The sequence below is a fragment of the Modestobacter caceresii genome (assembly GCF_000761485.1).
Classification (GTDB): domain Bacteria; phylum Actinomycetota; class Actinomycetes; order Mycobacteriales; family Geodermatophilaceae; genus Modestobacter; species Modestobacter caceresii.
In genome coordinates this window covers 121,475-163,051 of record NZ_JPMX01000075.1, presented here as the reverse complement: position 1 = coordinate 163,051, position 41,577 = coordinate 121,475, and the positions used below count along the sequence as shown (strand labels likewise).

Here is a 41,577-nt window from a genome sequence, read left to right as displayed (position 1 = left end):
GAGATCCCGGCGGACGATGGCGCACCTACCGCCCCGACGACACCGAGATCCTCATCGGACTGTTCTCACTGCAGGTCTGACGCCCGGCTCTCGTACCCCCGCGCCTCCCGAAGGCGTGGGGGTACGAGGGCGCGTTGCGCCGGTGGCGCACCGGTCGGGGAGAGGTGCGCCGGGAGGGATGCCGGCCCCGCCGTCGGCATGACGGCGGGGCCCGCGAGCTGCCGCTACTCCTTGCTGACCTTGGCCTTCGAGGCGAACGAGCTCACGCACTCACCCTGGTTGGCGAACTGACCGGCCTCGAACTCGGTCGCCCAGCCGCCGTTCTTGCAGTCCTCCTTGGTGAACACCCGCGGCTCGACGTCGTACACCGTCGTCTCGCCGTCCACCGTGATCCCGATGCCGTCCACGTAGGCGTCCAGGCCCGCGTTGCCCCGACCGGTGTTCACCGCGAAGCCGGTGATCGTCGTGCCCGCCCCGAAGTGCTCGGTGAGGGTGGCGAGCGTCGTGGGCGAGGCGTTCGAACCGGGAGTCGAGGAGCCGAACGGCTGGATGCTCGGGGTCCACCAGCCCCCGGCCCGGCCCCCGGTGCTCCCGGTCGTGTCCCAGGCCTGCCACTCGCCCTCGGCGATGGTGAAGCCGGCCTTGTTCGCCTCCCACACCAAGGTCGCGAAGTCGTCCGGGCCGGCGGGGTCGACCTCCACGTTGATCGACGGCCCGTAGCCCGGCAGCCCCGTCACGAACGACGAGTAGGTGACCCCGGCCAGGTCCGACAGCGGCCGGCCGTCGAGCACGTCCGACATCAGCCGGGCCTTCTCCGACGCTGCGTCCAGCACCAGCCGGTAGGCGGCGTCGCCGAAGCCGCTGTCCGCCGGCGCCGCGGCGATGCCGCCCGCACCGGTGGTGGGGGCGGGAGCCGGGTCGTTCTCCCCGCGGTGGGCGTTGCTGAAGTACCAGTCCGCGCCCTCCGCAGCGGTCTCCGCCGGGGTGATCGTCACCGTCCCCGCCGCCAGCGCTGGGCCGGCGGTCAGCACGCCGATCAGGGCCGTGGCCGCACAGGCGTACGTGATGCGTCGTGCACTCGACAAGGTGATCTCCCCGTGGATGGATGGACGGAAGCGTCGTGGGTCGCCGGAGCAGATCACCCGGCGGCGGGCTGGTCCAGGTGTTCCTGCACCACCGTGCTCGGCGGGACGGGCGGCGTGGGGACCGCGTGCAGGTCCGCATCGCCGTCGGCCACCGCGGTCAGCCACTGACCGGCGCTCTGCCGGGTGATCCGGCCGGCCCGCACCGCTTGGGCCAGTGCCAGCTCCAGCGGCGGCATCAGCACCGGGTGCCGGCGGCGGTGCCCGAACACCGCCAGCGTCTGCTGGAACAGGTCGTCGCGGGTCATCCCGGCCACCGACCGGCACAGCGCCACCATCGCGTTGCCGATCTCCTCCGGCGGCACGTGCTCCAGCGCCCGGTCGGTGCTCGCCGCCTGGCGCCGGAACGACGTCCACCCCGCCGGGTCCAGCGGCGTCCGGTCCGACGTCGCGGGCCACAGGAACTCCGCACCCGGCTCCGGCAGCAGCGCCAGGATCGACTCCATCCGCGCCGCGTTCACCCGCGGCACCCCGAACGCCGACGCCGTCAGCCGGGCCAGCCGCTCCCGGTGGATCGGCCCCTCCGCCCGGATCCCCGCCGCGAGCACCCGCCGCACCAGCCGGGCCGCCTCCGGGTTCGCCAGCTGCCGCAGCATCTGCGGCTCGCCCACCGGCTTCGGCGTCCACGCCCGGAACGGCACCTCACCCGCCAGCAGCGCCGGCGTCACCACCGGGTGCGCCGCGCAGCGCACCGGCTCCGCCGTCGACACCTCGTCCTCCACGTCGGGAGCGTCCGGGTCGAACGGGTCGATCTCCTCCTCCGGCTCGGCGACCTCGGCGACCGGGGCCGGCAGCGGCGGCAGCAGCGGCGCCACCGGAGCGGCACCCGCCACCGCCGCGACCAGCCGGTCGAGCACCGTCTCCTCCTCGGCCAGCCACTCCGGCAGCCACACCCGCTCCACCGCCGGCCAGCCGCGCAGCTCCGCCAGCTCCAGGTACGCCAGCTCCCGGTCCACCGGCGCCCGCTCCGCCCACGCCGGGCCGTCCAGCAGCACCGCCAGGACCGGCCGCGCCGGCGCCTCCGCCCGGGCGACGGTCAGGTCGACCCGGAACGGGGAGAGCCCGACGTCGGTGCGCACCACGAGCCCGCGACCACGCAGCGCGGCGGCGACCTCGTCCCGGTGCGGGTCCGGCACCGCCCCGGAGCGCCGCGGGACCGTGTCCGTGCCGTGCACCGCCTGCTCCAGGTAGGTCCGCAGCCGACGCACACCCGGCTGGGTCGTCGTCACCGGCCGCAGCAGCGACAGCGGGAACGACGCGAAGACCACCACCTGCCGGCGGGCCCGGCTCACCGCCACGGTCAGCCGTCGCTCACCGCCGGCCCGGTTCAGCGGCCCGAGGTCCAGCGGCAGGCAGCCCCGCTCGTCGGCCGCGCACCCCAGCGACAGCAGGACGACGTCGGCCTCCTCGCCCTGCGCGGCCTCCACCTCCCGCACCCGCAGCTCGCCCCGGTCCAGCGCCTCGGCCGCCCGGTCCCGGCCCACCCGCAGCAGGCCCTCGATCAGCCGGCACTGCGGCCCGTGCAGCGCCACCACGGCCACGGAGGGCACCGACTCCGCCGACGCCGCGAACCGCTGCCGCAGCTCGGCGACCACCGCCTCCGCCTCGCCCGGGTTGGTGCCCCGCTGCTCGCCCGCGCGCAGGAAGACGCCGTCCACCTGCACCAGCGAGATCGCTGGCCCGGCCGGCGGGCCGGGCACCGTCGTCAGCCGGGAGCCATAGGCCACGACGTCGGCGAACGCGACCAGCGACTCGTCGGCGCTGCGGTGGTGCCAGGTCAGCTCCCGCCGCGGCACCCCGGCGCGCAGGCAGGCGGCGAGCAGCCCCTCGTCGGGGGCCTCGTCGATCGCAGCACGCGGCGGCAGCTGCTGGCGGTCGCCGACCACCACCGCCGCGCTCGCCCGGCCCAGCGCACCGAGCGCGTCGGTGACCCGCAGCGACGACGCGTCCTCGATCACCACCAGGTCGAACGAGCCGGCCGTCGGGGGGAGGAAGCGGGCGACGGCGTCCGGGGTGGCGAGCACCGCCCGGGTCCGGTCGCCCTCGGCGAGGGTCGCAGCCGCCTGTGCCCGGGTCGCCGCCGACGCCGCGAGCGCCCGGTGGACCGCCTGCTCCGCAGCCCGCGCGTCGGCGACGCCGAGTCCGCCGGCCGCCGAGCGCTCGGCGAACGACGCCTCGGCCACCCCGCGGTCGAAGGCGGCGACGGCGTCGTCGGCGGGCACCGATCCGGACAGCAGTGCGGCGCGCGCCTCGGCGAGCCCGGCGGCCTCCAGCAGGTGCAGGTGCCGGAGCAGGTCCAGCCAGTGCCCGAGCGAGGGGACGCCGAACTGCTCGACGGCCCGCTCGTCCTGCGTCGTGTCCCACAGCCGCACCAGGCCGGTGTCCCCGGCCCACGCGACGAGCTGGTCCAACGAGCCCAGACAGGCCACCGGCAGGGCGGTCAGCGCGGCCCGCAGCTTCCGGACCGCCACGGCCCGCGCGGGGTCCGGTGCCGGCGCGGTGTCCAGGAAGCGGCGCAGCGGGGGAGTGAAGGCCGGGTCGCCGTCCAGCGCGGAGCCGAGCCGGCGCAGGGCGGCGACCTGCCGTTCGACCAGGTGCGGGTCGGTCAGCGGGTTCCAGTTCCACGGCACCGCCAGCCCGGCCACCGTCGTGCATCGCATGGTCAGCTCGCGGGCCGCTCCCTGCACCTGGAGCAGCTCCGCGGTCAGCAGCGGGACGTCGGTCGGCTCCACGTGCGCGTCCGGCTGCAGCGACGGGGTGAGCTCGGTGAGCACCGCCGCCAGCCGCTTGGCCCGGCCGAACCGCCCGGACACCGCCGCCTGCTCGGCGTCCTCGGCGATCCCGGCCAGCGGCAGGTCCAGCGCCTCGGGCAGGGCCACGTCGAGCCCGGGGTGCGCCGCGGTGACGAACGCGGAGATCTCGGCGAGCAGCACGGCGACGTCCTCGGCCCACTCCGGGGTGCGGACGGCGTCCACCGCGGCGAGCGGCACGTCCGGGCCGGCGAGCACGGTGGCGACCGCGTCGAGGTCCTCCGGGGTCCGCGCCGCGGCGATCACCCGCGCCAGCGGCCCGGCCGGCGGCAGCGCGCGGAGCGCCGTGTCGACCGCGAGCACCGCGGCGTGCACCGCGACCGGGTCGGCGTCGGCCGAGTCGAGGAACCCCCACGGGTGCCTCGGCCGCGGCCGGGTGCGGGCGGCGACCTCGGGGAGGGTGGTCAGCAGCTGGTGGACCTTCGCGGTGGTGCGCGCCGACGCGGTGGCGACGAACGTCGTCGCCAGCGGCAGCGCCGGGGTGCCGGGCACCGCGGAGAGCACCCCGGCGCGGGCGGCGTACAGCGACAGCCCGGCGGAGTTGGGGGCGTGCAGCCGCTCGGCGTAGCCGGCCAGCTCGCGCCGCGCCGTCCGCAGCTCGTCGGGGAGAGCGGGGAGCGGGGCGACCGCCGGGGGGTCCCCGGCATCGGACGGGACGTCGGCGGGACGGCGCAGGCCGGTGACCAGCCCGCCGAGCCCCACGCCGTCGAGCCGCCGGGACACCGCGTCCAGCGCGGACTGCTGTGCGGCGAGGACCAGCACCCGTTGACCGCCGGCCGCGGCGGCGGCGACCAGGTTGGCGACCGTCTGCGACTTGCCGGTGCCGGGCGCGCCCTCGAGCACGAAGGTCCGCCCGGCGGTGGCGTCGGTGATCGCCTGCAGCTGGTCGGTGTCGGCGGGCAGCGGCAGGGTCGCGGCGAGCTCGGCCAGGTCGGTGGCCAGTGCGCTGCCGGGTGCCGGCACCGGGTCGACGAAGGGCTGGCCGGGGCGCAGCAGCACCGGCACCAGTGGGTTGCGCAGGGCGGCCGCGCCGAGCTGGTCGGCGTCCTGCCGGATCCGGGCGGACGCCGCGGGCAGCACCGCCAGGTCGGCGGTCGGCTCGACCCGGTGCGGCAGCCCGCGTTGGGCCAGCTCCTGCCGCAGTGCCGGCAGGACGACGGCCAGGTCGGGGTCGCCGCCGTCGTCCAGGGCCGGCACGGCCACGCCGGTACGGCGGCGCAGCTCGGCCAGCAGGTGCCCGTTCGGGCCGATCGCCCCCGCCGGGTCGGCGGTCAGCCGGTAGGCGCCGGTGCTCGCCACCCGGGAGAGGAGGACCGGCACCAGCACCAGCGGCGAGCGCACCGGCCGGCCGTCGAGCTCCCAGGTCACCGACCCCAGCGCCAGGTGCAGGTCGCCGGTGCCGGTCTCCTCGACCAGCGCGGCCGCCCGGTCGGCGAGCGCGGCCAGCCGGCGCGCGTAGTCGGCCGAGCCCAGCTCGGCGTACAGCCCGCCGTGCTCGACGAGCAGCTCGCCGAGCTGGTGCGGTGGCAGGTCCCGGGCCGACCGGATGCCACGCCGCCGGGCTGCGGCGCCGAGCTGGTCGGTGGGCACCAGGGTGAGCGCGGCGTCGGCGGCGAGCCGCTCGGCGAGGACGGTCAGCCGCCCGGGCGGCACGGTGAGCGGCACGATGCCGCCGTCGGCCCGGTCCAGGTCCAGCAGCGCGGCCGCCGTCGCCGCCGGTCGGGCCCCCGCGCGGGTCGGGCTCCCGGTCGGGCCGCGGTCGGGCAGTCCCGGCAGCGGGAGCGGGTCGACGCCGTCCAGCCGTGCGCGGTGCACGTCGGTGACCCCGAGCACCCGGTGCAGGTCACCGGCGAGCCAGGCGGCGGCGGCCGTGCGGTGCAGGTCTCCGAAGGTCGCCGGCTCCGCGGCGATCCCCAGCATCGTGGTCTCCACGAGCGCGATCGCGCCCTGGTCGACCAGCTCGGCGAGCCCGGAGACCTCCGTGGTGGCCGCGCTCTCGGCGCAGCGTTCGACCCGCCAGTAGCCGAGGAAGGCGTGCCCCGGGCAGGTCGCGCCGTCGGCGGCGATCCACAGCAGCGGACGGATCCCGGCGTGCTCCAGCGCGGCGGCCAGGGTGAGCACGGTGTCCAGGCTGGTGCCGGCCCGGTCGTCGAGGACCTGGTCGGGGGTGCGCACCCGCTGCGGGACGTCGGCCCAGCTCGCGACCGCGGGGCGCGGGCGGATCGCCCGGCGCCGCATGGCCTCCACGATCGCCGCGGCCGTCTCGTCGATGCGCGTCCCGTCGACGCGTGCCGTGCCGGTCGGGTGCCCGCCGACCGTGGGGTCACCGGTGCGCTGGCGCAGCAGGTCGGCGGCCGCGCCGACCAGCCCGGCCACCGCGGGGGAGCCCGGCTGCACGTGTGCGGCCAGCAGCTCCAGGGCCAGCGGCGTCGGCGCGGCCAGCCACTGCCCGGCGGCGAGCACCCGGACGGCGGTGCGGGTGCAGCCCAGCAGCTGCCCGTCCCGCTCGACCCGGGCCTCGACGGTGGCCGTGCCGGGTTCGGCGACGGCGGCGAGGACGGCCGGGTCCAGCCGCAGGTCCAGGTCGGTGAACACCGTCGTCCGGCCGGGTTCGACCTCCACGGTCAGCTCGACCGGGTCGCCCAGGGGGCCGTCGGAGGAGGCGATCGTGACGACCACCCGCGCGCCGTGCACCGGCTCGCCGGCGCCGGTCAGCGTGAGGCCGGCGACGACGGACACGCCGGCGCGGGCCAGCGCCTCGCCGACCACCGGCACGCAGTCGAGGGCCACGGAGAGCCGCAGATCGGTTGTCGCGGTGTGCTGCGGGCACGGGGAGACGCCCATGGAGTCGTTCTACCTCCGCCGGGGCCCCGGATCGGGGAGCCCGGGCGGGGGTGTGACAACTGGGGCGAGAGGGTTCGCCCGTCAGGGCGGGGCCGGGGCAGTCAGCCCGGCGACCAGGGCGTCGCGCCCAGCACCTGGACCAGCGTGGTGGTGGTGGCTCGGGCCGGCGGGCGCCAGGCGGCCCAGGTGACGACGGCGAGGTCGCGACCGGTGGCGTCCCGCTCCATGAACGGCACCCACCGCCAGCCCGACAGGTTGCGCCGGGCCGACGCCTCGGTCATCAGCGCCGCCTCGACCTTCGAGCTGACCGCGATCAGTTCGCTGTGCACGGAGAACCGCCGGAACATCCAGTGGGTGTGCACGCCGGCGGCGGCCGACGCCGACCGGAGCCGGGCCTCCTCGCTGGTGATCTCCCCGGAGGCGTGTGCCATCACCCGGCGCCCGTCGAGGTCGGCGAACCGGATGGACGGGCGGTCACCCAGGGGGGAGTCCGGCGGCACGGCGACGCCCAGTTCCTGGGTGAGGACCGGGGCGCAGCCGAGGTCCGGCGGCTGGACGTGCAGCAGGCCGACGTCGATCAGCCCGTTGCGCAGCAGGTTCTGCTGCTCGTCGCTGCTGGCCTCGACCAGGGAGAGCGCGACGTGCGGCAGGGAGGCCTCCAGCGCGGCGATGACAGCCAGGAACCACTCGTGCGGCACGCCCGGCGGGAGTCCGAGCCGGACGATCTCCTGCCCGGCCCCGAAGGTGCGCACCACCTCGGGGATCCGCTCGAGCTGGGCGAACACCACCGCGACGTGCTCGTGCAGGCCCCGGCCGGCCGCGGTGAGCACCATCCCGTCGGCCGTCCGCTCGAACAGCCGGTGCCCCAGTTCCCGCTCCAGGTCGGCGATCTGCCGGCTCAGCGAGGGCTGGGTCATGTGCAACATCGCCGCGGCACCGCTCACCGACCCGGCCTCGGCGACACGGGCGAAGTAGGTCAGATGCCGCAGCTCCACGGGGACAGCCTATGCCCGATGGGCATCGGAGGGCTGCGGAACAGGCATTTGCGGTCTACCCCGGCCGAGGACAACATCGACACAGCGCAGTGAGCCGCACCACAGTGCGGGCCGGCGCGGACCCGGAGCGAGGAGCGCGCCAGCGCCCGAGCGCGCCGGCCGCCGAGCGCACCAACCCAGACGAGAGGCGAGACGTGGACTTCGACGTGGTTGTGGTCGGCGGGGGAGCGGCCGGCATCGGCGCCGCCGTCAGTGCAGCCGATGCCGGCGCGACGGTCTGCCTGATCGAGCAGTACGGCTTCCTCGGTGGCGCGGCCACCGCCAGCTCGGTGCTGACGCACTGCGGCTTCTTCGACCAGACCCGCACCCAGGTGGTGGGCGGCGTGGGCCAGCAGGTGCTCGACCGGCTGGAAGCCCGCGACCTCTACCAGACCGAGACCTTCCCGGCGACGGGCAACACCGTCGTCCTGCTGGACCTGGAGACCACCAAGAGCGTCTACGACGACCTGGTCACCGGCGCCGGCGTCACGCTGCTGCTGCACAGCCGGGTCATCGCCGCGTCGGTGGCAGGCGGGCGGGTCACCGACGTGACCATCGACCACCGCGGTGGCCGCGAGACGATCACCGGCCGCTCCTTCGTCGACTGCAGTGGCGACGGCGTGCTGCTGGTCGCCGCCGGCGCCGGGGTGCAGGTCTCCGACGTCGCCGCGCGGCAGGCCAGCACCCTGGTGATGCGGGTGGGCGGTGTGGCCGAGGACGCCGACCTCTCCGCGGGCGCGCTGAGCACCGCGGTGCTCGCCTACCGGGAGCGGAGCGGGGCGCAGCTGGCACGGGAGAGCGGCGTCGCCGTCCGGATGCCGCTGTCCCGGGAGGTCATGCTGCTGCTGGCCGACCAGCACCGCGACGTCCTCGACGTCCACGAACTCACCGCCGCCGAGACCACCGCCCGTCGGCTGAGCTGGCAGTACCTGCACGCCTTCCAGCAGGGCCTGACCGGCTGGCAGGACAGCTACCTGGCTGCCACCGGCCCGCAGATCGGCATCCGTGAGTCCCGCCGGCTGGCCGGTGTGGAGACCGTCGTCGCCGATGACGTGACCTCCGGGCGACGCCGCCCCGAGGACGGCGTCGCCCGGTGCGGATGGCCGATGGAGGACCACGCCACCCCGGGCCTCACCGTCTACGGCGGGATCAAGGACAAGGGCTGGTACGACATCCCCTACGGCGCGCTGTGCTCGGCGACCACCGACAACCTCTGGGCGGGGGGGCGGCTGGTCAGCTCCGACCCGCGGGCATACTCCTCGCTGCGGGTCATGGGCACCTCGTTCGCCACCGGGCAGGCCTGCGGGGCCGCCGCCGTCGTGCACGCCGACCTGGACCGGCACGACACCGCCGCCGTCCGGGAGCTCCTCACCAAGCAGGGAGCGCTGCTGTGAGCGCCCCGCTGCGGATCGCCGTGACCGGCGCCGCCGGCAGCCTGGCCACCGACGTCCTCCCCGGTCTGCTCGAGCTGGGGCACGAGCTGGTCTGCATCGACCTGCGGCTGCCCGCGGAGCCACTGTCCGGGTGCACCTGGGTGCGCGCCGAGGTCACCGACCGGGACCAGCTCGCCGCGGCGATGGCCGGCTGCGACGCTGTCGTCCACCTCGCCGGCATCCCACTGGAGTACGACTGGGCGGCCCTGCTCACTGCCAACGTCGACGGCACCCAGGCGGTGCTGGAGACCGCCCGCCGGCTCGGCATCGGCAAGGCCGTGCTCGCCAGCTCCATCCACGCGGCGGGCTTCGTGCCGGTGCCACCGGCCGGCGCGATGGTGCCTGACGACGTCCCGGTGCGCCCGAACACCTTCTACGGGGTGACCAAGGCGGCGGTCGAGGCGCTCGGCAGCCTCTATGCCGACCGGTACGGCCTGGACGTGGTCTGCCTGCGGATCGCCTCCCGCACCGACCGGCCCAGGGACTCCCGGATGCTCAGCACCTGGCTCTCGCCGGCCGACGCCGTCCGGCTGCTGGCCGCATCCCTCGCCCCGGGCACCACCGGGTTCCGCATCGTGTGGGGGGTCTCGGCCAACACCCGCGGCTACCTCTCCCCGGCGGGGGGCCGGGCCATCGGCTTCCAGCCCCAGGACGACGCCGAACCGTACGCCGCCGACGTCCTCGCCGCCCCCGGCGCGGACGAGGAGTGGAACCGGAGCTCCATCGGCGGGGTGTTCAGCTCGCCCGCCCCGCCCACGTTCACCCCGCCCAGCGCACCCGTGGACGGCGGCCGATGACGGGCGGCGGAACGGGCCAGGCACCATCACCCCGCCAGACCCGCACAGAGGAGCAGTCATGACCCAGACGACGACGACGTCGGCCGACGTCGGCCGCCCCGCGTTCACCACCCGCGGCGTCTCCAAGGCGTTCGTGGGCCGACACGGCAACGTCCACGCGCTCAGCGACATCAACCTGGAGTTCCGTACCGGCTCCTTCACCTGCATCGTCGGCCCGTCCGGCTGCGGGAAGTCCACGCTGTTGCGGATCCTCGGGGGGCTGGAGACGCCGACCTCCGGTGAGGTGACCGACCACCTCGAGGCCGGCGCGGTGCCCAAGTCGGCCTTCGTCTTCCAGGAGCACGGTGTGTTCCCGTGGCTCAACGTGCTGCAGAACGTGGCCTTCGGCGAGCACATGGCCAACGTCGGCAAGAGGGAGCGCGAGGAGCACGCCCGGCACTGGATCGCCGAGGTGGGCCTCACCGGCTTCGAGCAGGCCTACCCCCACCAGCTCTCCGGCGGCATGCGGCAGCGCATCGCCATCGCCCGGGCCTTCGCCACCGGCTCACCCTCGCTGTTGATGGACGAGCCGCTCGGGGCGCTGGACGCGCAGACCCGGATGCTCATGCAGGAGCTGCTGGTGCGGCTGTGGGAGGCCGAGCGCAAGACCGTCGTGCTCGTCACCCACGCGATCGAGGAGGCCCTGCTGCTGGGCGACCAGATCGTGATGATGTCGGCCCGCCCCGGGCGGGTGAAGGAGGTCATCGACGTCCCGTTCAGCCGGCCGCGGGACGTCGCCATCGAGGGCACCTCGGAGTTCGCCCAGGCCCGGCAGTCCATCTGGGAGTCGCTCCGCGACGAGGTCCAGCTCTCTGTGAGGTACGCATGACCACCACCACGCCCCGTCCCGTCGGCGCCTCCGCGGTGGCCGACCCGAACGCCGCGGGAGCCGCCGAGCTCGACCGGGCGATGCAGCGGGACTTCCGCCGGGAAAGGCGGCTCAAGGCCCGCGACCTGTTGCTGGCGGTGCTCACGCCGATCGCCCTGCTGCTGCTCTGGGAGGTCGCCGCCCGCACCGGCGTCCTGGACGCGCGGCTGTTCACGCCGCCGACCCAGATCGCCCAGCGCGGCTGGGAGATGCTGCTCAGCGGTGAGCTGTGGACGCACACCGTCGCCACGGTCGGCCGGCTGGTCACCGGGTTGGTGCTGGGCTCGGTGTTCGGTGTCCTCGCCGGCCTGCTGATGGGCGTCTGGCGCCCGCTGCGCGCCGCCCTCGGCCCGACGTTCACCGCGCTCTACGCGTTGCCCAAGATCGCCATCCTGCCGCTGCTGCTGCTGATCTTCGGGCTCACCGAGACGCCGAAGGTCCTGTCGGTCGCGATCTCGGTGTTCTTCGTCGTCCAGATCAACACCCTCGCCGGCATCGTCCAGATCGACGCGCGGATCATCGAGGCCGCCCGTGCCTACCGGGCCAGCGGCTGGAAGTTGTTCCGGTACGTCCTGCTGCCCGGTGCGCTGCCCAGCATCATGACCGGCCTGCGCGTCTCGGCGGGCATGGCGGTCATCGTCATCACCGCCGTCGAGTTCGTCGCGTCCAACGACGGCCTGGGCTACCTGATCTGGAACTCCTGGCAGCTCTTCCAGCCGGAGAAGATGTTCGTCGGCCTCATCGCCGTCTCCCTCCTCGGTGCGATCGCCACCGGTCTGATCATCCTGCTCGAGAAGGCGCTGCTCCCCTGGAAGCACGCTGGCGGGTCCAAGAGAAAGGCAACGAAGCCATGAGGAACACCAAGCTGCTCGCGCTCACCGCGACCGTCGGGATCGCGCTGACCGCCTGCTCGTCGGGGGAGGCCGACACCGACACCGATGCCGCGGCCGGCGGCGAGGGTGGTGAGCTGCAGACGGTCGACGTCGGGTACGTGCAGCTGCCGATCTTCGCTCCGCTGTACGTCGCCGACGCCAAGGGCTACTTCGCCGACGAGGGCATCGACATCAACCTGCAGACGGTGAAGTCGGGTCAGGACGCCGTGCCGCTGGCGTCGGCCGGCCAGCTCGACGTCGTCGCCGCCGGCTTCTCCGCGGGCATGTTCTCCGCCATCCAGAGCGGGCTGAACGTCAAGGTCGTGGGCTCGATGGGCGTCTCGGACGGCAGTGCGGAGTCGCCCACCGACCTCGTCGCCGCCACCTCGCTCGTCGAGTCCGGCGAGGTCACCGACGCCGGCGACCTGGCCGGTCGGGAGATCGGCGCGGCCGGCGGTGCGGGCGGCACCGGTGCCTACCTGCTGGCGCTCGCACTGGAGGAGGAGGGGCTGTCGCTCGGGGACGTCAACCTGGTCAACCTCGGCAACCCCGACATGCCGACCGCCGTGACCAACGGCAGCATCGCGGCCGGGCTGATCAGTGCCCCGTTCTCCACGATGGCCATCGAGGACGGCACCGGCACGTCGCTGTGGGTGCCGCCGTCGGGCACCTCGGGCACCGGCGTGATCTACGGCGAGGAGTTCGCCGACTCGGACCTGGCCCAGCCGTTCTTCGACGCGCTCACCCGCGCCGCCAAGGACCTCCAGGGTGAGGACCGGTACTCCGAGGAGAACCTCGGGATCATCGGGGAGGCGACCGGGCAGACCGCCGAGGAGGTCGCTGCCGTGCCGCTCTACACCTGGCTGCCCGACCTGGCCCCGCTGCCCGACCAGCTCACCGCCATGGAGCGGATCTGGATGGAGGGTGGCGCACTGGAGTACGAGGAGGCGCTGCCGGAGAGCGACTACATCGACGCCTCGTTCGCCGAGGCCGCCGAGTAGCAGCGGCCGGCCGGAGGAGCGCCGGCCGACCGCGACGTACGCCCCGCCCCGGGGTCGACCCGGGCGGGGCGTACGTCCGTCTGCGGCCGGTCAGGCGGCCGCGTCGCGCTCCAGGGCCCGCACCGCCAGCTCGGCGTGCAGCAGGGCGCCGTCGGAGAGCACCTCGTCGCTGAACTCCGCCCGCGGGCTGTGGTTGTTCGGGGCGTCGGCGTGGTCCTCGCCCACGGCGGCGCCCAGGAACAGGTAGCAGCCGGGCACCTCCGCCAGCACCCGGGAGAAGTCCTCGGACCCCGACTGCGGGAACAGCTTCGGCGCGTACCGTTCCTCGCCGAAGACCTCTCGCGCGACCCCGGCCGCGAACGCCGTGTGCGCCGGGTCGTTGACGGTCACCGGGTACTCCTCCAGGTACAGCGCCTCGGCCTCCAGCCCGTAGCCGGCCGCGACCGACTCGCACAGCCGCACCGAGGCGATCCGCATCCGCTCCCGGGCCTCGGCCGAGAAGGTGCGCACGGTCGCCTGGAAGGTCGCCTCGTCGGGGATGATGTTGCGCTTCGTGCCGGCGGAGAACAGCCCGACGGTGAGCACCACCGGGTCGAAGACGTCGAACTGGCGGGTGACCATCGTCTGCAGGTCGCCGATCAGCTGCGCGGCCACCGGGATCGGGTCGCGCGCCAGGTGCGGGGCCGAGCCGTGCCCGCCGCTGCCGCGCACGGTCACCCGCAGCTCGTCGCTGGCCGCCATCAGCGTGCCCGGGCGGGTGGTGAACTCCCCGCGGGGGCTCATCGCCGACATCACGTGCATCCCGTAGGCGGAGGTGACCCGGGAGCCGGCGGCGTCCAGCACGCCCTCGCGGAGCATGTACCCGGCGCCGTCCCAGCCCTCCTCGCCCGGCTGGAACATCAGGACGACGTCGCCGGCGAGGGACTCCCGGTGCGCGCTCAGCAGCCGTGCGGCGCCGACCAGCATCGCGGTGTGCAGGTCGTGGCCGCAGGCGTGCATCGTGCCGTCGACCTGGCTGGTGAACTCCACCCCGGTCTGCTCCTGCACGGGGAGGGCGTCCATGTCACCGCGCAGCAGCACCGCCGGGCCGGGCCGGCCGCCGCGCAGCACCGCCGTCACCGAGGTGAGCTCGGTGCCCGTGCTGATCTCCAGGCCCAGGTCGTCGAGGGCGGTGAGCACGGTCTCCTGGGTCCAGGGCAGCTGCAGCCCCACCTCGGGCCGTCGGTGCAGCGCGTGCCGCAACTGGACCAGTTCGTCCTGCATCGCTCGGGCGTCCTCGCGCAGCGCGCCTGACCGGATCACGTGCCCTCCTCGGATCGGTGGGCGGGACGTTAGGAGTTCGGCACGTTCTCCGACAGGATTTGCAGTCATCCGTCACGAGAGGGGCCCGAAGTGACCCGATCGGTTGTGCTGGACGAGGACGACCTGGCTCTCGTCGAGGCGTTGCAGCGCGACCCGCGGGCCCCGTGGACCGAGGTCGCGGCGATGGTCGGCACCAACGCGGTCACCGCGTCCCGGCGGTGGGACCGGCTGCGCGCAGCCGGCGCCGCCTGGGTCACCGGCACGCCCGGCCCGGGGTCGCACCACGCCCAGGTGCTGGCCTACGTCGACGTGACCTGCCTGCCGAGCGAGAAGACCCGGGTCGCCAGTGAGCTCGCCCGTGACGCACACGCCCTCTCGGTGGACATCACCGCCGGCGGCCGGGACCTGATGCTCACCGTGGCCGCCGTCGACCTGCCCACCCTCGGGCGCTACCTGCTGGAGCGGCTGGACCGGGTGCCCGGGGTCACCGGCACCCGGGCGCGGATCGCCACCCGGCTCTACGCCGAGGGCAGCACCTGGCGCCTCGGCGTGCTGCCGTCGAACGGCGGCAGCGGCGGACCACCGCACCTGACCCGCCCGACCGTGCTCGACGACGTCGACCGGGAGCTGATGTCGGCGCTGGGGGAGGACGGCCGGGCGTCCTACGCCGCGCTCGCCGCGGCGACCGGGATCAGCCAGCCGACCGCGCGCCGCCGGGTCGACCGGCTGATCAGCTCCGGCGCGGTGCTGCTGCGCACCGAGGTGGCCGCGCCGCTGGCCGGGCTGCCGGTGATGGTCGTGCTGTCGGCCGACGCCCCGGCCGGGCGGCTGGACGACGCCGCGGCCCGGCTGGGCCGGCTGCGTCAGGTGCGGCTGTCGACGACGCTGGCCGGCACGCCGAGCCTGCTCGTGGTGGCCTGGCTGGCCTCGCTGGAGGAGGTGCACCGCTTCGAGCAGGAGCTCTCCCACGTGGTGCCCGACGTCGTCGTGGTCGACCGGCTGGTGGTGCTGCGCGCGGTCAAGCGGATGGGCCACCTGCTCGACGTCGAGGGGCGCGCGACCGGCACGGTGCGGATGGACGTCTGGTCCGATCCGGTGCCCGGCGAGCAGTAGGCTCCGTCCTTCGACACACAGAGTGTGAGGCCGGTCACACGGAACGCATGGACTCACCGTCGTGACACGACCGTCACCCAAACCCGGTCGCAGTGATCTAGCTTTCAGCCACTGATCGGTCGAGGAGGCGCTGTTTGTGAGCAGTCCTGTTCTCTCCGTCCGGGGCCTGACGACGGAATTCGTCACCCCCGCCGGCGTCGTGAAGGCCGTCAACGACGTCAGCTGGGACCTGTTCCCCGGCGAGACCCTCGGCGTCGTCGGCGAGTCCGGCTCCGGCAAGAGCGTCACCGCGATGTCGATCCTCGGCCTGATCCAGAGCCCCCCGGGGCGGATCACCGGCGGCGAGATCCTCTTCGAGGGTCGCGACCTGCTGACCATGCCGACCAAGGAGCTGAGGCGGCTGCGCGGCAGCGAGATCGGGATGATCTTCCAGGACCCGATGACCAGCCTGAACCCGGTGCTGACCGTCGGGGCCCAGATCTCCGAGGCGCTCCGGCTGCACGACCGGAAGATGAGCAAGGACGCCGCCCGCACCCGGGCGGTGGAGCTGCTGACCATGGTCGGCGTCCCCAACCCCGAGGGCCGCTTCGACCAGTACCCGCACGAGCACTCCGGCGGGATGCGGCAGCGGGCGATGATCGCGATGGCGATCGCCAACGACCCGAAGGTGCTCATCGCCGACGAGCCCACCACCGCCCTGGACGTGACGATCCAGGCCCAGGTGCTGGACGTGCTGAAGACGGCGAAGGAACGCACCAACGCCGCCACCATCCTCATCACCCACGACCTGGGCCTGATCGCCGAGCACGCCGACCGGGTGGTGGTCATGTACGGCGGCAAGGTGGTCGAGGTCGCCGACGTCTTCTCGATCTTCGCCGCCCCGCGGCACCCCTACACGCTCGGCCTGATGAGCAGCCTGCCCCGGCTGGACGTCGACCTGGCCCGGCTGGACCCCATCCCGGGGGCTCCGCCGAACCTGATCGACCTCCCTCCCGGCTGCTCCTTCCACCCGCGCTGCCGGGTGTCCAAGGGCCGTGAGCTGTGCCGCACCGAGGTGCCGCCGCTCTACGACACCGGCAACGGCGCGCGCGCCGCCTGCCACTTCTCCGAGGAGGTCCCTGCCGAGATGGCCGTCGTGTCCCGTGAGATGGGTGCCCGGCTGGGGAGCAGCGGCGCATGAGCGCCGTGGCCACGCCGACCGGCGCCTCCCAGGACCTGCACACCCGTGCTGCGCACGGCACCGAGATCCTCCGGGTCACCGACCTCAAGACCCACTTCCCGATCCGCGGCGGGGTCACCCGGCGGCAGGTCGGCACGGTCTACGCCGTCGACGGGGTCAGCTTCACGCTGACCGCGGGGGAGACCCTCGGCCTGGTCGGGGAGTCCGGCTGCGGGAAGACCACCACCGGCCGCACCCTGGTCAAGCTGCTGGAGCCGACGTCGGGCTCAGTGCACTTCAAGGGCGTGGACATCACCGGCTTCGGCCGGGCCCAGATGAAGGCCGTCCGCCGGGAGATGCAGTTCGTCTTCCAGGACCCCTACACCTCGCTGAACCCGCGGATGACGGTGCGCGGCATCGTCGCCGAGCCGCTGCAGATCCACGGCCTGGCCTCCGGCAGCGAGCTGCGCGCCCGGGTCGACGAGCTGCTGGAGTCGGTGGGGCTCAGCGCCGAGCAGGCCAGCCGGTACCCGCACGAGTTCTCCGGTGGGCAGCGGCAGCGGATCGGCATCGCCCGGGCGCTGGCGCTGGACCCCCAGGTCCTGGTGCTCGACGAGCCGGTCTCGGCCCTCGACGTCTCGATCCAGGCCCAGGTGGTCAACCTGCTCCAGGAACTGCAGGACAGGCTCGGCCTGGCCTACGTCTTCATCGCCCACGACCTGTCGGTGGTGCGGCACATCTCCACCCGGGTCGCGGTGATGTACCTGGGCAAGGTCGTCGAGATCGGTGACCGGGCCGACATCTACGCCCGCCCCACGCACCCGTACACGCAGGCGCTGCTGTCCGCGGTGCCGATCCCGGACCCGACCAAGCGCGGCAGCCGGGAACGGATGATCCTCACCGGCGACGTGCCCAGCCCGGCGAACCCGCCGTCGGGGTGCAACTTCCGGACCCGGTGCCCCAAGGCCCAGCAGATCTGCGCCGAGGAGGAGCCGGCGCTGATCGACCGCGCCGGTTCCGGCCACCCCAGCGCCTGTCACTTCGCCGAGGTCAAGCCGGTGATCGCGTGACCGGCCCCGCCTCGCTCCCAGCCCCGTCGCCCCAAGCCCCGTCGTCGCCGACGACACCGTCCCACCGTCCGACCCGTTGCGTGTCACCTCGTCAGAGCGGAAGCCGATGAACACGACCCGAGCACGACGCAGCCCCTCCCGGATCAGGTCCCTGGCCGCCGCCGCGGCGCTGGGCCTGCTGCTCAGCGCCTGCAGCGTCAGCGACCCGGAAGCGCCCGCGGCCGACGGGGAGGGTGGGGACGCCACCTTCTCCATCGCCGTGGGCATCGACCCGGACACGTTCGACCCGGCCGGGCAGACCACGACGACCGTGTCCAACATGGTCGACTACGTGGTCGAGACGCTGGTGGAGATCGACGACGAGGGGGAGATCGCCGGGGTCCTCGCCGAGTCCTACGAGGTCTCCGAGGACGGCCTGACGCTCACCTTCGAGCTGCGTGAGGGCGTCACGTTCCAGGACGGGACGCCGTTCGACGCCGAGGCCGTCGTCTACAACCTGGAGCGGATCACCGACCCGGAGCTGACCGTGCCGCAGGGCGCGGCGTTCGCGGCGTTCGAGTCGGCCACCGCGGTCGACGAGAACACCGTCGAGGTCAGCCTCAGCCAGCCCTCGCCCGGCTTCGTCAGCGCGCTGTCGGCGACGGTCGCCGGGATCATCTCCCCGACCTCGGTCGACGCGGAGGGCAACAGCTACCAGGAGTACACCCGGCCGGTCGGCACCGGTCCGTACGAGTTCGGCGAGTACACCGCCGGGGAGAGCCTCACCGTCACCAAGTACGGCGACTACTGGGGCGAGGAGCCCTACTACGAGACCGTCGTCTTCCGGGTGGTCCCCGAGGCGGCGACCCGGGAGAGCCTGCTGCTCGCCGGCCAGGTCGACATGATCATCCTGCCGCCGGTCTCGGACATCGAGGCGCTGCAGGCCAACGAGGACGTCGAGGTGCTGCTCGCCGAGAGCGACCGCACCATCTTCATCGCGCTGGACAACACCGACCCGGTGATGCAGGACCCCCGGGTGCGCCAGGCGCTGAACTACGCGGTCGACAAGCAGGCGATCATCGACAACGTCCTCTTCGGTGCGGCCGAGGTGCTCGATGCGCCGATGGCCCCCAGCCTGTTCGGCTACTGCGAGACCGGCTCCTACGAGTACGACCCGGAGCGGGCCCGGCAGCTGCTGGAGGAGGCCGGGGCGGTCGGGGCGAGCATCGAGCTGCTCACCCCCAGCGGCCGGTACGTGCAGGACGCCCAGGCGGCCGAGGCCATCGCCGGCTACCTGCGCGAGGCCGGTCTGGACGTCAGCGTCTCCACCAGCGACTTCCCGTCGTTCCTCGCCCGGGTGAACGCACCGGTCACGGAGAACACGCCGGAGGCGCACCTGCTCGGCTGGGCCCCGGCCTACCTGGACGCCGACTTCCAGATGCAGATGTTCCGCCAGGCGACCCACCCGCCGGCCGGTCTGGGGACGTCGTTCTACACCAACCCCGAGGTCGAGGCGCTGCTCGCCCAGGCGGACGTGGAGACCGACCGGGACACCCGTGAGCAGCTGTACTGCGACGCCTCGCAGATCATCTGGGACGACGCCCCGTGGATCTTCCTGTGGACCCAGTCGTTCCCGATCGTCTACGACGCGGACGTCACCGGTGTGAGCGCCACCCCGGTCGAGAAGTTCGACGCCATGTACGCCCGGCCGGCGAACTGACCACCATCGGACGGCCGCCCCTGCCTGCGGGCAGGGGCGGCCATCGCCCGGCGGTGCACGCGAGCCGCCGGTCCGGGTACGGGAGAGGACGGGGATGAAGGGCACCGCGGCGCACATCGTGCGCACCCTGCTGCTGTCGTTGATCACCCTCTTCGGGGTGTCGATCCTGATCTTCCTGATGCTGCGCGTGCTGCCCGGCGACCCCGCGCGGGTGCTGGCCGGGCTGAACGCCAGCGAGGACCAGGTCGCCCGGCTCCGGGCGGAGCTCGGGCTCGACCAGTCGCTGCTGACCCAGTACTGGTCGTTCATCACCGGCGTGCTGACCGGTGACCTGGGCACCTCGGCGCGCACCTCTGCGCCGGTGTCCAGCGAGATCGCGGTCCGGCTCCCGGCGACGCTGATCCTCGCGGTCGTGGCGACGATCATCGGCACCATCGCCGGGGTCACCGCCGGGGTGGTCGCCGCCGTCCGCCGCAACTCGATCGTCGACCACGTGATCTCCAGCGTGGCGATGATGGGCGTGTCCATGCCGGTCTACTGGCTGGGCCTGCTGCTCATCCTGCTCTTCGCGGTCACCCTCGGCTGGCTGCCGGCGGCGGGCAGCGGGGAGCCGCTGAGCATCGTGCTGCCGGCGGTGACGCTGGCGGCCTTCTCCACAGCGCTGATCTCCCGGATGACCCGGGCCAGCATGCTCGAGGTGCTCGGTCAGGACTACGTCCGCACCGCCGAGGCCAAGGGCGCCCCGCCGACCACGGTGATCATCCGGCACGGGCTGCGCAACGCGTTCATCCCGATCCTGACGGTCATCAGCCTGCAGTTCGGCGCCCTGCTCGGCGGCGCGGTGCTGACCGAGACGGTGTTCGGCTGGCCCGGCATCGGGCGGCTGCTCGTCGACTCGATCGGTGCCCGCGACTTCGCCGTCGTCCAGGGGATCGTCCTGGTCTACGCCGCGGCGTTCATCCTGCTCAACGTGATCGTCGACGTGCTCTATGTCGTCGTCGACCCGCGGATCCGGTACTGATGATGGAGGGGATCCGATGAGGGCCACACCATGAGGGCCACACCATGAGGGCATGGAGCCGATTCCGGCACCACACCCCGGCGATGATCGGGCTGGGGATCATCGTCACGTTCGTCGTGCTGGCGATCTTCGCCCCGCTGATCTCGCCGTTCGACCCGAACGCGCAGAACCTGTCGGTCGCCATCCAGGGGCCGTCGGCCGAGCACTGGCTGGGCACCGACCAGCTGGGCCGGGACATCGCCACCCGGCTGATGTACGGCGCCCGCATCTCACTGCTGATCGGCGTCCTGGCCGTCTCGATCGGCCTGGTGATCGGCGTGCCGCTGGGGATGATCGCCGGCTACTACGGCGGCTGGGCGGACCTGGCGATCTCCCGGTTCGCCGACATGATGTTCGCCTTCACCTCCATCCTGCTGGCCCTCACGCTGGTCGCCGTCCTGGGCGTCAGCCTGCAGAACGTGATCATCGCGGTCGGGATCAGCGTGATCCCGGTGATCATCCGACTGGTGCGCTCCTCGGTGCTCAGCCTGCGCGAGGAGCCCTACGTCGAGGCGGCGCGGGCGCTGGGCGCCAGCAACCTGCGCATCATCACCCGGCACGTGTTCCGCAACTCGCTGACCCCGGTGCTGGTGCACGGCACGCTCAGCATCGGGGTGAGCATCCTGCTCGCCGCCGGCCTGGGCTTCCTCGGGCTGGGCGTGCAGTCACCCACCGCCGAGTGGGGCACGATGCTGGGGGAGGGGCGGCAGTTCATCTTCAGCGCCCCGCACCTCACCACGTTCCCCGGGATCGCGATCTTCCTGGCCATCCTCGCCTTCAACCTGCTCGGCGACGGCCTGCGCGACGCCCTGGACCCGCGGATGCGCACCGTCGACGGGCCGGCCGGGTGACCGCCGACCTGCGCGCGGCTCCGCTGGTCACCCTGGACGACGTCCGGGCGGCGGCGGCCCGGCTCACCGACCGGGTGCACCGCACCCCGGTGCTCCGCTCCACCAGCCTCGGCGAGCTGTGGGGGGTGCGGCTGGACCTCAAGGCCGAGGTGTTCCAGCGGACCGGCAGCTTCAAGGCCCGCGGGGCGCTGAACAAGGTGCTGTCCCTGCCTCCGGACGAGCGCGCCCGCGGGGTGATCACGCTGTCCGCCGGCAACGCCGGGGCCGCGGTCGCCTACGCGGCCGCCAGCGTCGGGGTGCCCGGCACGGTGGTCATGCCGGCCACCGCGGTGCCGGCGAAGATCGCAGCCTGCCGCGGGTACGGGGCCGACGTCGTCCTCACCGACGGCGACCTGCTGGAGACCTACGCCGCCACCGTCGCCGAGACCGGCCGGGTGCCGGTGCACCCGTTCGACGACCCCGCGGTCGTCGCCGGCACCGGCACCGTCGGCCTGGAGATCGCCGAGGACGTGCCCGACGTCGAGGTGGTGCTGGTGCCGGTCGGCGGGGGCGGGTTGATCTCCGGGGTCGCCGCCGCGCTGGCCCGGCTGGCGCCGGGGGTCCGGGTCATCGGCGTGGAGCCGGAGACCGCCGACGTGATGACCCGCAGCCTGGCCGCCGGCGGGCCGGTGCGGCACCCCACCGCCCGCAGCGTCGCCGACGGCCTGGCCGCGCCGATGAGCGGGCAGGTCACCGTCGATCATGTGCAGGCCTTCGTCGAGCAGGTGGTGACGGTCAGCGACGAGGACATCCTGCGGGCGCTGCCGCTGGCGGTCTCCCGCACCAAACTGCTGCTGGAGCCCTCGGCCGCCGCCCCGCTGGCGGCGCTGATGACCGGCGTCCTCGACCTGCCCCCGGGCACCCGGGTCGTCTCGATCGCCAGCGGCGGCAACGTCGACCTGACCCTGTTCGGCCGCCTGACCACCTGACCGGAAGGCACCGCATGACCCCCGCCAGCTTCCTGCTCCGCAACGTGACCGTCGTCGACGGCACCGGTTCCGCGCCCGTCCCCGGGCAGGCGCTGGTGGTCGAGGGACGCCGGATCGTCTGGATCGGCCCGGTCGCCGACGCACCGAGCACCGCCCCGGAGAACGTCATCGACGGCGGCGGCCGCACCGTGCTGCCCGGGCTGATCAACTGCCACGTGCACCTGACCGCCGACGGCGCCCCGGACCTGATGGCGCAGACCGCCGGAGACACGGTGCCGCTGGCCACCCTCCGGGCGGCCGCCGGAGCGGTGGAGACGCTGATGTCCGGCGTGACCACCGTGCGCGACTGCGGTGCCGCCGACGATGTCGTGGTGGAGCTGGCCAAGGCGATCGACCGCGGTCTGGTGCCCGGGCCGCGGGTGCAGGCGGCCGGCCGGGTGATCACCATGACCGGTGGGCACGGGCACTTCATCGGCCGGGAGGCCGACGGCCCCGACGAGGTGCGCAAGGCCACCCGCGCGGAGATCAAGGCCGGCGCCGCGGTGATCAAGGTGATGGCCACCGGTGGCGTGCTGACCCCCGGCGTCTCACCGACCCAGACCGCGCTGCTGCCCGAGGGGCTGGCGGTCGTCGCCCAGGAGGCGCACAACTCCGGCCGCCGGGTGACCACGCACGCCATCGGCCGGTCCGGCATCCACAACGCGCTGATCTCCGGCATCGACTCCATCGAGCACGGCTTCTACCTCGACGACGAGCTGCTGGACATCGCCGTCGCCCAGGGCACGTTCCTGGTGCCGACGATCCTCGCCGTCGACGGGATCATCCGGAACGGCATGGCCGCCGGCATCCCGGAGTGGGTGGTGGACAAGGCCGAGCGCGAGGCGGCCAAGCAGCGGGAGAGCTTCGCGGCCGCGGTCGCCTCGGGGATGAAGATCGCCGCGGGCACGGACGCCGGCACGCCGTTCAACCCGCACGGCGACCTGTCCCGCGAGCTGGCGTTGATGGTGCAGCACGGCCTGACGCCGATGCAGACGCTGATCGCCGCCACCCGCGGGGCCGCGGAGAACCTCGGGCTGGCGCACGAGCTCGGCACCCTGGAGGTCGGCAAGCTCGCCGACCTGGTCGTGGTCGACGGCGACCCGGTCGCCGACATCACCGCGACGGGCCGCGTGGTCCTGGTGGTCAAGGACGGCGTCGTCCACCGCGACGAGCTCCCCGACACCGGCCCCGCCGTCCCCACCGCCTGAGCCGAGGTGGGGCCGAAGTCGCGACTTTGGCCCCACCAAGGGTCACCAGGCGAGGTGGTGGAGGGCGGTGGCCAGGACGGAGGCGCCGCGTACGCAGTCCGCCGGTGAGGTGTACTCCGCCGGGGTGTGCGAGCGCCCCTCGACGCTGGGCACGAAGACCATCGCCGTCGGCACCCGGGAGGCCATCAGCTGGCTGTCGTGCCCGGCTCCGCTGGGCATCCGGCGCCAGCTGGCGCCGCACTCCTCGGCGGAGCCGCGGAGCACGTCCAGCAGATCGGCGTCCATGGTCGCCGGCTCCTCGTCCTTGTCCCGGACGATCTCCACCTCGACCCCGTGCCGCTCGGCCACCGTCGCGCAGATCCGGTGCACCGTGTCCAGCAGCCGGTCCCGGACCCCGAGGTCGGGGTGGCGGAGGTCGACGGAGAACCGCGCCAGCCCCGGCACGATGCTCGGCTGACCCGGCTCGACGGTCCAGCGCCCGGTGGTGACCACGGCCGGCCGGCCCTCCTGCTCGACCGCGGTGGTGATCTCCCGCGCCATCTGCGCCGCCGCCTGGAGGGCGTCGCGGCGCAGGTCCATCGGGGTGGCGCCGGCGTGGTCCTGCCGGCCGCGCACGGTGACCGTCTCCCAGGCGATGCCCGGGATGACCTCCACCAGGCCCACGTCGACGCCCTCGTCGGCCAGCACCCGGCCCTGCTCGATGTGCAGCTCCAGGAAGGCACGGAGGTCGTGCCGCTCCGCGCTCGCCACCGCCGCCGGGTCCAGGCCCGCCTGCCGCATGGCGTCGGCGAGCAGCACGCCCTCCCGGTCGCGGAGCCGGTCCGGCTCGTCCGGGGCGATCAGGCCCAGCATCCCGCGGGTGCCGAAGAAGTTGGCCGGGAAGCGGCTGCTCTCCTCCTCGCACAGCGCGACCACCTCCAGCGTGCGCACCGGGGTGCCGTGCTGGGCGCGCAGCGCGGCCAGCGCCGCCAGCCCACCGACCACGCCCAGCGCGCCGTCGTACTTCCCGCCGGAGGGCACCGTGTCGACGTGCGAGCCGGTGAGGACGACGCCGTCGCCGGAGCCCGGCAGCCGCCCGAACACGTTGCCCACCGCGTCGACCCGGCCCTCCAGACCGGCGTCGTCGATCCACCGCAGCAGGGCGTCCCGCGCCTGCTGCCAGGCCTCGTCGTACATGAAGCGGTACATGCCGTCGGGCGTCTCCCCGAGGGCACCCAGCTCCTCGACGTAGGTGCCGAGCAGCTGCGCGTCGACGTGCACGGCGGTCACGGTGCCTCCACCCCCAGCACCAGCTGCACCTCGACCGGGGTGTCCAGCGGCAGCACCGGGGCGGCGACCGCGGTGCGGGCGTGCCGGCCCCGCTCGCCGAGCGCCTCGATCAGCAGGTCGCTGGCGCCGTTGGCCACCAGGTGCTGTTCGGTGAAGTCAGGCGTGCTGGCGACGAAGACGGTGACCTGCACGACCGAGACGGCGGCCAGCGACCCGAGGTGTGCGGCGGCCACGGCCAGCCCGTTGAGCGCCGCCAGCCGGGCCAGCTCCGCGGCCGCGGGCACGTCGACGGTGTCGCCGACCTTGCCGGTGCGCGGCAGCCGCCCGTCGACGAAGGGCAGCTGGCCGGCGATGAACAACAGGTCGCCGTGCCGGCGGGCCGGGACGTAGTTCGCCCCCGGCGGAGGTGGGGTGGGCAGGGAGATCGTGGAGGTGTCGGTCATGTCGTCCTCTCCGGGATGTCGAGCAGCCGACCGCCGAGGACGACGGTGCGGACGTCGGTCAGGGCGGTCACGTCGTCCAGCGGATCGGCGCCGGTGACCACGACGTGTCCGGGGGCGCCGACCGACAGGTGCCCCAGGTCCGGCCGCAGCAGGCAGCGGGCGGCGGTGGCGGTGACCGCCCGCAGCGCCTGCGCCGTCGTCAGCCCGATGTCGGCGACCAGCAGCGCCGCCTCCTCCGCCACCCCGCCGTGCGGGTTGAACGGGGTGCCGGCGTCGGTGGCCCCGGCGATCGGGATGCCGGCCCGCGCCGCGCGCCGCAGCGAGGTGATCGCCACGTCCTGGACCTCCTCGGCCCGGGCCACCACGGCCGGGTCGACCAGGTGCCGGTTGCGCAGCATCCGGGCGACGGCGACCTGGGTGGTCACCAGCACCGCTCCGGTCGTGGCCATCAGCTCGACCGTCTCGTCGTCGAGGAGGTAGCCGTGCTCGATGCTGGTCGCCCCGGCGCGCAGCGCCCGCCTGGTGCCCTCGTGCCCGATGGCATGGGCGGCGACCCACCGGCCCTGCTCGCGGGCGACGGCTGCCGCGGCGGCCAGCTCGTCCTCGGCGAAGGGCGCGTTGCCGAGGGCCGCTCCGGGGGTGAGGACGCCGCCGGTGGCGACCAGCTTGATGCCGCCGGCTCCGGCGGCCAGCTCGGTGCGGGCCGCCGCCGCCAGCTGGTCGACGCCCTGCACCTCCACGCCGAGGTAGGGGATGTGGCCGCCGGGGGCGGTCAGCGCCCGGCCGGCCGCGGTGACCTCCGGGCCGGGCGCTCGGCCCGCGGCGACCTGCTGCCCGAGGGCGACGGCGATCCCGTGGGGCGCGCCGAGGTCGCGCACCGCGACCGTGCCGGCGGCGAGGGTGCGCCGGGCGTTGGCCGCAGCGGTGGCGGCCAGCTGCTCGGTGCTCGACCGCAGCACCGAGCCGGCGAAGTCGGCGGCGCCGTCGGCGACCAGGTGCACGTGGGCGTCGACCAGCCCCGGGACGACCGCACCGTCGCCGGCGTCGACCTCGGTCACCTCCCCGGTCAGGTGCGGGGCCCGGGCCGCGGGGCCGACGTAGGTGATCACGCCGTCCTCGATGACGACGGCGCCGTCCTGGATCGGGTCGGCCAGGACCGGCAGCACCCGGCCGCGCAGCAGCACCGGCACGTCAGACCCCCGTCTCGGGCAGGACCGACCAGGACGCCGGATCGAGGTTCGCCCCGCACACCACGACGCCCACCCGGTCCCCGGCAGCGGCGACGTGCGCGCCGGACAGCAGCGCGGCCAGCGCGGTGGCCCCGCCGGGTTCGGCGAGCACCCGCAGCTCCTCCCAGAGCAGCCGCTGGGCCTCCCGGATCGCGTCGTCGGGCACCAGCACGCCGTCGTCGACGTACCGGTCGGCGACCTCGGCGGCGATGCTGCCCAGTCGGCGGGCGCCCAGCGCGTCGGCGGCCCGCCCACCCACCTCGACGTCCACCGGGTGCCCGGCCGCCCGGGCGGCGTGCAGCGTCGGCGCCCGCTCCGGCTCCACCCCGACCACCCGCAGGCTGTCGGTGTACCAGCTGGCGCAGCCGGCGATCAGCCCACCGCCGCCGACGGCGATGAGCACCGTGTCCAGGTCGGGCGCCTGCTCGCTGAGCTCGTGGGCGACCGTGCCCTGCCCGGCGACCACCTCCGGCTGGTCGTAGGCGTGCACCCGCAGCGCGCCGGTGCGGGTCTCCTCCTCGACGCTGGCCCGGTGCGCCTCGGCGTAGTCGCGGCCGACGGCCACCACGTCGGCGCCGTAACGGCGGATCCGCTCCAGCTTGGCCGCCGGTGCGGCGGCGGGGACGAAGATCGTCGCCCGGTGCCCGAGCCGCTGGGCGGCGTACGCGACGGCGGCGCCGTGGTTGCCACCGGAGGCGGCGATGACCCCCGTCGCCGGGACGTCGGCGGACAGCAGGGTGTTGAACGCCCCGCGCGCCTTGAACGACCCGGAGTGCTGGAGCTGCTCGAGCTTGACGACGACGTCGTGCGGCAGCCCCAGGGGAGCGCCGGCCAGGACGACGACCGGTGTCCGCCGGACGAACGGGGCGATCCGGGCGGCCGCCTGCCGGACGTCGGACCGGGTGATCGTCATGCGGTGTCCTCCTCCGGCCGTCCGGGACGACGGCTCCCGCACGTTATGCCACCCGGCCCCCGGCCACGACCGGGCCGGACACGACAGCGGGGCCGGACACCAGCTGGTGTCCGGCCCCGCGGACGGAACGGGAGGATCAGGCAGCCACGCCGTGGCCCCGGTCGCCCCCGTTCCCGTTCCCGCGGTCGAGGCCCTTGCCCTTGCCCTTCCCCTTGCCCGGGTGGTTGTCGGTCAGGTCGAGCGGCGTCAAGTCCTGGGCGAGCGACAGGGTGGCGAAGGCGATCGCCTGGCTGTTGATCCCCAGTGCGGTCAGGTCGACGTTGCTGAGGTCGTCGGCGGGGGAGTGGTAGTTCGGGTCGTGCGGGATCCCGGCGGTGCCGCCGAAGAGCGCGACCTCTTCCTCGGTCTTGATGTCGTCCGCGCCGGTGAACAGCCCGGTGGCCGGGATGCCGTACTCGATGAAGCCCTGGTAGTCCGACCGCCCGGAGAACTCGGTGTCGACCCACGGCTGGCCGGTGCGGTCGAAGTAGCCGGTGAACACCTGCTCCAGCGACGCCGATCCCTCCGGCACCGTGACCGGGGCGGTGTACGTCGACTGGTCGGCGTCGTAGACCCCGATGATGTGGTTCGGCGACCCGATCATGTCGAAGTTCAGGTAGCCGGCGATCTGGGCGCGCTCGGCCTCGGTCAGCGACTCCACGTACTCCCAGGAGCCGACCAGTCCGGACTCCTCGGCACCCCACCAGGCGAACCGCACGGCGTTGGTGGTCGGCTTGACCTCGGCGAGCTCGAGCGCCGTCTGCAGGATGCCCGCGGATCCGGTGGCATTGTCGTTGATGCCCGGGCCCTCGGCGACCGAGTCCAGGTGCGCGCCGAGCATGATCACCTGGTCGGTGTCGCCGTAGGGGGTCTGGGCGATGACGTTGGAGGTGGTGGTCTCGGTGACCTCGACCTGGATGTCGAGGGTGGCCTGCTGCCCGACCTGGCCGAGCAGCGCCTGCCCGGCCGCCTGGGTGAGACCACCGGCCGGGGCGCCGGGGACGGCCTCGCCGAAGGTGCCGTTCAGCGGCTCGTCGGGGACGTTGTTGTAGACCAGGACGCCCACCGCGCCGGCCGCGGTGGCCAGCTGCTGCTTGACCGTGAAGGAGCAGGCGCCGCGGGAGACCAGGACGACGGTGGCGGCCACCGTCTCCGGGTAGTCGGCGGCCTCGCAGCCCGGCGTCGCGTCGTCGGCGGCCAGCGCCGACAGTGGCGCGGTGACCTCGCCCGACGGCGAGTACTCCATCGCGATGACGTCGACCGACGCGCCGGCCACGGTGAGTTCCTGCGCGGTCGTGGACGAGGCGACGAAGTCGAAGTACTGCCGTTCGACCTGGTAGCCGGCCTCCTCCAGCAGCCCCTGCACGTAGTCGGCCGAGGCGTCGTACCCGGGGGTGCCGCTGGCCCGGTTCCCGCCGTTCGCGTCGGCGATCTCCTGGAACGCGGCGAGGTGCGCGGCGACCTCCTCGGTCGACACCCGCTGGGCGAAGCCGTGGGGGTGGGGGTTGCCCCCGGCGCCGGCCGGTGCGGCGATGAGCACGGAGCCGGCGAAGGTGGCCGCTGCGGTGGTCAGGGTGAGCGCTGATCGGCGGGTGCGAAGCGACATCGACGTCCTCTCGGGGGAGCGGCCGCGGATCCCGTGCGGCGGCCGGTGACGGCAACCTAGGCACGGTCGGGGGTCCCCGTCGAGAGCCGGCCGGCGGTCCCGATCCGGCCCGGTCCCGCATGTCGGCGCCCCGTCCGGAGCGAACGTGCTGGTGGCGACGGCGGGTCCGCGCGGACGAGCGCACCGCCCCGGACGGACACGCCGCGTGACGACACACCGGACATTCGGTAGCGGGGGCGTCGGCGGTGCGGCAGCCCGACCACGTCGCTCCGCCGACCTACGGTGGTCCGGCCGCCCGCCGGGCGGTCCCGACACCCGCTGACGGAGGAGCACCGCCGTGACCCGTTCCCGTTCCTCCGCCGACGCCGGTCCGGCGGTCGGGCGCCGCCCCCGGCGCCGACTCGCCGCAGCACTGCTGATGGGGGTCGCCCTGACCGGGGTGGTGGCGTGCGGCAGCTCGGCGGGGACGGCGCCCGTGGCGCAGACCACCCCGGCGACGACCCCGCCACCACCACCACCACCGCCGCCGCCCCCGCCGGTGCTCTGGCCGCTCACCGGGCTGGAGAGCGGCCCGGTCGACCCGCGTCCCGCGCTGGCCGTCAAGGTGGAGAACTCCTCCGACGCCCGGCCGCAGACCGGCCTGGGTGCCGCGGACCTGGTGTGGGAGCAGGTCGTCGAGGGCGGCATCCCCCGCTACGTCGCGGTCTACCACTCGGCCCTGCCGGCCCAGATCGGGCCGATCCGTTCCGTGCGTCCGATGGACCCGGCGATCGCCGCGCCGCTGCACGGCCTGTTCGCCTTCTCCGGTGGCCAGGCCGGCTACGTGGATGCGATCGCCGCCGCCGGGATGCAGGTGCTCAGCAACGACGCCGGCGCCGACGGCTTCTTCCGCACCAGCGACCGGCCTGCCCCGCACAACGTGCACGCCGACCCGCTGCGCCTCCTGGCCCAGGCCGACCCCGCCCACCAGGCGGCGCCGCCGCCGCAGTTCGACCTGGCCGCCACGGCGGAGGAGGCCACCGCGGTGACCGCCGGGACGCCGGCGACGAACCTGGCGCTGACCCTGTCCCGGGTCAGCCGCCCGCAGTGGACCTGGAGCCCACCGGACGCCCGGTGGCTGCGGACCGAGGGCAGCACCCCGGCCGTCGGGGCCGACGGTGCCCGGCTGACCGCCACCAACGTCGTCGTGTTGCGGGTGGACGTCCGGGCGACCGCGGCCCGCGACCCGGCCGGCAACGCGGTGCCGGAGACCGTGCTGGTGGGGGAGGGGGAGGCCCTCGTCGCCACCGGCGGCAAGACGGTGGCCGCCACCTGGGTCAAGACCGGCGTCGGAGAGCGCGTGGTGCTGCGCGGGGCCGATGGCAACCCGGTCCGACTGGCTCCGGGGAACACCTGGGTCGAGCTGGTGCCCAACTCCGGCGGCGCGGTCGCCGTCGGCTGAACGCCGGACGCCCCGCACCCGGGAGGCCGGGGCGGGGCGGTCAGCTGTCGCTGCGGGACATCACCGGGCGGTCCTTGGCCCACTGCAGGAAGCGCGCCGCCTGCTGCAGGTCCGGGAGGTCGTTGCCGACCAGTGAGCGGAGCAGGTCGTTGCTCCAGACCGCCAGCCGGCCGCTGGTCCACGCCGTCTTCTCCACCGGCGGGAGGTCCAGCTCGAAGACCGTCTTGGCCAGCTCCTTCTTGCCGCCGTTCGCGGCGGTGTACCGCACCACGGGCAGGAAGCGCTCGGGCTCCACGACGCAGAGGACCTTGGTCAGCAGCGCCTCCTTGAACGACGGGAAGCCCAGGCCCTTCTTGCTGCCGTCGATCAGCTGGGTCATCCGGTCCTCGAGCCGCAGGCTCTCCGGCCCGTACAGCAGGTGCTCGATCGTCTGCCGCACCTGGGCGGCCGCCTTGTCCGGGCCGGCGGTCTTCCACGCCCGGTTGAAGCCGGACACGTTGCCCGGGTCGGCGACGGTCGTGGAGTTGGCGAAGTGCAGCAGCTGCTCCGGCGTCGCCGACGACAGGTTCTCGCGGGAGAACAACGCCGCATACCGCTCGCGGTAGGGCTCGACGTCCGGGTCCGGCTCGGGCCGGTCCATGGCGAACTCCGACTGCAGCAGCATCACCCGCTCCCGCACGTCGGGACGGACGTCGGCCGGGGTGGGGAAGGCCGCCTGCAGGGAGTCGAAGGACTGCACGGCGGGCCGGGCCGGGTCGCGGCGGGTCTCCCCGCGCAGCCACTCGGCGCCGCAGTCATCGCAGTGGATCAGCAGGCGCCCGTCCGGCTGCGGCTTGCCCGAGATCTCCTCGGAATTGCAGGTGGGGCAGGTGATCAGTGCCAAGGGAGCCCCGTTCGTCGGCGGCGAGTCAGCGAGCGCGTCGTCGTCGGTCAGGGTCCAGCGTCCCACGCCGGGCCGGGAGCGTGTCACCTCCGGCCCCGCCCTCCGGGTCGATGACCCCCTGCCGGACGCGCCGGAGAGGCAGGGCAGGGGGGCGGCGCGTCGCACCACACGCGAGAATCGACCCCGATGTCCAGCACCCGCGGCGGCGACCAGCTGCCCCTCCCTCTCCCGTTCACCCGCCGTCAGGAGGCGGAGCGGATCGCCCGGCGCACCGGACAGGTCGTCTCCCGCGTCGTCCAGGTGGTGCTGCGGTGGGCGCTGCGGCTGGTCCTGCCGCTGGTCTGCGCCGCTGCGGCGCTGCGCGCGTTCCCGTACGAGGCGACCGTGCAGGGGGTGCCGTTCGAGGTCCGCGGCACGCTGCTCAGCCGGCCGGGGCTCAGCGCCGACACCACGCTGGGCAGCTGGGAGTTCCCCGAGGTCAGCGGGGTGCCCTTCGGCGTGCACATCAGCCCGGTCGACGTCGACGTCCTGCAGCTCACCAGGTTGGCCGGCGGTGACCTGCCCGGCTTCGTGGAGCGGATGCAGGCCGACTTCACCGCCCAGCTGCCGCGGATCGCCACCTGGCTGATCGCCGAGTTCCTGCTGGGCCTCGTCTCCGGTCTGCTCATCGCCGCCGCGATCAACATGTCGGTCCGCTACCTGCGAGGCCTGCCGCGCCGCCCGCACGAGCTGCGGTACCGGTCGCTGCAGGCCGCTGGCGCCGCCGCCGTCACGGTGACCGTCGCCGGGTACGGGGTGCTCAGCTACAACCCGAACTGGGTGCGGGACTCGCAGCTGACCGGCACGCTCGCCGCGGCGCAGCTGTTCCCCAGTGAGCTGAGCGCCTACTACAGCCAGTCGAACAAGGCCCTGGACGTGCTCGGCTCGGTGGTCGGCATCCAGGCGGCGCTGCAGGCCCAGATCGAGGACGACCAGACGCCGGAGACGGCGCTGCAGATCATGACCATCTCCGACATGCACCTGTCGGCGAACTACCCGCTGGTGGCGCGGTACGCGGCCAACTACGACGTCGACCTGATCGTCAACGCCGGCGACGAGAGCGCCTTCGGCACCCGCCAGGAGCTGACCCCGGCCTACCTGGAGGCGGTCGCCGCCCTCACCGAGACCGCCCCGATGCTCTGGGTGGCCGGCAACCACGACTCCCCGGCCACGGTCGAGGTCATGCGCTCCGTCCCGGGCGTCACCGTGCTGGGCGACAAGGTCGCCACCGCGGACGGCTACGCCGTGACCGCCGGCGTCGTGGACGCCTACGGGCTCACCGTCGCGGGCCTGTCGGACCCCCGGGTCTACGGCGGCCCCGGCCGGTACGGCGCCGATGCGGCCGACGTGGTGGAGCCGCTGCAGCGCGAGGCGGTGCGGGAGGCCCTCGGCGTGCTGGAGGACGAGGAGATCCCGGCGAGCGAGGAGATCGTCCTCGACGAGGCCCCCGCCGACGGCGCCCTCGGCGGTGACGACCCCCTCGTCGGCGACGGCTCCGCCGTGCTGGACGGCATCGACGCCGAAACGGGGGAACCCGCCGACGCCCTGGAGACGATCGACGTCTTCGCCGTCCACGAGCCGGTCGCCGCCGAGGAGGTGCGCGAGGTGCTCCCCGGGCGGGTGCGGCAGACGATCTCCGGCCACGTCCACGCCCAGAACGACAGCTCCGAGGTGCAGGACGAGGACGGGGTGATCGACCTCGTCGAGGGCTCGACCGGAGCCGGCGGGCTGGACAACATCGTGCGCGGCACCGGTCGCCCGCCGATCGAGTTCAGCATCGTGTCGGTCGCCACCGACTGCCAGTTCACCCGGGTCATCCGCTTCTCGATCGAGTCGACGCAGCCGGTGCTGGTGGCCCCGCCGACGGCGGACTCCCCGCGGGACTTCGGCGACGACGTCACCGCCTCGACGGTCTACTTCCGCCCGCAGGACATCGACCCGGACCGCCTCTGCAGCACCGGGCTCGGCATCAGCGAGGAGCGTCCCTGGCCGCTGCCGGAGTGACCGTCCGCTGAGCGACGCCCGCCCCGTGCGTCCCCCGGAAGGGTGGAGTCCGGCGCCCAGGGCCGCTCCGGCCGCCGTCCGGGCTCCCCGGACTCGACCACGGCACCGATCATGATCGGTGCCGTCCAGGTCCTGGTGCGGCCGGACGGGAAGGTGGTCGACCGGTGTCAGCAGGCACCCTGCAGCGTGCCCGGGCGACCGCCGAGCCACTGCCTCCCCGGCGATCCTGGCCCCGGCGGGTGCTGCGCCGCCTCGGCGGGCTGGCCCTGGTGCTGGTCTTCCTGGGCGTGGTCGTGGTCGGCATCGGCTGGGCGCGGACGCCGCCGGTCGACGACGCCGCGGCGCGGGTCGCGGCGCACCTGGCCGAGCAGGGTGCGCCCCCGCTGCAGGTGGAGCCCGCCCCGGCCTTCGTGCAGGCCCTGCTCGCGACCGAGGACACCGGCTTCACCAGCCACCTCGGGGTGAGCCCGACCGGGGCGGTCCGCGCGTTCTGGGGGCTGGTGTCGGGCACCGACCAGGGCGGGTCGACGCTGGTGCAGCAGCTGGCCAAGAACGTGTACCTGGGTGGGGAGAACGGCCCGGTGCAGAAGGCTGAGGCCGTCGTCCTCGCGCTCAAGCTGGACGCGGCGTACAGCAAGGACGAGCTGCTGCGGATGTACCTGGACAACGGGTACTACGGCCACGGCTTCGTCGGGCTGACCGCGGCCACCCAGGGCTACTTCGGGGTGCCGCCCGACCAGCTGAGCTGGGCGCAGGCGACGCTGCTCGCCGGCCTGTTCGCCGCGCCCACCGCCTACGACCCGCTGGTGTCCCCGGCCCTCGCCGGCCAGCGGCAGGCCCACGTGCTGGGCCGGCTGGTCGACGAGGGCGTGCTGGGCCGCGACGAGGCCGCCGAGATCGCTGCCGACGACTGGGGTCTGGTCACCAGCTGACCGGGTCCTTCTTCAGTCGCCCTTGACGTTGACGACCTGGCGCAGCGTGTGCCGGACCTCCACCAGGTCGGCCGCGTCGGCCATCACCTGGTCGATCGGCTTGTACGCATCCGGGTGCTCGTCCAGGAACGCGTCGGAGTGCCCCCAGGCGATCCCGGTCATCCGCTGCTCCAGGTCCTCCCGGCTGAACAGCCGGCGGGCGGCGTTCCGCGAGTGGTTGCGGCCGGCCCCGTGCGGGGCCGACATCAGCGCCGTCGCGTTGCCCAGCCCGGAGACGACGTAGGACGCCGTCCCCATCGAGCCGGGGATCAGCCCGGCCTGTCCCCGGCGGGCGGAGATCGCGCCCTTGCGGGACAGCCACACCTCGCGCCCGTCGTGCCGCTCGCGCTCGGTGTAGTTGTGGTGGCAGTTCACCGTCTCCAGCCGCTGGACGTCGTCCCGGACGAACCGGCCCAGCTGCTCGACGACCCGGTCCATCATCTCCTCGCGATTGAGGAAGGCGAACCGCTGCGCCCAGCGCAGCGCCTCCAGGTACGCGTCGAACTCCGGCGTCCCCTCCTGCAGGTACGCCAGGTCGCGGTCGGCCAGCTCGACCCCCTGCGCCCGGCACCACTCCTGGGCCCGGCGGATGTGCACCGACGCGAGCTTGTTGCCGACCCCGCGGGAGCCGGAGTGCAGGAACAGCCACACCCGGTCCTGCTCGTCCAGCGACACCTCGATGAAGTGGTTGCCCGAGCCGAGCGAGCCCAGCTGCAGCGGCCAGTTGCCGGCGGCGCCGTCGGCCTGGGCGATGCCGGGCAGCGCGCGGAGCTCGGCGACCCGGGGCTCGGCGGTGGGCCGGACCGCCTTGTTGTTCCGCCCGGCCGACAGCGGCACCGAGCGGGAGATCTGCCCGTGCAGCACGGACAGGTCCCGGCCGGCGAGGGCAGATGCGTCGAACTGGGTGCGCACCGCCATCATCCCGCAGCCGATGTCGACGCCGACCGCGGCCGGGATGATGGCGCCTTCGGTGGGGATGACCGAGCCGACGGTCGCGCCCTTGCCCAGGTGGGCGTCGGGCATCAGCGCCAGGTACGGGCGGATGAACGGCATCGCCGCGGTGCGCTCGGCCTGCTCGCGGGTGCCGGGGTCGAGGATGGACGCCCAGCTCAGCAGCCGTCCGTTGATGGTCTCCATGGTCCCTTCCCGTGTGCTCCACCCCGTCCACCAGAATGGCCATTTCGGTGGACCTGCGGGGGTGTCGGTGGTGCCGCGCGGCCGGGGCAGTCAACGCGATGCCGGCTGGACCCGCACCCGCTTTACCCGGCCGGCCCCGTGCGAAGCTGCCGGGCGTGCCAGTCACGCGCAGCGCCGGGGTGCTGCTCCACCGGGTCTCCAGTGACGGTGGGGTCGAGGTGCTGCTCGGGCACATGGGTGGCCCGTTCTGGGCGCGCAAGGACGACGGCGGGTGGTCGATCCCCAAGGGCGAGCACGGCCAGGGGGAGGAGCCGCTGGACGTGGCCCGCCGAGAGTTCGCCGAGGAGCTCGGCTCGCCGGTGCCGGCGCAGGAGTTCCTCGACCTCGGTGAGCTGCGGGTGACCAGCGGCAAGCTGCTCACCGTCTTCGCCGCGGCGGGCGACCTGGACGCCGCAGCCTGCACCAGCAACACCTTCGACCTGGAGTGGCCGCCCCGGACGGGCCGGGTCCAGCAGTTCCCCGAGATCGACCGGGCCGGGTGGTTCCCGGTCGCGGAGGCGCGGGCCAAGCTCGTCAAGGGCCAGGTGCCGTTCCTGGACCGGCTGCTGGCCCGGCTGGCCACCCCGGCCTGACCGGGGTCCACCCAGGAGCGGAGGCAGGGGTCCGCCCGGGGGTGCAGGTGGGACGGCGGAGGTCAGCGCGCGGGCCGATGCGCGCCGCGGGTGGGCTGCGGTCGACTGGGGGAGCACCGCACCCCAGCCGAGGAGCACCCGATGTCCGCACCGCACGCCCCGACGTCCGCCGGTGGGCCGGCGTGGTGACGACGGCGTCCCGGCCCACCCGGTCGCCCGCACCGGCCCCGCAGCCACGGCGGGTGTCCTGGGGGCGCCGGGCGCTGCGCCGTGCGGTCCGGGCCATGGTCGCCCTCGCCCTCGTCGGGCTGCTCTTCCTCGCCGTGGCCTGGCAGTTGACCCCCGACGTCGGCGACGCCCGGGACCGGGTGGACGCCCGGCTGGCGGCCGCCGCAGCGCCGCCGCTGTCCGGGCCACTGCCGGCGCGGCTGTCGGCGGCCGTGCTGGCCCCCGAGGACAGCCACTTCCGCAGCCACCCGGGCGTCGACCCGCGCGGTGTGGTGCGGGCGGCCCGCGGAGCGCTGACCGGCGTCGACCTGGGCGGGTCGACGCTGCACCAGCAGCTGGCGAAGAACGTCTACGAGGGCGGGGAGAACGGGTTCACCGACCGGGTCTCCGCGGTGGTGCTGGCGCTGAAGCTGGACCGCACGTGGAGCGAGGACGCCGTGCTCCGGATGTACCTGGACGACGCCTACTTCGGGCACGGCTTCACCGGTGCCACCGCGGCGGCGCAGGGGTACTTCGGCGTGCCGCCCGAGGAGCTCAGCTGGGCCCAGGCCACGCTGCTGGCCGGCCTGCTGCAGGCCCCGAGCGCCTACGACCCGGTGCGACACCCCGACCGGGCCGCCGGCCGGCAGGAGCACGTGCTGGACCGGCTGGTGGACGTCGGTGAGCTGACCCGTGCCCAGGCCGACGAGGTGGACGCCGACCCCTGGGGCCTGGTCGTCGGCTGACCGGCCGGTTTCCGCTGCCGACCTCCCGGGCACCGCCGTCCAGACAGCAGGTGACGACGGAGGGACTCCCCATGCAGGTCGGCTACAAGCTCGCCACCGAGGCGTTCAGCCCCACGGAGATCGTCGAGCAGACGGTGGCGGCCGAGGAGGCCGGCTTCGACTTCGTCGAGCTGAGCGACCACTACCACCCGTGGCTGGAGGAGCAGGGCCACAGCGGGTTCACCTGGTCGATGCTCGGGAGCATGGCGGCGAAGACCGAGCGGATCGGCCTGGCCACCGGCGTGACCTGCCCGATGATCCGGTACCACCCGGCGATCATCGCCCAGGCCGCCGCCACCGTGCAGCTGCTCTCCGGCAACCGCTTCACCCTGGGCATCGGGTCCGGTGAACGGCTCAACGAGCACGTGGTCGGGGGCGGCTGGCCCGCCGTCCGGATCCGGCACCACATGCTCCGCGAGGCGCTGGAGATCATCAACCTGCTGTGGCAGGGCGGCTACCAGTCCTACGAGGGGAAGTACCTCACCCTCGAGGACGCCCGGGTGTTCGACCTGCCCGACCAGCTGCCGGTGATCGCCGTCGCCAGCGGCGGCCCGGGGGCCTCCAAGCTCGCGGCCCAGTACGGGAGCGGGCTGTTCGCCACCGAGCCGAAGGCCGAGCTCGTCGAGGCCTACGCCGAGCACGGCGGCAGCGGCCCGAAGTACGCCGAGGTGCCGATGGCCTGGGCGCCGGACGAGGACGCCGCCGCGCAGGAGGCGCTGAAGACCAGCCGCTGGGCGCTGTCCGGCTGGAAGGTGATGAGCGAGCTGCCCAACCCGGTCAACTTCGACGCCGCCAGCAGCACGGTGACCGCCGAGGACGTCAAGGGCCAGTTCTCCTGCGGCCCGGACCTCGACCGGCACGTGCAGCAGGCGCAGCCCTACGTCGACGCCGGTTTCGACCACCTCGTCTTCCAGAACGCAGGTCCGGACCCGGACGGGTTCCTCGAGGTCTGCAAGAGCGAGCTCATCGAGCGGGTGCGTTCGCTGACCCCGTCGTCCTGACCCCTGTGCGAGGTGCGCCGTGAGCCGGGAGGAACGGTGGGAGCGCCGTCTGGCACTCCCCGTCCTGGTCGCGGCGCTCGCCTCGGTGCCGGCGATGTTCCTGACCTTCGCCGGCGGGCCGCTGGGCACCGCCGGCCGCTGGGTGGACGTCGCCAGCGGGGTCGTGCTCGTCGGCGAGGCGGTCGTGCTGCTGGTCGTGGCCGAGGACAAGCGTGCCTGGATCCGGGGGCACGTGGGGTTGCTGGCGCTCAGCTTCGCCGTGCTGGTGGCGATCGTGCTCGCCGTCGGACCGGTCCAGCTGCTCCGGCTGGTCCGTGCGGTCGGCGCGCTCCGGGTGCTGCGGGCCGGCCGGATCGTGCGGGCCGCCCGGGAGCTCGCCGACCGCCTGGGGTGGACCGGCCGGGCCTCCGCCGTCTTCGCGGCCGGGGCGGGTCTGCTGGCCGCCGTCTTCGTGGGTGTGGTCCTGGCGGACCCGACCTCCCGCTCCCGGTCGCTGCTCACCTGGGCGCTCGGCCCCGTGAGCCCACCGGTGGTCGTGGTCCTCTCGGTGATCGCCGGGGCCCTGCTGGGCGGGGCGACCTACCTGTTGGCCCGGGACAGCGGTCTGGGGGACGCGCCGGACGACGAGGACGAGGACGGGGATGCAGCCCGGGACGCCGACGAGGGCCGGCCGGCGTCCAGCTGAACGAGACCCCCCGGGGCCGGTTGAGCGCGCGCTGGGCGGGCACCGACAGGGGAACACCGGGCAGACGAGACGAAGGAGAACACCATGGGACTGATCAGCAAGCTCACCAAGGGCGCGGTCGCCAAGAAGGCCATGACAGAGGCGAAGAAGCCGCAGAACCAGGCCAAGATCAAGAACGCCATCTCCTCGATGCGCGGCAAGAAGAGCGGCGGCACCGGCACCAGTCGTCGCGGCTGACCCAGCGTCTCCCCTCGCCGGGACGAGGTCAGGGCCCGCACGGGTCCGGGCCGACGTCACCGACGTTGCGGCTGATCGAGCCCAGCAGCTCGATCAGCCGCGCGCGGTCGGCCTGACTGAGGTCCCCGACCGTGCGCCGCTCCAGCTCGGCCCAGATCTGCTCGACCCGCGCACGCAGCGCCCGGCCGCTCGCGGTCAGCGACACCAGCACCACCCGACGGTCGTCGGTCGACCGTTCCCGCTGCACGAACCCCGCGTCCTCCAGTCGGGAGACCGCCTTGACGGCAGTCGGCGGCTCGACCCGCAGCGCCCGGGCGAGTTCGCCGGGCGAGCGCGGCTCGTGCTCCCAGAGCTGCATCAGCAGGAGCTCCTGGCCCGGGTAGAGGCCGACCTCCCGCAGCAGGGTCCCCGCCAGCGTGCGGTGCGCCCGCGCGACCGCCGGGATCAGCGCGCTCACCGGCCCGACCGCCGCGACCGACGACGCACCGTGCGCGTGCTCCTGCTCCAGTGTGCCCACCCCCGGAATGAAAGACAGCCGGCTATTGGTTAGTCGGCTACAGGAGCCGCGCGAGGCGGTCCCTGGTCCGAGGGAGTACAGCATGGACAGCAGCATCCCCAGCAACGACAGCCCGCTCGTCGCCGTCGTCGGCGCGACCGGACAGCAGGGCGGGGCGACCGCGCGGGCGTTGCTCGCCGCCGGCGTGCGGGTCCGCGCGCTGGTGCGCGATCCCGGCAAGGCCACGGCCCAGGCGCTGGCCGCACGCGGCGCGGACCTAGTGCACGCCGACCTCCGCGACCCGGAGTCGCTGCGCACCGCATTCCGCGGAGCCGACCGGGTGTTCGCGATGACCACCTTCGCCGACGAGCGCGGCGTCGACGGGGAGGTGCAGGACGGCCGGGCGCTCGCCGATGCCGCAGCCGAGTCGGGTGTCGGGCACCTGGTGTACAGCTCGGTCGGCGGCGCGGAGCGGGAGACCGGCGTGCCGCACTTCGAGAGCAAGCGCCGGGTCGAGGAGCACATCGCGGCGCTGGGGGTGCCCGCCACCTTCCTGCGGCCGGTCTTCTTCCTGGACAACCTGACCGCCCAGGGACCGACGGTGGAGGACGGCGTGGTCGTGGTGCGGTTGCCGCTCCCGGCCGACGTGCCGCTGCAGATGGTCGCCGTCCAGGACATCGGCGTCGCCGCCGCAGCGCTGCTGCGGGAGCCTGGCCAGGTGCCCGGCGGCTCGGTCGAGCTCGTCGGCGACGAGCGGACCGGTGCGCAGATCGCCGCCGCGTTCGGAGCCGCAGCGGGACTGCCCGGCCGCTACGAGGCGCTGCCGCTGGCGGTGCTCGGCGGGGACGAGGACATGACCCGGATGTTCCGCTGGTTCGCCGAGCTCCCCGCCTACCAGGGTGACCTGGCCGCCAGCCGGGCGCTCGTGCCCGACCTGCACGACCTGCCCGGGTGGCTGCAGAGCACCGGCTGGACGCCGGCCGGCTGACCCGACGGGGCTGATCCCGCCGCCGAGCGCGGGGTTCCTGCCACGTCGGGCCGGACCCGGGACGGAGGGCACGGTCGGCGGCCAGACTGCCGTCCGTGCCCCTCGACGACCTCGTCCCCGACACCGCCGCTGCCGCCTCCGCGTTCGAGGTGGCCCAGGCCTTCCACTCACCCGCGCTGCTGAACCACTGCCGGCGCGCCCATCTCTGGGCCGCCGAGTACGGCCGGGAGCGTGGGATCGCCTTCGACGCCGAACTGCTCTACGTGGCGGCGATGCTGCACGACATCGGGCTGGCGCCGGCCTTCGACAGCGCCACCGTGCCGTTCGAGGAGGCCGGCGGCGCGGTCGCCTGGGTCTTCGGCGCGGGCGCCGGGTGGGACGCCGGCCGCCGTCGCCGCACCGTCGAGGTCATCGTCGCCCACATGGCACCGGAGGTGGACGTCGCGACCGACCCGGAGGGCCACCTGCTCGAGCTGGCCACCGGGCTGGACGTCTCCGGCCGCCGTCCCGACGACTGGCCGGCGGCCTTCCGGGCCGAGGTGCTGGACGCCCACCCCCGGTTGGGGCTGGCCGAGGAGTTCCTCGGTTGCTTCACCGAGCAGGCCCGCCGCAAGCCCTCGTCCCTGGCCGGGCAGTTCGTCGCCGAGGGCTTCGCCGACCGGGTGCGGGCCAACCCGCTGGACGGGGTCAGACGCTGAGCAGACCGGACGGCTGCTCGGTGAGCCGCCCGGCGGCCACGGCGTCGGCCAGGGCGGCGTCCAGCAGCGGCAGCAGGGCCGCGGTGCGCCGGCGGTGGCCGAAGACCTCGAGCGTCCGGAGCTGCAGCTGGTCGCGGGACAGGCCGGTGCCGGCCCGGCACAGCGCCACCATCGCGTTGGCGATCTCCTGCGGCGCCACGTGCTCCAGCGGGCGTGCGGTGCTGCTGGCCTGACGGCGGAACCAGCGCCATGGCGCCCGGTCGATCGAGGCGGGCCACAGGAAGTCGCCGTCGACGGCGCTGGCCGGCAGCAGCGCCAGCAGGGCGTCCCGCCGGGCCTCGGTCACCCGGGACAGTCCGAACGCCGCGGCGGTGAGCCGGGCCAGCCGGTCGCGGTGCACCGGCCCCTCCGCCTTGAGGCCGGCGGTGAGCACCCGGCGGACCAGCCGGGCGACGGCGGGGTCGCTCAGCTGGTCCAGCTGCTTCTTCTCCCCGGCGGGCTTCGGCGCCCAGGCGATGAACGGCTGTTCCTCGTCCAGCGGCGCACGGCTGCGGGCAGCCTTGGC

The 41,577-nt window shown here is 74.2% G+C and carries 36 protein-coding genes (1 of these 36 running past the window's edge); 23 read left to right on the top strand and 13 right to left on the bottom strand.

Features of this window, described 5'->3' with window-relative positions; genetic code table 11:
- Positions 1-224: 224 nt before the first annotated feature.
- The 3 genes from IN07_RS24080 to IN07_RS15780 form a co-directional block, all read right to left on the bottom strand.
- Positions 225-1,085: a hypothetical protein gene (locus tag IN07_RS24080; RefSeq protein ID WP_156119220.1), complete on the bottom strand. Its 861-nt coding sequence runs from the start codon at positions 1,083-1,085 to the stop codon at positions 225-227.
- Between the two features lie 53 nt (positions 1,086-1,138).
- Positions 1,139-6,796 carry a DUF4011 domain-containing protein gene (locus IN07_RS15785; RefSeq protein WP_036337119.1) on the bottom strand — a complete coding sequence of 1,886 codons (5,658 nt, stop codon included), beginning with the start codon at positions 6,794-6,796 and terminating at the stop codon, positions 1,139-1,141.
- A 101-nt stretch (positions 6,797-6,897) separates the two neighbouring features.
- Entirely contained in the window at positions 6,898-7,791 is an 894-nt protein-coding gene (locus tag IN07_RS15780; RefSeq protein ID WP_036337117.1) for a LysR family transcriptional regulator, read from the bottom strand.
- A gap of 194 nt (positions 7,792-7,985) precedes the next feature.
- On the opposite strand from IN07_RS15780, the gene IN07_RS25345 reads away from it, so the two are divergent.
- Genes IN07_RS25345 through IN07_RS15755 form a run of 5 tightly spaced genes read left to right on the top strand, consistent with a single transcriptional unit; the run spans position 7,986 to position 12,840 of the window.
- Positions 7,986-9,224, top strand: coding sequence for an FAD-dependent oxidoreductase (locus IN07_RS25345; protein WP_036337115.1), 1,239 nt, complete (start codon positions 7,986-7,988; stop codon positions 9,222-9,224).
- On the top strand, positions 9,221-10,060 hold the full coding sequence (locus IN07_RS15770) for an NAD-dependent epimerase/dehydratase family protein (protein ID WP_052091338.1): 840 nt from the start codon (positions 9,221-9,223) through the stop codon (positions 10,058-10,060). The genes IN07_RS25345 and IN07_RS15770 overlap by 4 nt, the downstream gene beginning before the upstream one ends.
- Positions 10,061-10,118: 58 nt before the next feature.
- Positions 10,119-10,928 carry an ABC transporter ATP-binding protein gene (locus IN07_RS15765; RefSeq protein WP_036337114.1) on the top strand — a complete coding sequence of 270 codons (810 nt, stop codon included), beginning with the start codon at positions 10,119-10,121 and terminating at the stop codon, positions 10,926-10,928.
- Positions 10,925-11,821: an ABC transporter permease gene (locus tag IN07_RS15760; RefSeq protein WP_081975450.1), complete on the top strand. Its 897-nt coding sequence runs from the start codon at positions 10,925-10,927 to the stop codon at positions 11,819-11,821. The genes IN07_RS15765 and IN07_RS15760 overlap by 4 nt, the downstream gene beginning before the upstream one ends.
- Positions 11,818-12,840, top strand: a complete 1,023-nt coding sequence (locus tag IN07_RS15755) for an ABC transporter substrate-binding protein (RefSeq protein WP_036337112.1) — start codon at positions 11,818-11,820, stop codon at positions 12,838-12,840. The genes IN07_RS15760 and IN07_RS15755 overlap by 4 nt, the downstream gene beginning before the upstream one ends.
- Positions 12,841-12,930: 90 nt before the next feature.
- Here IN07_RS15755 and IN07_RS15750 read toward each other — a convergent pair whose 3' ends face one another.
- Positions 12,931-14,142 carry a M20 metallopeptidase family protein gene (locus IN07_RS15750; protein ID WP_231558410.1) on the bottom strand — a complete coding sequence of 404 codons (1,212 nt, stop codon included), beginning with the start codon at positions 14,140-14,142 and terminating at the stop codon, positions 12,931-12,933.
- 90 nt (positions 14,143-14,232) lie between these two features.
- Between IN07_RS15750 and IN07_RS15745 the strand changes: the two genes are divergently transcribed.
- From IN07_RS15745 to IN07_RS15710, 8 genes are all read left to right on the top strand, one after another.
- The gene (locus tag IN07_RS15745) at positions 14,233-15,255 is read left to right on the top strand and encodes an Lrp/AsnC family transcriptional regulator (protein WP_036337110.1); all 1,023 of its coding nucleotides are present in this window, start codon (positions 14,233-14,235) and stop codon (positions 15,253-15,255) included.
- Positions 15,256-15,391: 136 nt separating this feature from the next.
- On the top strand, positions 15,392-16,435 hold the full coding sequence (locus IN07_RS15740; RefSeq protein ID WP_036337109.1) for an ABC transporter ATP-binding protein: 1,044 nt from the start codon (positions 15,392-15,394) through the stop codon (positions 16,433-16,435).
- Positions 16,432-17,484: an ABC transporter ATP-binding protein gene (locus tag IN07_RS15735; RefSeq protein ID WP_081975448.1), complete on the top strand. Its 1,053-nt coding sequence runs from the start codon at positions 16,432-16,434 to the stop codon at positions 17,482-17,484. Before IN07_RS15740 ends, IN07_RS15735 begins: the two co-directional genes overlap by 4 nt.
- Positions 17,485-17,590: 106 nt before the next feature.
- On the top strand, positions 17,591-19,183 hold the full coding sequence (locus IN07_RS15730) for an ABC transporter substrate-binding protein (protein WP_036337107.1): 1,593 nt from the start codon (positions 17,591-17,593) through the stop codon (positions 19,181-19,183).
- Between the two features lie 94 nt (positions 19,184-19,277).
- Entirely contained in the window at positions 19,278-20,204 is a 927-nt protein-coding gene (locus IN07_RS15725; protein WP_036337105.1) for an ABC transporter permease, read from the top strand.
- Between the two features lie 44 nt (positions 20,205-20,248).
- Entirely contained in the window at positions 20,249-21,094 is an 846-nt protein-coding gene (locus IN07_RS15720; protein ID WP_036337104.1) for an ABC transporter permease, read from the top strand.
- A complete protein-coding gene (locus tag IN07_RS15715) occupies positions 21,091-22,062 on the top strand; it encodes a threonine/serine dehydratase (RefSeq protein ID WP_197058499.1) in 972 nt (323 codons plus the stop codon). The genes IN07_RS15720 and IN07_RS15715 overlap by 4 nt, the downstream gene beginning before the upstream one ends.
- Before the next feature lie 14 nt (positions 22,063-22,076).
- Positions 22,077-23,309, top strand: coding sequence for a metal-dependent hydrolase family protein (locus tag IN07_RS15710; protein ID WP_036337102.1), 1,233 nt, complete (start codon positions 22,077-22,079; stop codon positions 23,307-23,309).
- Between the two features lie 42 nt (positions 23,310-23,351).
- On the opposite strand, the gene IN07_RS15705 is transcribed toward IN07_RS15710, so the two are convergent.
- The 5 genes from IN07_RS15705 to IN07_RS15685 all read right to left on the bottom strand — a co-directional run bounded on the left by IN07_RS15705 (position 23,352) and on the right by IN07_RS15685 (position 28,808).
- Entirely contained in the window at positions 23,352-24,578 is a 1,227-nt protein-coding gene (locus IN07_RS15705) for a M20 family metallo-hydrolase (RefSeq protein WP_052091335.1), read from the bottom strand.
- Positions 24,575-25,021: a RidA family protein gene (locus IN07_RS15700; protein ID WP_036337100.1), complete on the bottom strand. Its 447-nt coding sequence runs from the start codon at positions 25,019-25,021 to the stop codon at positions 24,575-24,577. The genes IN07_RS15705 and IN07_RS15700 overlap by 4 nt, the downstream gene beginning before the upstream one ends.
- Positions 25,018-26,211: an amidohydrolase family protein gene (locus IN07_RS15695; protein WP_052091334.1), complete on the bottom strand. Its 1,194-nt coding sequence runs from the start codon at positions 26,209-26,211 to the stop codon at positions 25,018-25,020. The genes IN07_RS15700 and IN07_RS15695 overlap by 4 nt, the downstream gene beginning before the upstream one ends.
- Before the next feature lies 1 nt (position 26,212).
- The gene (locus IN07_RS15690) at positions 26,213-27,163 is read right to left on the bottom strand and encodes a threonine/serine dehydratase (protein WP_036337098.1); all 951 of its coding nucleotides are present in this window, start codon (positions 27,161-27,163) and stop codon (positions 26,213-26,215) included.
- A gap of 136 nt (positions 27,164-27,299) precedes the next feature.
- A complete protein-coding gene (locus tag IN07_RS15685) occupies positions 27,300-28,808 on the bottom strand; it encodes a M20/M25/M40 family metallo-hydrolase (protein ID WP_052091333.1) in 1,509 nt (502 codons plus the stop codon).
- A gap of 337 nt (positions 28,809-29,145) precedes the next feature.
- Here IN07_RS15685 and IN07_RS15680 point away from each other — a divergent pair, with 337 nt between their 5' ends.
- Complete coding sequence (locus IN07_RS15680) at positions 29,146-30,249, top strand: DUF3048 domain-containing protein (RefSeq protein WP_231558409.1); 1,104 nt, start codon at positions 29,146-29,148, stop codon at positions 30,247-30,249.
- Positions 30,250-30,289: 40 nt separating this feature from the next.
- On the opposite strand, the gene IN07_RS15675 is transcribed toward IN07_RS15680, so the two are convergent.
- Positions 30,290-31,198, bottom strand: a complete 909-nt coding sequence (locus IN07_RS15675; RefSeq protein WP_052091332.1) for a hypothetical protein — start codon at positions 31,196-31,198, stop codon at positions 30,290-30,292.
- Positions 31,199-31,318: 120 nt separating this feature from the next.
- On the opposite strand from IN07_RS15675, the gene IN07_RS15670 reads away from it, so the two are divergent.
- Both IN07_RS15670 and IN07_RS15665 read left to right on the top strand, forming a co-directional pair.
- Positions 31,319-33,175 carry a metallophosphoesterase gene (locus IN07_RS15670; RefSeq protein WP_036337096.1) on the top strand — a complete coding sequence of 619 codons (1,857 nt, stop codon included), beginning with the start codon at positions 31,319-31,321 and terminating at the stop codon, positions 33,173-33,175.
- A 164-nt stretch (positions 33,176-33,339) separates the two neighbouring features.
- Positions 33,340-34,107, top strand: coding sequence for a biosynthetic peptidoglycan transglycosylase (locus tag IN07_RS15665; protein ID WP_081975446.1), 768 nt, complete (start codon positions 33,340-33,342; stop codon positions 34,105-34,107).
- A 12-nt stretch (positions 34,108-34,119) separates the two neighbouring features.
- On the opposite strand, the gene IN07_RS15660 is transcribed toward IN07_RS15665, so the two are convergent.
- On the bottom strand, positions 34,120-35,283 hold the full coding sequence (locus IN07_RS15660; RefSeq protein WP_036337094.1) for an RtcB family protein: 1,164 nt from the start codon (positions 35,281-35,283) through the stop codon (positions 34,120-34,122).
- A gap of 155 nt (positions 35,284-35,438) precedes the next feature.
- Here IN07_RS15660 and IN07_RS15655 point away from each other — a divergent pair, with 155 nt between their 5' ends.
- The 5 genes from IN07_RS15655 to IN07_RS25860 all read left to right on the top strand — a co-directional run bounded on the left by IN07_RS15655 (position 35,439) and on the right by IN07_RS25860 (position 38,830).
- Complete coding sequence (locus IN07_RS15655; protein WP_036337092.1) at positions 35,439-35,915, top strand: NUDIX domain-containing protein; 477 nt, start codon at positions 35,439-35,441, stop codon at positions 35,913-35,915.
- A 242-nt stretch (positions 35,916-36,157) separates the two neighbouring features.
- On the top strand, positions 36,158-36,868 hold the full coding sequence (locus IN07_RS15650) for a biosynthetic peptidoglycan transglycosylase (protein WP_197058498.1): 711 nt from the start codon (positions 36,158-36,160) through the stop codon (positions 36,866-36,868).
- Between the two features lie 71 nt (positions 36,869-36,939).
- On the top strand, positions 36,940-37,908 hold the full coding sequence (locus IN07_RS15645; RefSeq protein WP_036337090.1) for a TIGR03557 family F420-dependent LLM class oxidoreductase: 969 nt from the start codon (positions 36,940-36,942) through the stop codon (positions 37,906-37,908).
- A gap of 19 nt (positions 37,909-37,927) precedes the next feature.
- Complete coding sequence (locus IN07_RS15640) at positions 37,928-38,593, top strand: hypothetical protein (protein ID WP_052091330.1); 666 nt, start codon at positions 37,928-37,930, stop codon at positions 38,591-38,593.
- An 84-nt stretch (positions 38,594-38,677) separates the two neighbouring features.
- The gene (locus IN07_RS25860) at positions 38,678-38,830 is read left to right on the top strand and encodes a hypothetical protein (protein WP_164700248.1); all 153 of its coding nucleotides are present in this window, start codon (positions 38,678-38,680) and stop codon (positions 38,828-38,830) included.
- Between the two features lie 28 nt (positions 38,831-38,858).
- Here the strand turns inward: IN07_RS25860 and IN07_RS15635 are convergent, their stop codons facing one another.
- Positions 38,859-39,347: a MarR family winged helix-turn-helix transcriptional regulator gene (locus tag IN07_RS15635; protein ID WP_052091329.1), complete on the bottom strand. Its 489-nt coding sequence runs from the start codon at positions 39,345-39,347 to the stop codon at positions 38,859-38,861.
- 82 nt (positions 39,348-39,429) lie between these two features.
- On the opposite strand from IN07_RS15635, the gene IN07_RS15630 reads away from it, so the two are divergent.
- Together IN07_RS15630 and IN07_RS15625 are read left to right on the top strand one after the other, a co-directional pair.
- A complete protein-coding gene (locus IN07_RS15630) occupies positions 39,430-40,314 on the top strand; it encodes an NmrA/HSCARG family protein (RefSeq protein ID WP_052091328.1) in 885 nt (294 codons plus the stop codon).
- A gap of 95 nt (positions 40,315-40,409) precedes the next feature.
- Positions 40,410-41,012 carry an HD domain-containing protein gene (locus tag IN07_RS15625; protein ID WP_036337088.1) on the top strand — a complete coding sequence of 201 codons (603 nt, stop codon included), beginning with the start codon at positions 40,410-40,412 and terminating at the stop codon, positions 41,010-41,012.
- Here the strand turns inward: IN07_RS15625 and IN07_RS15620 are convergent.
- Positions 41,002-41,577, bottom strand: partial view of a DUF4011 domain-containing protein gene (locus IN07_RS15620; protein WP_036337085.1) — the 3' end only. It continues 5,442 nt past the right edge of the window; the window shows 576 of its 6,018 coding nt (coding positions 5,443-6,018); its start codon lies beyond the right edge, outside the window; the stop codon is at positions 41,002-41,004. The genes IN07_RS15625 and IN07_RS15620 overlap by 11 nt on opposite strands.

Excerpts from the sequence above, each read along its gene's own strand:
- IN07_RS15710 (WP_036337102.1), top strand. The coding sequence starts at position 22,077 with ATGACCCCCGCCAGCTTCCTGCTCCGCAACGTGACCGTCGTCGACGGC.
- IN07_RS15685 (WP_052091333.1), bottom strand. The coding sequence starts at position 28,808 with ATGTCGCTTCGCACCCGCCGATCAGCGCTCACCCTGACCACCGCAGCG.
- IN07_RS15755 (WP_036337112.1), top strand. The coding sequence starts at position 11,818 with ATGAGGAACACCAAGCTGCTCGCGCTCACCGCGACCGTCGGGATCGCG.
- IN07_RS15690 (WP_036337098.1), bottom strand. The coding sequence starts at position 27,163 with ATGACGATCACCCGGTCCGACGTCCGGCAGGCGGCCGCCCGGATCGCC.
- IN07_RS25860 (WP_164700248.1), top strand. The coding sequence starts at position 38,678 with ATGGGACTGATCAGCAAGCTCACCAAGGGCGCGGTCGCCAAGAAGGCC.
- IN07_RS15670 (WP_036337096.1), top strand. The coding sequence starts at position 31,319 with ATGTCCAGCACCCGCGGCGGCGACCAGCTGCCCCTCCCTCTCCCGTTC.
- IN07_RS15730 (WP_036337107.1), top strand. The coding sequence starts at position 17,591 with ATGAACACGACCCGAGCACGACGCAGCCCCTCCCGGATCAGGTCCCTG.
- IN07_RS15735 (WP_081975448.1), top strand. The coding sequence starts at position 16,432 with ATGAGCGCCGTGGCCACGCCGACCGGCGCCTCCCAGGACCTGCACACC.
- IN07_RS15720 (WP_036337104.1), top strand. The coding sequence starts at position 20,249 with ATGAGGGCATGGAGCCGATTCCGGCACCACACCCCGGCGATGATCGGG.
- IN07_RS15645 (WP_036337090.1), top strand. The coding sequence starts at position 36,940 with ATGCAGGTCGGCTACAAGCTCGCCACCGAGGCGTTCAGCCCCACGGAG.
- IN07_RS15630 (WP_052091328.1), top strand. The coding sequence starts at position 39,430 with ATGGACAGCAGCATCCCCAGCAACGACAGCCCGCTCGTCGCCGTCGTC.
- IN07_RS15725 (WP_036337105.1), top strand. The coding sequence starts at position 19,278 with ATGAAGGGCACCGCGGCGCACATCGTGCGCACCCTGCTGCTGTCGTTG.
- IN07_RS15785 (WP_036337119.1), bottom strand. The coding sequence starts at position 6,796 with ATGGGCGTCTCCCCGTGCCCGCAGCACACCGCGACAACCGATCTGCGG.
- IN07_RS15700 (WP_036337100.1), bottom strand. The coding sequence starts at position 25,021 with ATGACCGACACCTCCACGATCTCCCTGCCCACCCCACCTCCGCCGGGG.
- IN07_RS15760 (WP_081975450.1), top strand. The coding sequence starts at position 10,925 with ATGACCACCACCACGCCCCGTCCCGTCGGCGCCTCCGCGGTGGCCGAC.
- IN07_RS15660 (WP_036337094.1), bottom strand. The coding sequence starts at position 35,283 with ATGGAGACCATCAACGGACGGCTGCTGAGCTGGGCGTCCATCCTCGAC.
- IN07_RS15765 (WP_036337114.1), top strand. The coding sequence starts at position 10,119 with ATGACCCAGACGACGACGACGTCGGCCGACGTCGGCCGCCCCGCGTTC.